The 57,671-nt window shown below is 35.5% G+C and carries 53 protein-coding genes and 1 other RNA gene (1 of these 54 running past the window's edge); 35 read left to right on the top strand and 19 right to left on the bottom strand.

The window, feature by feature from the left end:
- The first annotated feature begins 44 nt into the window (after positions 1-44).
- The 3 genes from menA (at position 45) to AC57AW_RS14880 (ending at position 2,243) form a co-directional block, all read left to right on the top strand.
- Complete coding sequence (menA, locus tag AC57AW_RS14890; RefSeq protein ID WP_496352522.1) at positions 45-974, top strand: 1,4-dihydroxy-2-naphthoate octaprenyltransferase; 930 nt, start codon at positions 45-47, stop codon at positions 972-974.
- Between the two features lie 17 nt (positions 975-991).
- Positions 992-1,438, top strand: a complete 447-nt coding sequence (locus AC57AW_RS14885) for an SRPBCC family protein (protein WP_496352521.1) — start codon at positions 992-994, stop codon at positions 1,436-1,438.
- 118 nt (positions 1,439-1,556) lie between these two features.
- The gene (locus tag AC57AW_RS14880; RefSeq protein ID WP_496352520.1) at positions 1,557-2,243 is read left to right on the top strand and encodes a metal-dependent hydrolase; all 687 of its coding nucleotides are present in this window, start codon (positions 1,557-1,559) and stop codon (positions 2,241-2,243) included.
- A gap of 116 nt (positions 2,244-2,359) precedes the next feature.
- On the opposite strand, the gene ffs is transcribed toward AC57AW_RS14880, so the two are convergent.
- An RNA gene (gene ffs / locus AC57AW_RS14875) (signal recognition particle sRNA small type) lies at positions 2,360-2,457 on the bottom strand.
- A 131-nt stretch (positions 2,458-2,588) separates the two neighbouring features.
- Here ffs and AC57AW_RS14870 point away from each other — a divergent pair.
- From AC57AW_RS14870 to AC57AW_RS14815, 12 genes are all read left to right on the top strand, one after another.
- The gene (locus tag AC57AW_RS14870; RefSeq protein WP_496352519.1) at positions 2,589-3,191 is read left to right on the top strand and encodes a DUF4199 domain-containing protein; all 603 of its coding nucleotides are present in this window, start codon (positions 2,589-2,591) and stop codon (positions 3,189-3,191) included.
- Positions 3,192-3,207: 16 nt separating this feature from the next.
- Complete coding sequence (locus tag AC57AW_RS14865) at positions 3,208-4,158, top strand: glycosyltransferase family 2 protein (protein ID WP_318845623.1); 951 nt, start codon at positions 3,208-3,210, stop codon at positions 4,156-4,158.
- Positions 4,159-4,578: 420 nt separating this feature from the next.
- Positions 4,579-5,280 (top strand): GIN domain-containing protein, encoded by a 702-nt coding sequence (locus AC57AW_RS14860; protein ID WP_496352518.1) that lies wholly within the window; start codon positions 4,579-4,581, stop codon positions 5,278-5,280.
- A gap of 56 nt (positions 5,281-5,336) precedes the next feature.
- Positions 5,337-7,052, top strand: coding sequence for a phospho-sugar mutase (locus tag AC57AW_RS14855; protein ID WP_496352517.1), 1,716 nt, complete (start codon positions 5,337-5,339; stop codon positions 7,050-7,052).
- A gap of 19 nt (positions 7,053-7,071) precedes the next feature.
- On the top strand, positions 7,072-7,980 hold the full coding sequence (locus AC57AW_RS14850) for a hypothetical protein (RefSeq protein ID WP_496352516.1): 909 nt from the start codon (positions 7,072-7,074) through the stop codon (positions 7,978-7,980).
- 28 nt (positions 7,981-8,008) lie between these two features.
- Entirely contained in the window at positions 8,009-9,262 is a 1,254-nt protein-coding gene (locus AC57AW_RS14845; RefSeq protein ID WP_318845627.1) for a pyridoxal phosphate-dependent aminotransferase, read from the top strand.
- 691 nt (positions 9,263-9,953) lie between these two features.
- A complete protein-coding gene (locus AC57AW_RS14840) occupies positions 9,954-10,739 on the top strand; it encodes a GLPGLI family protein (protein ID WP_496352515.1) in 786 nt (261 codons plus the stop codon).
- Between the two features lie 336 nt (positions 10,740-11,075).
- Entirely contained in the window at positions 11,076-12,059 is a 984-nt protein-coding gene (locus tag AC57AW_RS14835; protein WP_496352514.1) for a phosphatase PAP2 family protein, read from the top strand.
- Between the two features lie 141 nt (positions 12,060-12,200).
- Entirely contained in the window at positions 12,201-12,923 is a 723-nt protein-coding gene (kdsB, locus tag AC57AW_RS14830) for a 3-deoxy-manno-octulosonate cytidylyltransferase (RefSeq protein WP_496352513.1), read from the top strand.
- 92 nt (positions 12,924-13,015) lie between these two features.
- Positions 13,016-13,678, top strand: a complete 663-nt coding sequence (locus tag AC57AW_RS14825; RefSeq protein WP_496352512.1) for a histidine kinase — start codon at positions 13,016-13,018, stop codon at positions 13,676-13,678.
- Between the two features lie 35 nt (positions 13,679-13,713).
- Positions 13,714-14,289, top strand: coding sequence for a glutathione peroxidase (locus AC57AW_RS14820; RefSeq protein WP_077417063.1), 576 nt, complete (start codon positions 13,714-13,716; stop codon positions 14,287-14,289).
- A 78-nt stretch (positions 14,290-14,367) separates the two neighbouring features.
- Positions 14,368-14,883, top strand: coding sequence for a VOC family protein (locus AC57AW_RS14815; protein WP_496352511.1), 516 nt, complete (start codon positions 14,368-14,370; stop codon positions 14,881-14,883).
- 14 nt (positions 14,884-14,897) lie between these two features.
- On the opposite strand, the gene AC57AW_RS14810 is transcribed toward AC57AW_RS14815, so the two are convergent.
- Complete coding sequence (locus tag AC57AW_RS14810) at positions 14,898-15,554, bottom strand: NAD(P)H-binding protein (RefSeq protein WP_318845633.1); 657 nt, start codon at positions 15,552-15,554, stop codon at positions 14,898-14,900.
- A gap of 129 nt (positions 15,555-15,683) precedes the next feature.
- On the opposite strand from AC57AW_RS14810, the gene AC57AW_RS14805 reads away from it, so the two are divergent.
- Positions 15,684-16,037, top strand: a complete 354-nt coding sequence (locus AC57AW_RS14805; protein ID WP_496352510.1) for an MmcQ/YjbR family DNA-binding protein — start codon at positions 15,684-15,686, stop codon at positions 16,035-16,037.
- An 84-nt stretch (positions 16,038-16,121) separates the two neighbouring features.
- Positions 16,122-16,613, top strand: coding sequence for a hypothetical protein (locus AC57AW_RS14800; RefSeq protein ID WP_496352509.1), 492 nt, complete (start codon positions 16,122-16,124; stop codon positions 16,611-16,613).
- 16 nt (positions 16,614-16,629) lie between these two features.
- On the opposite strand, the gene AC57AW_RS14795 is transcribed toward AC57AW_RS14800, so the two are convergent.
- Positions 16,630-17,676, bottom strand: a complete 1,047-nt coding sequence (locus AC57AW_RS14795) for an acyltransferase family protein (protein ID WP_496352508.1) — start codon at positions 17,674-17,676, stop codon at positions 16,630-16,632.
- Positions 17,660-18,586, bottom strand: coding sequence for a bifunctional riboflavin kinase/FAD synthetase (locus AC57AW_RS14790; protein WP_496352507.1), 927 nt, complete (start codon positions 18,584-18,586; stop codon positions 17,660-17,662). Before AC57AW_RS14790 ends, AC57AW_RS14795 begins: the two co-directional genes overlap by 17 nt.
- Positions 18,587-18,802: 216 nt before the next feature.
- On the opposite strand from AC57AW_RS14790, the gene atpD reads away from it, so the two are divergent.
- The 3 genes from atpD (at position 18,803) to AC57AW_RS14775 (ending at position 21,578) form a co-directional block, all read left to right on the top strand.
- Complete coding sequence (gene atpD / locus AC57AW_RS14785) at positions 18,803-20,311, top strand: F0F1 ATP synthase subunit beta (protein WP_318845638.1); 1,509 nt, start codon at positions 18,803-18,805, stop codon at positions 20,309-20,311.
- An 88-nt stretch (positions 20,312-20,399) separates the two neighbouring features.
- Positions 20,400-20,681: a FoF1 ATP synthase subunit delta/epsilon gene (locus tag AC57AW_RS14780; protein ID WP_077417074.1), complete on the top strand. Its 282-nt coding sequence runs from the start codon at positions 20,400-20,402 to the stop codon at positions 20,679-20,681.
- Between the two features lie 78 nt (positions 20,682-20,759).
- Positions 20,760-21,578 (top strand): hypothetical protein, encoded by an 819-nt coding sequence (locus tag AC57AW_RS14775; protein WP_496352506.1) that lies wholly within the window; start codon positions 20,760-20,762, stop codon positions 21,576-21,578.
- Between the two features lie 94 nt (positions 21,579-21,672).
- Here the strand turns inward: AC57AW_RS14775 and AC57AW_RS14770 are convergent, their stop codons facing one another.
- The 6 genes from AC57AW_RS14770 to AC57AW_RS14745 all read right to left on the bottom strand — a co-directional run bounded on the left by AC57AW_RS14770 (position 21,673) and on the right by AC57AW_RS14745 (position 29,229).
- Positions 21,673-22,209 (bottom strand): OmpH/Skp family outer membrane protein, encoded by a 537-nt coding sequence (locus tag AC57AW_RS14770; RefSeq protein ID WP_496352505.1) that lies wholly within the window; start codon positions 22,207-22,209, stop codon positions 21,673-21,675.
- Between the two features lie 316 nt (positions 22,210-22,525).
- Complete coding sequence (locus AC57AW_RS14765; RefSeq protein WP_496352504.1) at positions 22,526-24,715, bottom strand: B12-binding domain-containing radical SAM protein; 2,190 nt, start codon at positions 24,713-24,715, stop codon at positions 22,526-22,528.
- Between the two features lie 173 nt (positions 24,716-24,888).
- Positions 24,889-25,650 carry a hypothetical protein gene (locus AC57AW_RS14760; RefSeq protein ID WP_496352503.1) on the bottom strand — a complete coding sequence of 254 codons (762 nt, stop codon included), beginning with the start codon at positions 25,648-25,650 and terminating at the stop codon, positions 24,889-24,891.
- 242 nt (positions 25,651-25,892) lie between these two features.
- Complete coding sequence (locus AC57AW_RS14755; protein ID WP_496352502.1) at positions 25,893-26,771, bottom strand: DMT family transporter; 879 nt, start codon at positions 26,769-26,771, stop codon at positions 25,893-25,895.
- A gap of 65 nt (positions 26,772-26,836) precedes the next feature.
- Entirely contained in the window at positions 26,837-28,108 is a 1,272-nt protein-coding gene (locus AC57AW_RS14750; protein WP_496353887.1) for an aminotransferase class I/II-fold pyridoxal phosphate-dependent enzyme, read from the bottom strand.
- 83 nt (positions 28,109-28,191) lie between these two features.
- Positions 28,192-29,229 carry a PLP-dependent cysteine synthase family protein gene (locus AC57AW_RS14745; RefSeq protein ID WP_318845643.1) on the bottom strand — a complete coding sequence of 346 codons (1,038 nt, stop codon included), beginning with the start codon at positions 29,227-29,229 and terminating at the stop codon, positions 28,192-28,194.
- Positions 29,230-29,451: 222 nt separating this feature from the next.
- On the opposite strand from AC57AW_RS14745, the gene AC57AW_RS14740 reads away from it, so the two are divergent.
- From AC57AW_RS14740 to AC57AW_RS14695, 10 genes are all read left to right on the top strand, one after another.
- A complete protein-coding gene (locus AC57AW_RS14740) occupies positions 29,452-32,937 on the top strand; it encodes a glycosyltransferase family 117 protein (protein WP_496352501.1) in 3,486 nt (1,161 codons plus the stop codon).
- A gap of 87 nt (positions 32,938-33,024) precedes the next feature.
- Complete coding sequence (locus AC57AW_RS14735; protein ID WP_496352500.1) at positions 33,025-34,518, top strand: DUF8728 domain-containing protein; 1,494 nt, start codon at positions 33,025-33,027, stop codon at positions 34,516-34,518.
- Positions 34,519-34,622: 104 nt separating this feature from the next.
- The gene (locus AC57AW_RS14730) at positions 34,623-35,150 is read left to right on the top strand and encodes a DUF1697 domain-containing protein (RefSeq protein WP_496352499.1); all 528 of its coding nucleotides are present in this window, start codon (positions 34,623-34,625) and stop codon (positions 35,148-35,150) included.
- 404 nt (positions 35,151-35,554) lie between these two features.
- Positions 35,555-36,364, top strand: a complete 810-nt coding sequence (kdsA, locus tag AC57AW_RS14725; RefSeq protein WP_318845647.1) for a 3-deoxy-8-phosphooctulonate synthase — start codon at positions 35,555-35,557, stop codon at positions 36,362-36,364.
- A 43-nt stretch (positions 36,365-36,407) separates the two neighbouring features.
- Positions 36,408-38,645, top strand: coding sequence for a TonB-dependent receptor plug domain-containing protein (locus AC57AW_RS14720; protein WP_318845648.1), 2,238 nt, complete (start codon positions 36,408-36,410; stop codon positions 38,643-38,645).
- A gap of 192 nt (positions 38,646-38,837) precedes the next feature.
- Positions 38,838-39,218: an HYC_CC_PP family protein gene (locus tag AC57AW_RS14715; RefSeq protein ID WP_496352498.1), complete on the top strand. Its 381-nt coding sequence runs from the start codon at positions 38,838-38,840 to the stop codon at positions 39,216-39,218.
- 119 nt (positions 39,219-39,337) lie between these two features.
- A complete protein-coding gene (locus AC57AW_RS14710) occupies positions 39,338-39,811 on the top strand; it encodes a DUF3347 domain-containing protein (RefSeq protein WP_496352497.1) in 474 nt (157 codons plus the stop codon).
- Between the two features lie 89 nt (positions 39,812-39,900).
- Positions 39,901-42,630 carry a multicopper oxidase domain-containing protein gene (locus tag AC57AW_RS14705; RefSeq protein WP_496352496.1) on the top strand — a complete coding sequence of 910 codons (2,730 nt, stop codon included), beginning with the start codon at positions 39,901-39,903 and terminating at the stop codon, positions 42,628-42,630.
- Positions 42,631-42,668: 38 nt separating this feature from the next.
- On the top strand, positions 42,669-43,274 hold the full coding sequence (locus AC57AW_RS14700) for a DUF3347 domain-containing protein (RefSeq protein ID WP_496352495.1): 606 nt from the start codon (positions 42,669-42,671) through the stop codon (positions 43,272-43,274).
- 26 nt (positions 43,275-43,300) lie between these two features.
- Entirely contained in the window at positions 43,301-43,753 is a 453-nt protein-coding gene (locus AC57AW_RS14695; RefSeq protein ID WP_496352494.1) for a heme-binding domain-containing protein, read from the top strand.
- A 63-nt stretch (positions 43,754-43,816) separates the two neighbouring features.
- Here the strand turns inward: AC57AW_RS14695 and AC57AW_RS14690 are convergent, their stop codons facing one another.
- The 6 genes from AC57AW_RS14690 to AC57AW_RS14665 form a co-directional block, all read right to left on the bottom strand.
- The gene (locus tag AC57AW_RS14690; protein WP_496352493.1) at positions 43,817-45,847 is read right to left on the bottom strand and encodes an alpha/beta fold hydrolase; all 2,031 of its coding nucleotides are present in this window, start codon (positions 45,845-45,847) and stop codon (positions 43,817-43,819) included.
- Positions 45,848-45,912: 65 nt separating this feature from the next.
- Positions 45,913-47,031, bottom strand: a complete 1,119-nt coding sequence (locus AC57AW_RS14685; protein WP_496352492.1) for an FAD-dependent monooxygenase — start codon at positions 47,029-47,031, stop codon at positions 45,913-45,915.
- 15 nt (positions 47,032-47,046) lie between these two features.
- Complete coding sequence (locus AC57AW_RS14680) at positions 47,047-47,547, bottom strand: GNAT family N-acetyltransferase (RefSeq protein ID WP_496352491.1); 501 nt, start codon at positions 47,545-47,547, stop codon at positions 47,047-47,049.
- Positions 47,548-47,562: 15 nt separating this feature from the next.
- On the bottom strand, positions 47,563-48,150 hold the full coding sequence (locus AC57AW_RS14675; protein ID WP_496352490.1) for a hypothetical protein: 588 nt from the start codon (positions 48,148-48,150) through the stop codon (positions 47,563-47,565).
- Between the two features lie 227 nt (positions 48,151-48,377).
- Positions 48,378-49,244: a sigma-70 family RNA polymerase sigma factor gene (locus AC57AW_RS14670; protein WP_002979276.1), complete on the bottom strand. Its 867-nt coding sequence runs from the start codon at positions 49,242-49,244 to the stop codon at positions 48,378-48,380.
- Positions 49,245-49,590: 346 nt separating this feature from the next.
- A complete protein-coding gene (locus AC57AW_RS14665) occupies positions 49,591-50,382 on the bottom strand; it encodes a S1/P1 nuclease (protein ID WP_318845658.1) in 792 nt (263 codons plus the stop codon).
- A gap of 469 nt (positions 50,383-50,851) precedes the next feature.
- On the opposite strand from AC57AW_RS14665, the gene AC57AW_RS14660 reads away from it, so the two are divergent.
- From AC57AW_RS14660 to AC57AW_RS14650, 3 genes are read left to right on the top strand one after another with little or no spacing between them, the layout of a single operon-like run.
- On the top strand, positions 50,852-51,793 hold the full coding sequence (locus AC57AW_RS14660) for a type VI secretion system baseplate subunit TssG (protein ID WP_318845659.1): 942 nt from the start codon (positions 50,852-50,854) through the stop codon (positions 51,791-51,793).
- Between the two features lie 54 nt (positions 51,794-51,847).
- Positions 51,848-52,750, top strand: a complete 903-nt coding sequence (locus tag AC57AW_RS14655) for a TssN family type VI secretion system protein (RefSeq protein WP_318845660.1) — start codon at positions 51,848-51,850, stop codon at positions 52,748-52,750.
- 26 nt (positions 52,751-52,776) lie between these two features.
- Positions 52,777-53,916 (top strand): hypothetical protein, encoded by a 1,140-nt coding sequence (locus AC57AW_RS14650; RefSeq protein ID WP_496352489.1) that lies wholly within the window; start codon positions 52,777-52,779, stop codon positions 53,914-53,916.
- 80 nt (positions 53,917-53,996) lie between these two features.
- On the opposite strand, the gene blaIND is transcribed toward AC57AW_RS14650, so the two are convergent.
- A complete protein-coding gene (blaIND, locus tag AC57AW_RS14645; RefSeq protein ID WP_496352488.1) occupies positions 53,997-54,737 on the bottom strand; it encodes an IND family subclass B1 metallo-beta-lactamase in 741 nt (246 codons plus the stop codon).
- Positions 54,738-54,984: 247 nt separating this feature from the next.
- Entirely contained in the window at positions 54,985-55,638 is a 654-nt protein-coding gene (locus AC57AW_RS14640; RefSeq protein WP_496352487.1) for a metal-dependent transcriptional regulator, read from the bottom strand.
- An 85-nt stretch (positions 55,639-55,723) separates the two neighbouring features.
- Between AC57AW_RS14640 and AC57AW_RS14635 the strand changes: the two genes are divergently transcribed.
- Positions 55,724-56,758, top strand: a complete 1,035-nt coding sequence (locus tag AC57AW_RS14635; RefSeq protein ID WP_318845665.1) for a threonine aldolase family protein — start codon at positions 55,724-55,726, stop codon at positions 56,756-56,758.
- Between the two features lie 42 nt (positions 56,759-56,800).
- Here the strand turns inward: AC57AW_RS14635 and AC57AW_RS14630 are convergent, their stop codons facing one another.
- A complete protein-coding gene (locus AC57AW_RS14630; protein WP_496352486.1) occupies positions 56,801-57,304 on the bottom strand; it encodes a hypothetical protein in 504 nt (167 codons plus the stop codon).
- Positions 57,305-57,624: 320 nt separating this feature from the next.
- Between AC57AW_RS14630 and AC57AW_RS14625 the strand changes: the two genes are divergently transcribed.
- Positions 57,625-57,671, top strand: partial view of an Arm DNA-binding domain-containing protein gene (locus AC57AW_RS14625; RefSeq protein WP_318845667.1) — the 5' end (the start) only. 289 nt of this gene lie beyond the right edge of the window; the window shows 47 of its 336 coding nt (coding positions 1-47); it begins with the start codon at positions 57,625-57,627; its stop codon lies beyond the right edge, outside the window.

Raw genomic sequence — 57,671 nt, 5'->3', positions numbered from 1 at the left:
AATTTTTCATTACTTATTACCCATTGCTCATTACTTATAAATATATGACTGATTGGATAAAAGCCGCAAGGCTAAGAACTTTACCGCTTTCTTTAAGCGGAATTATTATGGGGGCCTTCATTGCAAAATGGAGACTGTACGGAGAAGGAGGAACTTGGGATTGGAAGATCTTTGCACTCGCTCTTTTGGTGACCCTTTTGTACCAGATTTTATCAAATTATGCCAATGATTACGGTGACGGAGTAAAAGGTACCGATGCCAAAAGAATCAATGAAGCTGAAGCCAGAGCTGTAGCATCAGGAAAAATTACGGCAAAACAGATGAAAAATGCAGTGATTCTTTTCGCGGCATTATCTTTCATTGCAACAACTGCTTTGCTGTACGTTGCTTTCATTCCGGATTATATGAATGAATTTTATATTTTCATAGGATTGGGAGTAGCAAGTATTCTGGCGGCAATGGGATATACAATGGGTAAAAAGCCTTATGGATATATGGGATTGGGGGATATTTTCGTATTTATCTTCTTCGGGCTTGTTTCCGTATGTGGAAGTTACTTTTTATTCACTAAAACTTTCAGCTGGGATATGTTGTTACCAGGAACAGCCGTTGGAATGATGAGCATGGCGGTTCTTAACCTGAACAATATGAGAGATATTGAAAGCGATAAACTATCAGGAAAGAACAGTTTTGCATTGAGAATCGGATTCAAAAATGCAATGATCTACGAAATGATCCTGTTAAATCTTCCATTGATATTGATCTTGGCTTTCCTGGGGATTAATGGATTCTTTGAACAACAAAACTATTATGTTTTTATAGTGATGATATTGTTTTTTCCATTAACAAAACTGAGAAGAAGTATCATGTCGGTAAAAGAGCCGAAAGAATTAGACCAGTATTTAAAGCAGGTAGGTATCATGACGTTTGTAATGGCAATTCTTACAGCAGCCGGACTTAATTTATTTAACTAAATCTAAAATAGTATATCATGAGTTCCAATGTCTATGTTGAAGCGCAAATGCTTATCAGAAAACCGATTGAAGATGTTTTTGAAGCATTCGTCAATCCTGAAATTACCACTAATTTCTGGTTTACAAAATCTACCGGAAAATTAGAAGAAGGTAAAACTATTACCTGGGAATGGGAAATGTACGGAGTACAATCTGTAGTGAAAGTTCATCAGGTAATTCCGAACCAACTGATCAGAACAGTTTGGGGAGAATCTTCAACAAACGTAGACTATGAATTCAAAACAATGGAAAAAGGAACTCTTGTTGTCATTAAGAGCTATGGATTCAGTCAGACTGGCGAAGACCTGCTAAAAGTAATTAATGACAATACAGGTGGGTTTACAACGGTTTTAGACGGTTGTAAAGCTTACTTGGAGCATGGGATTAATCTGAGGCTTATTGAAGACAAATTTCCATCGAAATAATAAATTAAAGAAAACGCGAATGGCACGAATGCTTTCACAAATGTCACTAATCTCATGGTGTTATTTGTGAAATTATTTGAGTCATTTGTGTTTAATAATAATTGAAACTAAATTTAAAATGAAAATACAATTCTTAGGGCAAAATTGTTTCCTGTTCACTTACAAGGACAAAACAATTTTGAGTGACCCTTTTTACAACTACAAAAAAGCAGAGTCAGGTTTTGACATTGCGGCTCAAAAAATCGATTACATTTTGCTGACTCATGCACATGGCGATCATATTGCTGATGTAGCGGAAGTATTACAGCATTATCCGGAAGCTACCGTAATTGGAGTTCCTGAAGTATGTGGTTACTTTCAGCAGGCTAAAAACAGAGATGATGTGAATCTCGGAGGATCGGCAAAAATCGACGATCTTAAAATTTCCATGGTTCCGGCTCACCATACAAGTTCTTTTCCTGATGGAAGCTATGGAGGCGTTCCTGTAGGGTATATCTTCAGACTTCCTGAAGGTAAGAACATCTATTTGGCTGGAGATACTGGAGTAATGGCGGATATGGAGCTGTTCCCAAGATTATACGGAAATATTGATCTTTCTATTCTTCCAATCGGGAGTCACTATACAATGTGTCCTAGAAAAGCTTCTTTTGCGGCTGCAGAATTGTTGAAAACTCCAAAAGTAATCGGATGTCACTTTGATACTTTTCCGGCAATCGAGATCAATCATGAAAGTGCATTAAAGCATTTTGTAGATAAAAATGTAGAACTTGTTTTACCAAAACTAGGCGAGACGTTCGAGTTTTAATCAATAACGGGAATTAGGTAATCTGAAAATTAGAAAAATGAAAATGATGCGTAAGGTATTAAAAACAAAAAAAGATAATTATCAAATTACCTCTCTTCTCACTTTAAACCAAAAAAAAATGGCAAGCTACCTAAATCACACCGCTACGACCAATTACCTTTGCTGCGTTCCCACCCTGGAGGATTCTCAGGAGCTGGTTGTTTAGGACTTGCCGTTGCAAAGGTAGGAATATTTTATAAACTTCAAAACTTTATCAAAGAAAATTAGTCGAAAAAATGCAGTGGTAAAGCTAAACACTTGACATTTAGAGGGAAAAATTTTCAACTTTTTTCTAAAAATTTAAATATGACGAAAAGTCCATCAACACTAGGAATTATACTTTTTATCGCTACAATGATCGTTTTCTTTGTAGTGTATACTTTTTTATCAGGAATTAATTATTTTGATATCTCTTTGAAAGCCAATGCTTTCGTTTTACCAATTTTATATGCAGGTACTGCATTCTGGTCTGTAAAATCCTTTTGGAACAACCATAGAGTGGTAAAATTTAAAGATGCTTTCAAAAGAGCATTCGTTCCAATGTTTATCGGAGGGATTCTTTCCATCTTCAGTATTTATGCCTTTTTAAACTTTGTAGATCCTGCAGCAAAAAAGCTGTTGAACTATCAATATGTTCAAAGACAAAAATCAGAATTGGATACAGAATATACCTCTGCAAGAAAAATTTTGAAGCATCAGAAGGATATTGATGAGCTGGATCAGAAATATACAGAAAGATTACAAAGCTTCACTCCAGAAGCAGTTAAAGGAAAAGATATGCTTACCGCAAGTCATTTTTCCGGATACTTTGCAGCAATTCTTATATTTTACGTAGTTTTGTCGGTGTTTTTCGGAGCATTTTTCAGAACAAGAACAGTGCACCAGCCCGAAGAAACAAATCAAGACTAATTTTTATTAAAATTAAATGAATTTATCTATAGTTATTCCGTTACTGAACGAAGAAGACTCTCTGGAAGAGCTTTTTTCAAGAATTGATAAAGTATGCAAAACCAGTGATTTATCTTATGAGATCTGGTTTGTAGACGATGGCAGTACGGATTTGTCGTGGAGTATTATTGAGAATATGAAAGTACAGTATCCTCAGATCCACGCTATTAAATTTTCCAGAAATTATGGAAAATCACAGGCTCTTCATGCAGCCTTTGAAAGAACAAACGGAGATGTGGTAATTACCATGGATGCCGACCTGCAGGATTTCCCTGAAGAAATTCCGGAACTGTACAATATGGTGATTCATGATAATTATGATATCGTTTCCGGTTGGAAAAAGAAGCGTTTTGATAATGTAATGACGAAAAATATTCCGTCAAAATTATTCAATGCAGCAGCAAGAAAAGTTTCAGGAGTTTACCTTCATGACTTCAATTGTGGTTTGAAAGCTTACAAAAAGCAAGTTGTAAAATCTGTTGACGTTTACGGAGATATGCACCGTTATATTCCGGTACTGGCTGCTAATGCAGGTTTCAGAAGAATTACAGAAAAAGAAGTGCAGCATCAGGCTAGACCTTATGGAACTTCAAAATTCGGTACGGAAAGATTTGTAAGAGGATTTCTGGATTTGATAACCCTTTGGTTTGTAAGTCGTTTTGGAGGAAGACCAATGCATTTCTTCGGAGCGGTAGGTACCATGATGTTTATTGTAGGTTTTCTTTCAGCACTGTGGTTGGGGATTTCTAAACTGATTGATGTTGCAAGAGGAATTTACGGACATTTAATTACCAATAATCCTTGGTTCTTTATCGCATTAACCATGATGATTATGGGAAGTCTTCTTTTTGTAGCAGGATTCTTAGGCGAAATGATTATCAGAACAAACCGAGAACACAAGAATTATAACATTGACGAAGTGATATAAAACAGATAATTATTCGGTTAAACATACTGAAATATAATCTGTTAATATAAACTTTTAGTGAATGTATGATCATTCCCATCCTTTGGAGGGGTGGCAAAAATTCAAAGAATTTTTGACGGGGTGGTTAACCCAAAATAATCATTCCAATTTCAATACATAAAAAGCACTCTGAAAAATCAGGGTGCTTTTTTCGTATTTAAAAAAGTAAAAGAAGGAGAGAACAAGAAATAACCTTTTCTGAAAAGCAAAAAATTGAAAATTATCAGGTATTTTATTGTCAAAAGACAAAGATTTTTAGAAATTTTAATCCTATTTTTGTTCAAAGTAATATTGAAAGTCCTGTGAGAGCTATGAAAAAATCTTTCAGAGATTTTCAGTAAAGATCGTTACGGTTATAATATAGAATATTTAAAATTAAATATGAAAAAAGTTGTATACACATTGATGCTGATGGCAGTAGTTTCCTGTGGAAAAGTTTCTCCGAAAGGAAATATTGAAAAGAAGGATGTGGATGTTTCGGAGTTCGTAAACCTTGATCTGGAAGGGAAATTCCGTGTATTTTATGCCAAAGGGCCCAAGAATTTTGTGGAAATAGAAACCTATCCGAATGTTGCAGGCAACTTGGATGTGGATGTAAAAGATAAAACACTTTTCATTAAAGAAAAAAGAGGTACAAAGGGCGTAGATTTTTATAATGTAACAATTTATTCAAAATATAACCTGGAAAAAGTAGCTATTTCTGATTCTGTAGAAGTCAATATTTCAAGTGAAATCAAGACTGATAATTTCAGACTTAATATGAAAAATAATGCAAGTTTCATGGGGTCTGTCAACACCAGAAGAGCAGAGGTTGAAATGCACAACAGAAGCCGTGCTAATTTCCTGGGATTATCCAAAGATGCTGTTATAAAGATTTCAGATACAGCAAGTTTAATTGCCCCTTACTGGAAAATTACCAACCTGAATATCGATTCTAAAAACGGAAATTACGCAGAAGTAAATGTAAAAGATTCCTTAAAAGGACACGTTCAGAACACGGCAAAATTTATCTATTATAATGATCCAATCAGAGCTTTTAAAATTGATAAAACAACGAAAGTTGAGAATAAAAAGCTGGATTAAAAGCAATATCATTTAGACTAAGAACTATACAAATTATAAAAGAACAACATACAAATATGAATACATTAGAAAAAGCGAAACTTTGGTTAAGTGATACCTTCGATAAAGAAACGAGAGATGCTGTACAGAAATTGATCGACAGCAATTCCCCGGATCTGGAAGATTCTTTCTACAGAGAACTGGAATTCGGGACAGGAGGTATGCGTGGGATAATGGGAGTAGGAACCAACCGCTTGAATAAATATACATTAGGACAGGCTACTCAGGGATTGGCGAACTATATGTTACAACAGTTCAAAGGTGAAGAGATTAAAGTGGCTATCGCTTATGATGTTCGTAACAACTCAAAAGAGTTCGGGAAACTGGTAGCAGATGTTTTGACGGCCAACGGAATTAAAGTATTGCTTTTCAAAGACCACAGACCAACGCCTGAATTGTCTTTCACCGTTCGTGATAAAAAATGTAACGGAGGAATTGTACTGACAGCGTCTCACAACCCGCCGGAATACAACGGTTATAAAGTATACTGGAATGACGGAGCACAGATTGTTCCACCGAATGATGAAGCCATCATTAACGAAGTATATTCTGTAAAATTCGAAGAAATTAAATTCAACGGCAATGATGATCTTATTGAGTGGATCGGAGAGGAGCAGGACGATGTTTATATCGATGCTTGTCTTGAAAACTCTACCTATCAGAATGTTGGAAAAGAAAATTTAAATATTGTTTTTACATCTATTCACGGAACAACTTATACTACCATTCCGAAAGCTTTAGAAAAAGCCGGATTCAAAAAAGTAGATCTTGTAAGAGAGCAGATGATTCCAAGCGGAAATTTCCCTACTGTAGACTCTCCAAATCCTGAAGAGCCTGCAGCATTGGAAATGGCAATGGATCTGGCTAGAATTACCAATGCAGATATCGTTATCGGAACAGATCCGGATGGTGACAGATTGGGAATTGCTGTAAGAAATCTTGATGGTGAAATGCAGCTCTTAAACGGTAACCAAACCAACACAATCCTTACTTACTACATCTTGAATGAATGGAGAAAGCAGGGAAGAATAACAGGAAAAGAATTTATTGGCTCTACGATCGTAACGTCAGATATTTTCTTTGATATCGCTCAGAAATTTGGGGTAGAGTGTAAAGTAGGTCTTACAGGATTCAAATGGATCGGAAAAATGATCCGTGAAGCAGAAGGAACACAGAAATTTGTGTGTGGTGGTGAGGAAAGCTTTGGATTTATGACCGGAGATTTTGTACGTGATAAAGATTCTTGCGGAAGTATCCTTTTAGCATGCGAAATTGCAGCCTGGTGCAAAGCCAACGGAAAAACAATGTATCAGTACATGATTGAGATCTATGAAGACCTTGGAATGTATTATGAGGGATTAATCAATATCGTAAGAAAAGGAAAAGAAGGAGCTGAGGAAATTCAGAATATGATGAAAGACTTCCGTGAAAACCCTCCAAAAGAACTGGCTGGTTCATTAGTGGAAGAAGTAAAAGATTTCAAAGAACAGACAAGTCTTACCATTTCTACCAACGAGAAAAAAGTAATGAATGATATTCCGAAGTCTAACGTATTGATTTATTACACACAGGACGGAACAAAAGTATGTGTAAGACCTTCAGGAACAGAGCCTAAAATTAAGTTTTATGTTTCTGTGAAAGATTCCATTACTTCAGAAGCGGATTTCAGAGATAAATTAAAATCATTGGAAGCTAAAATCGGAGCCGTTAAAACAGATTTGAAACTGGATTAATTTCCCCGAAAACAGAAAGATGATCAAAAAAATAATAGCAGTTTGCTTACTGTCTGCAGCCGTAGTTTCCTGTAAAAAGGAAACTGCAGTTTCAGAGAGAAAACCAGCAAATGATTCGATTGCTACTACAGAAACCAAGGAAGATCAGTACAAACCGATAGATACAGCATGTTCTCCCACTCATAAAACGGAGGATTATATCACATCACTTCAATGGTACCGTGCAAAAATCGAAAAAGAAATGGCTGGCAACAGTCCGGAACAGAATGACACCGTATACCAAGACTATTTAAAAATAAGAGGAAAGTATACAGGATGTCTGATGAACTTACATGCTGATATTTTAGATAAATATGTGAACTATTATAACTATGATAAGGATCAGTACAACTTACCGGATAATGTTAAAAAAATAGCTTCAGAACTGAAAAAAGAAGGTCTTGAGTTCAGAGAAGTAGGAGAAGGAATTACTGAAATCTGGACCGTTCCGGGATATTATTCATCCTTGTTTAAGAATAAAGTAACTCCTGATTATGAAGTCTATATTTCACAGACTGATAAAGAAAGTGAATCCAATTATGCAGCTGATGCTGGATTAATAATTACCTGGGAACAGCTGGGAGACAGATTGATGTTCTGGGAAAACTTTATGAACAGATATCCTAAGAGCAATCTTATAAAGGTTGTCAAACAGGACTATAAAATATATTTGTCTGATTATCTTTTGGGAATGGATAACACGCCAACCTTTGAAAGAGACATGGACAAAGGAACCGGAAAACTGAACGATGAAAACAGAGCGGAATTCAACAGGATTATCAAAAAATATCCGAATTCCAATACGGCAAAAAAAGTAAAAGAAGCAATAGCCCTTTTTGATGCACAAACGCCTGTAGATCAAATATATGAGAGGTTTAATGGAGAATGAAAATATAAATTTTAAATAAGAATAAAAAGTGAAAGTTTCAAAATTAGCAGCGAACCTGATCGGTTCTGAAATTGTAAAAATTGGTAACGAAGTAAATGATCTAAAAGCAAAAGGAGCAGAAATTGCCAATCTTACTATTGGTGATCTGAATTCTAATATCTATCCTATTCCAGCATTACTGAAGGAAGAGATTCAGAAAGCATACCAGAATAATCTAACAAATTATCCGCCTGCAAACGGACTTTTATCTTTAAGAAAAGAAGTTTCCAAAGACCTTAAAAAAAGATGGAACCTGGACTATTCTCCAGAAGATATTCTGATCACTGCCGGATCAAGACCTTTGATCTATGCCGTTTACAAAACAATCGTAGACGAAGGAGATAAAGTAGTATATCCTACACCATCTTGGAACAACAATCACTATGCTTACCTTACTTCAGCCAATGCTGTAGAAGTAAAGACTAAGCCTGAAACTAACTTTCTTCCAACAGCAGATGATTTAAGACCTCATTTGGATGGAGCCGTGTTATTGGCACTTTGTTCACCATTGAACCCTACAGGAACCATGTTTACAAGAGAGCAGCTTTCAGAAATCTGCGAATTGGTGATTGCTGAAAACAAAAAAAGAGGAGAAAATGAAAAACCGTTATACCTTATGTATGACCAGATCTATTCTATCCTTACTTTCGGTGCTGAGCACGTAGATCCTGTTTCTCTTTTCCCTGAAATGAAAGACTATACCATCTATATCGACGGTATTTCAAAATGCCTTGCAGCAACTGGAGTACGTGTAGGATGGGGATTCGGTCCTGCTCATATTCTTGATAAAATGAAAGCGCTTCTTACCCACGTTGGAGCTTGGGCACCAAAACCTGAGCAGGAAGCAACAGCTAAATTCTATGAAAATCCTGAGAATGTAGATGTTTTCGTTGAGGATTTTAAAGGTAAGCTTGAAGAAAGCTTAAAAGCTCTTCACAACGGAGTTCAGGATTTAAAAGGAAAAGGACTTTCAGTAGACAGTATTGAACCTATGGGAGCTCTTTATCTTACTATTAAATTAGACTATATCGGAAAAGCAAAACCAGACGGAGCGGTAATTGAAAACTCTTCAGACCTTGTATTCTACTTAATTAATGAAGCAGGAGTGGCTTTAGTACCATTCTCAGCCTTTGGAGAAGATAAATCTGAACCTTGGTTCCGTGCTTCTGTAGGAGGATTGGCTACAGAGGAGATCAAAGGAATGCTTCCGAAGCTGGAGAGTGCTTTGAACAATTTAAAGTAATCTTTACATAAAAAATATATGCTTCGACTCTGTTCGGCATGACATCATTAAAATCAAACTATATTAATCATGTCATGCTGAGTGGAGTCGAGGTTTTTTATATTAAATTATGATCGCGAACCAAAAGTCCTAAATTGACTTTTAAAATAATAATGGCATTATAGGGCGCTTCTTTTAGTTAAATAACGTTTTAATTCCGGCTTAAAATACTTAAAAAAACCTTTTGTTAGAACCTTACGGAATACCGTAAATGAAAATAAATCATTATTAGTAATTATGTAAAAGTAGATGATATAGAGCGATTTAACATAAAAATAAAATCCTTTGTCGTTGGATTCATTTTATACTTTTAAGTCGATTTTTTAATTAATAACTAATCATTAAAAAAACAACAATTATGAAAAAAATGATCTTATTAGCAACAATTTGTGCTGCAGGATTAGTAAGTGCGAAGAGCATTGAAGTTAGAACAGAAACTAATAAGTAAAGGCTTCTTCTGCTGTAATGTTTTACTATCATCCAATTACCCTTACATCATCTTGTGGTTATACACAAACTGTTGACGTCGGTCCAAATGATTCATCTGATTGTTTTTTGACTGACTTACAACAAATGGAGGATGAATGTTCTGCTCCTTTTACTAACCCTATTATGGTAGGAATGTGGTAATGGAATAAATTAAAACTTTAGGGTGCGTAAATACTTTTTAATAATATTACTATTTTCTTTTACTTGCTTGTTTTCCCAAGAAAAAAGTAATAAGTCTATTTCAGAACTCGAAGTTCAATATGAATATTCTTTTGTGAAGGACACAACAGACACGGACCCAAATCATCGGTTTAAAGAGCTTATGCTTTTAGATTTTAATTCCAAGTCTTCGATATTTTATAGTCAACAATATGCAGCTGCAAGAGAAGCGGTAAAAAAAGCAACTGTTACCGCTCAAACATCAAGTAACGTTGAAATTAAAGCTGCTGAATTGCCAAAATATAAAGTGGGATATTCTGTATATAGGGAAGATTCGAAAATTTATTTTACATCTAATATAAATCGTGACTTCTTTACATTTGAAAACACTTATTTGAACTGGGACACTAATTATAAAGATGTAAAAACTATTCTTGGTTATAAGTGTCATAAAGCTACTACAAAATTCGGTAATAGAGTTTTCACAGCTTGGTATACTAAAGAGATTCCAATTTCTGAAGGACCATATAGATTTAAAGGTCTGACTGGTTTAATTTTAGAAGTTAGCGATGAAAATAAATATCATTCATTTAAAGCGGTTGGAATTGTAAAAAAAGCTGTTGACATTGAACCTTTACAGAAAGGTATTCTGGTAACAAAGGAACAGTATATTAAAAAAAGAGAAGAATTTAAAAATAATCCGTACCCACAAAGTAAAACTCTTACAAAGGAAAGAAGAGATCAAATGATTGAAGCTTTTAAAAAAGATAATAATTCAATCGAAAACTAAAAAGTGAAGCTGTTCTTTTGGGACAGCTTTTATTTTTTATATCATTAATAAAATCAATCAGCTTTCTTTTATTCAATTTTTTATCAGTTCCGCTTCACCAATCAAACAGGATTTTACCTAGTATTTAAAAATTCCGGAAAGTGTAAAGGGACTTTATTTAAAAGTGTAGGATTGTATGGGCTTATTTTTTTATCAAATATTTGAATTGAAAGTGCGTTTATTGATAAAAAGATTAAATAAATATTAAAAGTTAAACAACCACGTTGTACACACACACCAAGGAATTATCTTTGGGGCTTTTACACACCTAAATATAATAAAGTCGAAAATTACACGATGAAAAAACTGAGATTTCTACTCTTACCAGTTTCAATATTGGTATGCTCACAAGAGATTGACACATTGAAAGTAAAAGAACCAAATAATTCTGAGCTGCCAAAAGTACAGACTTACACTTTAAAAGACGGTTCTGTCAGAACTTACCCCAAACCCAAATTATTGGATTTTGTAACGAAATTACCCAGAAACTTTATCAATACAAATAAAGATTTTGTTGCCAAAGATCATGCTTATTATCTTGGAGGTGCCGTTGCATCTACTTTGATTCTCCTGCCATTTGACCAGAAATTAATTGACAATTCAAGAGAATTGGGAGAAAGGTGGGGAATGGATAAAGATAATAATTACAACAAAATAGGCGGTGTTTTTAAAATCCCTAAAGATATAGGATCTACCTTATATTTGATTGGGAATGGCTCTACGCTGGTCTTGCTGGGAATTGGTTTCGGAACATATGGTTTGATCAAAAATGACTACAGAGCACAAGCTACAGCCAGTGGTTTGATGGAGAGTTTAATTCTTTCCGGTGTTTTCACGCAAACTATTAAAAGAATTACCGGAAGAGAAAGCCCTTTTATTGCAGAAATAAACGGTAATAAAGGAGGTGGCTGGAATCCTTTTCCAAGCTTTTCTGAATTTGGTAAGAATACCTCCAATTATGATGCAATGCCATCCGGACACTTAACGACATTTATGGCAGGTATCACCGTGATTGCAGATAATTACCCAGATGCAGTATGGATAAAACCTGTAGGATATACCTTAGCGGGAGCATTATGTTTTCAAATGATGCAAAGTAAAGTTCACTGGGCTTCAGATTATCCGTTAGCCTTATTAATGGGGTATTTTATAGGAAAAACAATATCAAAAAGCCGATATACTTCCTCAGAAGGTACCATCGGAAAAACAAAATATAATCTCAACTTTACAGCATCCCGCCAATGGGAATATAATATGGTAGGCGTAAAACTCTCTTTTTAAACTGCCAAAATCCCTCTTTTATAGAGTAAATAAGATACTTTTCACTACATTTGATATCAAGATAAAAGGAATATTCCCACTTTGGTAAATGCTGGGATGAAACCTGTTGAATTAAAGAGAATTACTTAATATTTTTACTGAATGAAAATAATCGCTGTCATTCCCGCACGTTACGAAGCAAGCCGTTTTCCTGGGAAGCTAATGCAGATTTTAGGAGAAAAAACCGTTATTACAACTACCTATCAGAATGTAGTGGAAACCGGGCTGTTTGATGAAGTATTTGTTGCAACAGACTCTGAAATTATTTTTGATGAAATCGTACAAAATGGCGGAAAAGCCGTAATGACAGGGCAGCATGAGACCGGAAGCGACCGTATTGCTGAAGCCGTACTGAATATAGACTGCGATATCGTAATCAATGTTCAGGGAGATGAACCTTTTCTTAAACTGGAACCCTTGCAGCAGCTTATTGAAGTTTTTAGACATGATACTCAACAGGAAATCTCTTTAGCTTCTTTAAAAATACAGCTGCATGAAAAAGAGGAGGTTGAAAATCCTAATAATGTAAAAGTTATCACGGATAATAATGGTTTTGCCTTGTATTTCAGCCGTTCTGTAATTCCTTTTCACAGAGAAATTTCTTATGATATAAGTTATTTTAAGCATATTGGGGTATACGCTTTCAGGAAAGAAGCACTGTTGCAATTTTCAAAACTGGAAATGAAACCATTGGAAATATCCGAAAAAATTGAGTGTATCCGCTACCTGGAGTATGGAATGAAGATCAAAATGATAGAAACCAATTTCATAGGAGTAGGCATTGATACACCGGAAGATCTTGAAAAAGCCAGAAAGTTGATTTAAAAAACAGCAGGAGGCAAAAAAGCAGATTCACTCTTTCTCCTTTTTGCAATTTCACAGAAATCCCCCTATATTTGAATTTATAAATAAAATTAATGAAGAAGTTACTATTAGTATTTGGACTGATATTTTCGCATATGGCATTTGCGCAGACCGCAAAGGAAATTATAGACAAAAACATTGAATTATCCGGAGGGTTAACCAATTGGAAATTGTTGAATTCAGTATTGCTTCAGGGAAAAGTGGTATTGGGAATCAAAGATGAATATCCTATAAAAATTTATCAGCAGCGTCCGAATCTTACTAAAACATTAATTACTACTGGCGGAAAAGAAACGGCAATTGAAGGTTTTGATGGGACAAAAGGATATGCAATGAACTATGCCGCAAATAAACTTCAGGAATACCCGGAATATGTACCGGAAAGTTTTGATAATGACTTCATTGATTGGGAAAATAAAGGTTTTGATGCCAAATACCTTGGAAAAGAAAAAGTAGGAGAGATCTACTGCCATAAAGTGGAACTTACCAAAAACGTGAATAAGAACATGTATTATTTTGATACAAAGACTTACATGCTTTTAAAAGAAGTGAAAAAAGATGAAACGCTGATCTATTCTGATTATAAAAAAGTAGGAAATATTACCATGCCTTTCAGAATTGAATCTTCCAGTACCAAAAAAGACGGAGATTATGTGATGTTACTAAACAAAGTAGAAGTCAACAAAGTTTTTCCGGCTAACATTTTTAAATTTTAATTCAACTGTAGCCCGGCTGCATAACATGATAAAAAATGAAAAATATTTTTTTACTGCTGCTTTCTTGTATCGCATTCCTGCAAAGCTGCACCAACCAAAAAAGTGAAATTTCTAAAGCCAAAACCACTGAACTTATGGGAAAAACAATATATGACTTCAAAGTAGAAAGTCTTGACGGAAAGGAAATCAATTTTGCTGATTTCAAAGGAAAGAAAATCCTGATTGTCAATACCGCTTCAGAATGTGGGTTTACCCCTCAGTATGCTGATCTTGAGAAGGTATATGAGGAATATAAAGATAAATTGGTTGTCGTAGGCTTTCCTGCCAATAATTTTGGAGGACAGGAACCAGGAACCAATACCGAAATTGGCGCTTTCTGCCAGAAAAATTACGGAGTGACATTCCCCTTAGCAGCTAAAGTTTCCGTGAAAGGAGATGATACCGCTCCAATATTCAAGTACTTAACAGAACAGGAATTAAACGGAGTAAAGAATACAACTATCCTTTGGAACTTCACCAAATTCCTGGTTGACGAAAACGGGAAACTGATTGATTCTTTTGTAAGCACCACAAAGCCTACTGACGAGGCTATTACAAAATATCTGAAATAAAGATAAAAAAGTATATTTTTACAAGTGGGTGTTTATACATCCACTTTTTTTATTTTTATAACCCATCAATGCATCCTTATGAAGAAAATAGTTTTTACCCTTTGTGTCCTGGCTTCCTTTATGTTAGGATTTGCTTTTAAAGCCGTTACAGAAAAAAAGTCTGATGAAACGAAAAGAGTAACCGGAATCGGCGGAATCTTTTTTAAATGTAAAGATCCTAAAAAGATGAGAGAATGGTACGAAAGCCACTTGGGCCTTGCTACCAATGAATATGGATCTGTATTTGAGTGGTATCAGGGTGCTGATAATTCTAAAAAAGGATTTAGCCAATGGAGTCCGTTCAGTGAAAAAACAAAGTATTTTCAACCTTCAGAAAAAGATTTCATGATCAATTATCGGGTAGAAAACCTTGAAAAACTGATTGAGCAGCTTAAAAAAGAAAATGTAACCATTGTTGATAAGATGGAGACTTATGAATATGGAAAATTTGTCCATATTATGGATATAGAAGGAAACAAAATAGAACTTTGGGAACCTAATGATATTGAATACGAAAAGCTAGGGCAAAAAATGGGAAGTAAAACCACAAAATAAAAACAGATCGGTAGTTAATCATTAGTCTTTTCTGCAAAACAGAAAATATTTCCAAGCTTTATACTGGAATATCCGTTACTTTTTATTTTTGAAGATTTAATCATTGCTTTTGCCAGAATATTGGTGGGCAGCGGCTTTTGGCTTTCTAATAATCCCAGTTTATTGGCAAATTTTATAATCCGGCTTCCTAAAACTTCTCCGGTTCTCTCAGAGTTTGTTCGTTCAAGCATTCCCGGTTTGAAAATGGTGATCTTATTGAAATGCAGCTGCTTTACAGCTTCTTCCAGTTCGCCCTTCATTTTGGAATAAAAAATCTTAGATTGTGGATTTGCACCATAGGCTGATACCAGAATATAATCTTCCACATCATTCTCTCTTGCGGCTTTTGCAAATTCATACTGATAATCAAAGTCTACTTTCTTTTGGGCCTCCTTACTTCCTGCGTCCTTTAAAGTAGTTCCCAGGCAGGAAAATGCCACATCTCCATTCACCATATCTTTCCATTCTTCAGGTTTTTCAAAATTCACAACATGTACTGTAAGCTTATTATCCTGAATATCGACAGGTTTTCTAACAAAAATTTCCACTTCATCAAACTCTTTATCATTCAATAACTGATTGACAAGATCTTTTCCTGTGGCGCCTGTAGCACCTATTACCAGAGCTTTCATAATAATTGTGGTTTTTGTGAGATTATTTCTTTCTTAAATTTACTAAATTTGAATTAAAGTTTAAAAAATTATATCAAATATCATTGATAGCCATTACTTATTACTCATCATTGATTACCTATTATTAACATGGATGCCAACGAAATTTTAGATTACTGTCTTGCCAAAAAAGGAGTTACGGAAAGTTTTCCGTTTGATAATGAGACTCTTGTATTGAAAGTAGATACCAAAATGTTTTTACTAATGGGGCTTGAAAGACAGCCGTTAGCAATTAATGTAAAAACAGATCCCGAATGGAGTGCAGAACTTCGTGAGCAGTATCCTCAGATCACAGGGGCTTATCACATGAACAAGACCCATTGGAATTCTGTAACAGCAGATGGTTTGAAAAGAGATTTGATCTTTAAGCTTATTGACAAATCCTATGATTTGGTTTTTAAATCCCTGACGAAGAAGGCTCAGAATGAAGTAAATTCTTTATAAAATAGAAGAAAAGATTGAGGTATGGAATTTGTTATCTACTATCAGTGAAATATATAATTTAATAGTAATAAAAATAAAGAACAAATGAGAAACCACCTTTTATTATTCGTAGCAGCGGCTACATTGATGCTGTCAAGCTGTACCAAGCCGGTAAAGAAAAGTACTGCTGAAAATCCAACTCCTGCTGTCTCAGCTTCAGAAACCTCTTCTGATCATATTAAAATAGAATTTTCAGGGACAGAGAATTTTACGATTAAAAATCCAAAGCTTAAAGTAAGTTTGTACGGAGCAGATGAAAAATTAGCAGATGCTCCTGCCACTTTAATTACAGAAAAAGAATATGAGCAGAAATCTGTACCGTTCACCATTGATCTGCCCGTACCAAAAGATGCTGAAAGCAAGATCAATCCAAAGCCTGCAGGGCCTGCAAAATATTATGTAACAATAAGCTGGGACTCTGATGGAAACGGGAAAGCTGATGAAAAAGGAGATATATTTATTGATTACGATAAGCAGTTTCCTAATGTGAAACTAAATAATGAAACTCAGAAAATCTACTTAAAAGTATTAAAATAAATAAAAAGGCTATTCATCACTGAATAGCCTTTTTAGCAAATAAATCTTTATATCCCAATGCTTTCTTCTCGATCAGATGCCAGGAAATATATCCTAACAGAAGTGAGAGAGGTAGGGAAAATATCAGTAATGGAAGGGTATCCAGTTTATAAAAATACATCAGCGCCTGCTGTATGGGAAAAGAATAGATATAAATCCCGTAAGATGTATCGCCAATAGTGTCTCCAACTTTATTGAGATATCGGGTAGAACTTTTACCAATGAGAATAACCAGCAGTGGCAGGGTAATATAGCAGGTATATTTGAAAATATTTAAATATAGGCTGACAATAAGGACAATAAAGGAAAGTATAATGATGATGTTCTCCGTTCTTTTATTCTTGATATCCAGATATGTCAATACCATTCCTCCTGCAAAAAAGCACATCAGATTATAAAAGTGATTACTTCCCAATGCCATTTTCATAAACAGCCCGTGAAGAAAATAAGGTTGAAAAATACTTAAAATATAACTTGATATAAATAACAGAATTACAACAGTTTTCACAAAAGTTTTTTTCCGGATAAAGAACAGTAATGAGACCATGACATACATACTAAATTCATAGCAGATGGTCCATAAACTTCCATTAATACTGTTTTTATAGGGGTTGCTTTCGAAAACTCCATCAATCCCTTTCTGGCGGAAGAATAAAGTTAAGTTTTGAGGAATATAGGTGTACACAGATTTGTTCTGCAAATAAGGAACAGAGCTTTCATAAACGGCCGGAGCCAGCAGAACGGTAAGAAAAAGGACTACTATTAAAGCAGGAAAAAGTCTTAAAAGTCTTTTCCAGTAAAAATCAGAAAGACCTTTGCAGCGCAGCAGACTTTTAAAAATTAAATATCCGGATATAATAAAAAAACCATGAACTCCCAGGTATGAAAATTCCATCTGGCCATTGGTAAGCTGTGATAAAGGATCACCTTGGGGAGCTCCGGACAGAGCGTAGGAGTGGGTAATGATAACAAGACTTGCAAAAACCAGCCTTAGAAAGTCAAAATTATTACTCCTTGAAATCATATTCCTGAGTTATTTTTTTATCCTCATCCAGTCTTTCAATCAGTTTTTCAAGACCTTCAAATTTGATTTCCTCATGAAGAAAATCTCTGAAGCTTACCGTAATTTTTTCATCATAAATATCATCATCAAAATCAAGGATATAAACTTCTACGGTAAGTTTTTCCCCGTTTACTGTAGGATTGGTTCCAATACTCAGCATTCCTTTATATAGATTGCCTTTCACGAATACTTCTACTATATAGGCTCCTTTTTTTGGTAAAAGCTTGATCGCTTCTGTATCAATATTAGCGGTGGGATATCCAATGGTTCTCCCGATTTTCTTCCCATGAACTACCGTTCCTGAAACAGAGTAGGTGTATCCCAGCATTTCGTTGGCCTCCTTGATATTTCCTGTTAAAAGAGCATTACGTACTTTCGTAGAACTGATATTATTTTCGTGAATATTGATTGCTTCCATTTGTTCAACATCAAAATCAAGTTCCTTGGATAATTTTTGAAGAAGTTCAAAATTTCCACTTTTGTTTTTCCCGAAAGAATGGTCGTATCCTATAATAAGGTATTTAACGTTGAGCTTATCAATTAAAATCTGACGTACAAATTCTTCTCCGGTAAGGTTTCTGAATTCTTCATCAAACTCTTTCAGAAAAAGATTATCAACTCCATATTTCTCAACCAGCTGCTTTTTTTCTTCTAATGTATTCAGAAGTTTTAAATCTTCATTAGGATTAAAAACAAACCTTGGATGTGGCCAGAAAGTAAGGATGGCTGTTTCCAGATTGTTCTCTGTACCTACTTTAGTCAGTTCATCAATAATACTCTTGTGCCCGAGATGTACCCCGTCAAACATTCCTAAAGACAATGCTAAAGGCTTCTGTGAGGAATAATCTGTAAAATTCTTGAAAACTTTCAAAACGGAAAAATTTGACTGCAAATATAGAAATAATGTGCCAATGTATCAATATAACAATGATGTAATACCTATAACCTTACTATTGCAGCGCTGCTTCATTGTTTTATCCGTATATTACTAAAATAATCTATTCTCAAAAGCATGATAAAAATCTTTTTTTTACCAATTGCGGGTTTATGAAGAATCACTATATTTGCACCAAGAAAAAATTTAGCAATGGCAAACCAAATTAAAGGTAAAATTTCTCAAATTATTGGTCCGGTAATCGACGTTGTCTTCACAGATGTGGAAGCTGTTCCATCAATCTATGACGCGTTAGAAATTACAAAAGAAAACGGTGAAAAAGTAGTTTTAGAGGTAGAACAACATATTGGCGAAGATACAGTAAGATGTATCGCAATGGACGCTACTGACGGTCTTAAAAGAGGGCAGGACGTAATTGGATACGGAAATCCTATTATGATGCCAATCGGAGAGGCTGTAAACGGAAGACTATTCAACGTTGTTGGTGATGCTATCGACGGACTTCAAAATATTTCTAATGAAGGTGGTCTGCCAATTCACAGACCAGCTCCAAAATTTGATCAACTTTCAACTTCTGCAGAAGTTTTATTTACAGGTATTAAAGTAATCGACTTAGTTGAGCCTTACGCAAAAGGAGGTAAAATTGGTTTGTTCGGTGGTGCTGGTGTAGGTAAAACAGTATTGATCCAGGAGTTGATTAACAATATTGCAAAAGGACACGGAGGTCTTTCTGTTTTCGCCGGAGTAGGTGAAAGAACGAGAGAAGGAAATGACCTTTTAAGAGAGATGTTGGAATCAGGTATTATCAAGTATGGTGATGATTTCATGCACTCTATGGAAAACGGAGGTTGGGATCTTTCTAAAGTAGACTTAGAAGCTATGAAAGAATCTAAAGCTGCATTCGTTTTCGGACAGATGAACGAGCCGCCAGGTGCAAGAGCTAGAGTAGCACTTTCTGGTCTTACATTAGCTGAGTACTACAGAGACGGTGGAGAAAGCGGACAAGGTAGAGATGTACTTTTCTTCGTAGATAACATCTTCCGTTTTACACAGGCTGGTTCTGAGGTATCTGCACTTCTTGGTCGTATGCCATCAGCGGTAGGTTACCAACCAACTCTTGCTTCTGAAATGGGTGCGATGCAGGAAAGAATTACTTCAACTAAAAACGGTTCAATTACTTCAGTACAAGCGGTATACGTACCTGCGGATGACTTAACTGACCCGGCTCCTGCAACTACATTTGCTCACTTGGATGCAACTACGGTACTTGACAGAAAGATTGCCTCATTAGGTATTTACCCAGCGGTAGATCCATTAGCTTCTACTTCAAGAATCCTTGCTCCGGAAGTTATCGGTCAGGAACACTATGACTGTGCTCAAAGAGTAAAAGAAATTCTTCAAAGATACAAAGCTCTTCAGGATATCATCGCAATCCTTGGTATGGAAGAACTTTCTGAAGAAGATAAATCTGTTGTATACCGTGCAAGAAAAGTTCAGAGATTCTTATCTCAGCCTTTCCACGTAGCAGAACAGTTTACAGGTATTCCAGGATCATTAGTAGATATCAAAGATACAATCAAAGGATTTACGATGATTATGGATGGTGAATTAGATCACTTGCCAGAAGCTGCTTTCAACTTGAAAGGGACTATCGAAGAAGCTATCGAAGCAGGACAAAAAATGTTAGCTGAAAACGCTTAATAATTAGACATAAAGATAAAAGATACCAGACATGAGACTTTAAGGTTGTCTGAAATCTGAAATCTGAAATCTTCAAATCTAAATTAAAATGAATATAAAAATTTTAACACCAGAATACGTAGTTTTTGAAGGAGAAGTAGACTCAGTATTGTTGCCTGGAAAAAATGGTGAATTTCACATCATGAAAAACCACGCGGGAATTGTTTCTTCTTTGATCGGAGGTAATGTAAAGCTTTTTGCCAATTCTATTGATGAGGCTTTTGCTAAAAACTTTACCAAAGAAGCTGGAAAAGACTCTGTTTTTGCTTATGCTATCAAAAGCGGTGTTGTAGAATTTAATCATGATAAAGGAATTATCCTTTGTGAATAATTAAATGAAAAGCTAAATATATTTTCAAGAAAGTGTAACTTTGTGTTACACTTTTTTTATTTGTAAAAGTCTGATTGTATGAAGAGAGGCATAGCCATATTCTTTACAGTTCTGGGTGTTTTCCTCCATGCTCAGAATATCAAAACAAAGAGAGGAATTGTCAATCTGGACGGTATTCCAGTAGCGAAACTGTCTAACAAATCCAGCGAATATACGTTTATGGATCTGAAGGAGACCCCGATGTATACTATAAAATTCATTGATAAAAGTATCGTTGATTCTGTTCGCGACAGCTATATCAGTATTAATAGGGTATATAACAGGGACAAAACGATTGAAATTGATTATTCATCACCTTCCGCATTCTCTGGTGAAGAAAAGTCAGCCGTCTTTACTTCGGTTAAGGATCTTAAAATCATTGATAATAAAGGAATCAATGTGAAGAACCTTGATGAGATATTTTTAAATGTTCCCAAAAGAAAGCTGGACAGTAAAACCAAAGACGCTTATACTATCAGAAAGAAAATAGATAAGATGAATATTGAGGTCAATAAAGTAGGAGAGATCTTAAGTAATGGCGTTCCTGTAGGATATTTTACCAATCTGCCTGTAAGTTTCGGTTCAGAAGATACCATTATGGATAAAACATCTATAGATATTGAGATCTATGATGCCAAAAGTAAGCTTATCGGGAGATATATTACGACTACAAAGCAGCTAAAAACAGCAGGTGGAAAGTCTTTTACAATTTATAAGGAAATGTCAGGAAGAGCTTCTATCTTAAAATTCCCAACTTATAAAGCGCTTGCTGAACGAATGGCTATTATGGATCCTAATTTTATTAAAATACAGGAAAAAGTATCTGTGGGTACTGTATCAAAAGAAACTGCTAATTAATAATCTATCTGGAAGAAGGATACTTTTTTATCAATAGGAACGGGGCTTTAGCCAAAACTAATAAATAGAAACCCTGGAACTTATTAGGGTTTTACTATTTTTTATTTTTATCAGTAACTGAAGATTGTGCTAAGAGAGCTCCCAGGACTTTTTCGGTGTAATCAAATCTTTTCTGGAGATAAAGAACATTGTGATCTTTATTGTAAACTGTACTTAATCCATTTTTTTCAGCTATAAGCGTTATAGCATTATATATCTGATCCTCAAAAGGGACAATGAGATTTTTTCTAAGTATGCTAATTTCTCCATTAGTCCCAAATCTTTGCATGGTGATAATCTTAATATTTTTGTCCAGCTCTGCTATTTCTTTTCCGCGGAATTTTGCCTGCTCTTCAGTCAATAGAATTTTTTCGTTTTCAAAAGCTGATTTTTTCTTTTCATATTCAGACTGTAAACTCTGAAGTTCAGATTGCCACGTATCAATTTGTGCATTTAATCTTGCTTCAGCATTTTTGTAGGGAGGCATCTTTTCTAATATATATTGAAAGTCTACATATCCTGTCTTTTGTGCACTACTAAGACTAAAAAGAGGAAATAGTATAAATGTGAAGATCGATTTAAAATTTTTCATAGTGTTATTAATTTTTGTATTGATCTTAACAACGATAAATAGTATTAATTATTGTAATCTATTGATAATAAGTTTGTTTTGTGGAAAATATGTATTTTATGAACTATAATGTATCAATAGATATTTTAATTTTTAATCAAAAAGTGTGAGACTTTTACAGAATAGAAATGGGAATATCGTCCATAAAAAGCTTTATGGTTATAATGGTATAATTTGAATGTTTGAAAGATCAAAAAGAATTGACTTGCTTACATTTTTTACCCTTCAATGGAAAAACTCTGCTATATTGAAAATCCCTGAGAAAAAAATGAAAATTTTATAAACTTAAAATCACTCCATTTTCCTTCAATTGCTGGATCGGTTTTGAGAACCAGAATAGCTCAAAATCTTCAAAACTTTCTTCAAATTGAGTCTTAAGTTGTTGAATAGTAGGTTTTTTTGAATTTTCAATAGAATTATCCTCCAATACATTCATCAGCCATTCTGCCTTTTCCTGTTCCAGCTCAACCTTTACAATGTTGGTTTTTAAGTGGAATGTAAGTAATGTATACGTACCAGAATATTTCTTTTTATTTTTTACGCGATTCTCAGCGATTACATTTTTGGTCAGAAAGACAACTTTGGAGCTGGTCTTCAATTGAAACTGGCTATCTTCTAAAAGACAGTCATGAATGTAATCCGGATGAATAGTTGTTCTCGGAATTTTAAAATCAAACCACTCCTGAAGCGGCAGTTCAAAATTTACTCCATGCATATAATTGAACAAAGATTTTTTTAATCCGAAGCTGAATTTGTTATGATCAATTCCGGTTTTATCCTGAAAGTCTATATCGTTATTGGCGAAAAGAATTTCTTGTTTTACCGGAACTACTCCGAAATCTTCGGGGTTCATTCCAACAGGCGAATGGGCAGTCATAGCAAACTGATGCCAAAAACCACTTTGAAGAATTCCCATTTCAAACATCTGCCGAATCATTTCTAAAGAATCAACTGTTTCCTGAACGGTTTGGGTAGGGTAGCCATACATCAGATAAGCATGCACCATAACTCCGGCTTCTGTAAAATTTCTTGTTACATTGGCAACCTGTTCTACAGAAACTCCTTTGTCAATTAATTTCAACAATCGGTCACTGGCTACTTCAAGCCCTCCGGAAACAGCAACACATCCCGAAAGTTTCAGGAGGTAGCATAAATCACGGGTGAAGCTTTTTTCAAAACGGATATTCGTCCACCAGGTAACAACAAGATTTCTTCGGAGAATTTCCAAAGCAACTTCTCTCATCAGGGCAGGCGGCGCAGCTTCATCCACAAAATGGAATCCTGTTTCACCCGTTGTTTTGATCAGCTCTTCAATTCGGTCTACCAGGATTTTAGCAGAAATAGGTTCGTAGATTTTAATATAGTCTAGTGAAATATCACAGAACGTACATTTTCCCCAATAGCATCCATGAGCCATTGTGAGTTTATTCCATCTTCCGTCACTCCATAAACTGTGCATGGGATTGGCGATTTCGATAACGGAAATATATTGATCCAGTCTTAAGTCTGTGTAATCTGGAGTACCGATTTCAGCCTGTTTATAATCGTGTCTTTTAGAATTATTCTTATAAACAACTTCCTGATTTTCGAGGAGAAAAGTTCTTTTAAATTCACCTTCTCCATTGGAAATTTCTAAATTTTGGTAGAGAAGTTCAATAGGAAGTTCACCATCATCTAAGGTAATAAAATCAAAGAATTCAAAAACTCTCTGATCTTTAATTTCTCTTAGTTCGGTATTGGGAAAACCTCCACCCATCGCAATTTTAACTTGAGGATAATGCTTTTTGATCCATTGCGCACATTTGAAAGCAGAGTAAAGATTGCCTGGAAAAGGGATTGAAAAACAAACCAGTTTCGGCTGAACCGTTTCTATTTTTTCACGAAGAATTTTTAAAGTAAATTCATCAATAAATGTTGAATCTCCAGATAATTTTGAATATAATTCATCAAAAGAATTAGCACTTTTTCCGAGACGTTCTGCATATCTGCTGAAGCCAAAATCAGAATCAACGTTTTCAACAATATAATCTGAGATATCTTCTAAGTATAAGGTGGCCAAATGTTTGGCTTTATCCTGAAGACCCATATTTCCAAAAGCAAACTCCATATCATCCAGCTGGTTGAAGCGGGAAGCTTCGGGAAGGAAATTCATACTGCAGATCTGCCTTGCCAGTGTGGGTGTTTTATCCTGTAAAAATAGAATAACCTGATCTATGGTTTTGATATATTCTTCTCTTAAGGCATAGATTCTCTGAGAATTTTCAGAGGCATCCTGAAGATCAGTTTTTTTGCTGAAAACCTTCTGAATTCCGTCTTTTGAGAATAATTCCAAAATAACATCAATCCCCAAATCTACCTGATAACCGGAAATATTTTTGGTATTTAAAAATCCTTTAATATAAGCCGTTGCAGGATAAGGAGTATTAAGTTGAGTAAAAGGCGGAGTAATAAGAAGCAGGTCTTTCAACAGAAATTTTTTGCAAAGTTATTCTAAAGTTTTTTTAGAAAAAAATTTTTTCTCCTGATTATAGACAGTGATGAAAAGTCTTTAGAGTTCTGCTTTATGATAATCTGTTTCTATAGGATCTAATATTCTTATTTTATCATTTCTCAAGAATCCCAATTGGGATAATTGATGTATCAAAATAAGTTAGTTGGTTTCACAAACAAAGCATCCGGAGGGTTATTATTGATAAAACTTAAAAAAGAATCCTCATCAAAATATCCGTCTTCGTCAAGAATTTCGGGGCTCAGTAATCCAATTTCACTCGGTTTTTCAAGACTGATATTTTCGATAAACTTTCCGGTTTTTCCTGTTATTTCGTTATGAAAACTAATTAAATATCTGGAATATATATTTCCTTCAGCAACAGTATAATGTCCGTTTTCTGCAATAAGAGAAGTCATAATACTTCCACCGATGTACGTTTCATTATCATTGCCTGATGCTCCGAATAATACTTTGCTGGTAACATTTCCGGAACAGTAAAGTGAACCGTTGATGATAATATTTTCTGCCTGTATATTGCCTGTTGCAATGAGAACAATATAGTCTTCAACAAAAAGTGTTTTGGACAAATGAATATCATCTTCTATGAGAATGATTTTATAGCCTTCACCTTCTTCAGTAATCAATTCAAGAGAAGTAGTGTTTTCGTTCTCTATAAGGACAATCTCAGGAGCATCATCTTCATTATTAATGTGAAGTGAAGCATCTTTTATTTTATCTGCTGTCTCATCATCCAGCATTTCGAGAAACTCAGCAAGACTTTCTTCATCTAAAGAGCTTTCGTTGAAGAAATTGTTTTCCAGGGCTTCATGAGCTATGGTATATAGGTTTTCGGATTTTTCTTTAAGTCTGGTGTATAATTGATCTTTGGTGATTTTTTGTAATTCTTTCATCGGCTTTTAAACTAAATGCATTGATCTATTATAGGAGGGAATGCCCATCAATAGACCATTGCAATATAGTCAGATAAATTTTTTTATGCCAGAGAGACAGCCTTATTTTTTAATATTTTTCAAATCAGACAAAAAGATACGGATAAGTACTTTTTTAATTGATAATTTGATCTTATTTGTATCAAAAAAACAGTGTTATAAGCAGTAGTAAGACCTAAGCAGGCTTCACAGATGAGAATACTTTATGCGTGATTCAGATTTTTACGGTCTGTAATGACATTTAGAGTAACTCCCAGCAAAATAAGGGTAATTCCAATCAGTAAGTTGTTGGTAAACTTTTCATGGAATATCAATACACTGATCAGTACGGCAACTACCGGTTCAAGAGCGCCTAAAATAGATACAGGAGTAGATCCGATATATTTGATTGCATAGACAAGACAAAGGCTGGAGATCACTGTAGTGAGGAATGCAAAAATAAGGAAGTTAAGGAATATTTCTACTGAAGGAATTGCAAAAGATTCATTAGCTGCCACAGCTTTGCTCATAAAGAACGTAGATGTGAAAACCATAGAGTAGAAGGTAAGCTTAAATCCGGAAACCTTCATATTCGATTTGTTAACGATAACCATATACAGCGCATAGAACAATGAGCTGAGCATTACAATTCCCAGTCCTTTAAAATTAATTCCCAATCCGTTTCCTTTTAAGCATAAAACAATGACTCCGGTAAAAGCAAGCAGCAAAGAAACAACTGATAGTCTGGTAAGCCTTTCTTTGTAGAAGAAAAACATAATCAAGGCTACGATAACCGGATATATAAATAAGACGGTAGAAGCAATTCCGGCAGTAAGGAAATCATACCCTAAAAACAGAAACTCCGAAGAAAGGGCATAGCAGATCCCAAGTATGGCCAGGATTAACGCTTCTTTTTTATTGATTTTAAAACTCTCTTTGGAATACAGCAAATATCCTCCCACCATTAAGGCCGAAAAGAAAAATCTATAGAACAGAGTAATATCCAATGAAAAATGCGCCTGCTTGATAGGCAGAATAAAAATCGGAATCAGCCCATATGAAACAGCTGACAAAATCCCCAATGTGTAACCTCTAAGTTTCATGAGTTGTTATCGTTATTTAAACAAAAAACCACTGAATCAATCAGTGGTTTTTTTATTTTTATGAATTAAATCGGCTTAAAACTTAATCCTTGTTCCTGCAGTAATTTTTGTTCCTGCTCTTTATAGTAACCACTTACTAATTTATCATGAATTGCTTCAAATGCGGCCAGAGTTTCATTAATCTCAGCATCCGTATGGGAAGCGGTAGGAATTAATCTTAAAAGAATCATTCCCTTTGGAATCACTGGATATACCACCACAGAGGTGAAAATACCGTAATTCTCTCTTAAGTCTTTTACTAATAGAGTTGCTTCTACCGGAGTTCCCTGCATCATTACCGGAGTTACGCAAGTGTTGGTATCTCCAATATTGAATCCTCTTTCTGTAAGTCCGTTTTGTAGTTTGTAAACATTCTCCCAAAGTTTAGCTTTGATCTCAGGTTTTGATCTCAGTAGCTCTAATCTTTTTAATCCTCCGATTACCATCGGCATTGTAAGAGATTTTGCGAAGATTTGTGATCTAAGGTTGAATTTCAGATATCTGATGATTTCTTTGTCACCCGCAAGGAATGCTCCAAAACCAGCCATTGATTTAGCAAACGTAGAGAAGTATACATCAATCTGATCATTACAGTCCTGTTCTTCACCTACACCAGCACCTGTTTTACCAAGTGTCCCAAAACCATGCGCATCATCTACCAATAGTCTGAACTGGTATTTTGATTTAAGATCGCAGATTTCTTTGATTTTTCCCTGCTGGCCTCTCATTCCGAAAACACCTTCTGTAATAACAAGAATACCTCCTCCCGTTTCTTCAGCTACCTTAGTTGCTCTCTGAAGGTTTTTCTCAAGACTTGCCATATCGTTGTGTCTGTAGGTAAATCTTTTACCGGAATGAAGTCTTACTCCATCCACGATGCAGGCATGAGAATCCATATCATAAACAATAACGTCATTTCTGCTCACTAAAGCATCAATGGTAGAAACCATTCCCTGGTAACCGAAATTCAATAAGTATGCTGATTCTTTTTGTACGAAGTCTGCCAGTTCTCTTTCCAGCTGAAGATGCTGATCTGTTTCACCAGACATTGCTCTTGCTCCCATTGGATAGAACATTCCATATTCTGCAGCCGCTTTTGCATCCGCTTCTATTACTTCAGGATGATTACATAGTCCTAAATAGTCATTGGCACTCCAGAAAATTACTTCTCTACCCTGAAATTGCATTCTAGGGCCAATAGGTCCCTCTAATCTTGGGAAAATAAAATAGCCTTCACCATAATCTGCAAATTGTCCAAGTGGTCCTGGATTTTCTTTTATTCTTTCAAAAATATCCAACATTGTATCGTAATTTTTAAGTAAAAAGCCTTTTTTGTATAACACGCAAAAGGCTTTATTTGTATCGTGATTTTATTCGTTTTTTATTTGATAAACTCAGTTTTGAAAACTTCGTCATAATTGTGAACACAGTTGTTAACAAATCCCTGCTCGGCCATCCATTGATCACTGTATACTTTAGTGATGTATCTTGAACCGTGGTCAGGATATATTAAAACAACCATGTCATTTTCTGTCAGTTCATGAGACTGTGCATACTGCATCAGACCCTGTGTGACAGCTCCGGTAGTATAACCTCCCATAATGGCTTCTTTCAAAGCAATTTCTCGGGTTCTGTACGCCGACATTTCATCATTTACCCTTACAAACTCATCTACCTTGTCGAAAAGCAGGGCAGCAGGGATCAGGTTTTTACCCATTCCCTCAATCTGATAAGGATGTACATCTTCTTTGTGAATTTCTCCTGTCTCGTGATAGCTTTTAAGTATAGAGCCATCTGCATCTACTCCGATAATCTTGATATCAGGGTTTTTCTCTTTCAAAAACTTTGCTGAACCCGATAGCGTACCTCCGGTTCCGGTGCAGGCAAAAAGGTGAGTGATCTTACCTTCCGTCTGTTCCCAGATCTCGGGACCTGTAGTCTGATAGTGCGCATCAATATTCAGTTCGTTAAAATATTGATTGATGTAAATAGAATTGGGAGTTTCCTGGGCGATTCTTTTAGCTACTTCATAGTACGATCTTGGGTCATCCGCCGGTACATTGGCTGGGCATATATACACCGTAGCACCCAATGCTTTCAGATAAGCAATCTTCTCAGGTTTTGTTTTATCACTTACTGCAAGAATACATTTATATCCCTTAATGATACATACCATTGCGATAGAAAACCCAGTATTACCTGATGTAGTTTCTACAACTACAGAGTCTTCTTTTAAAAGGCCTTTTTTCTCTGCGTTCTCTATAATATGAAGTGCGATTCGGTCTTTGGTGGAATGTCCAGGATTATATGATTCTAACTTGGCGTAAACGGTTGCTGGAATATCTTTTGTAACAGTATTTAGCTTCACCATAGGAGTTTCTCCTATTAGGCCAAGAATATTATCGTAAACATTACTCATTATTTGTTATTTTCAATAAAAATCTGACTGCAAAAATACAAAAAAATAAATAATTACTAAACTTTTGTTTGATTTCTAGGGCTTAGTTTTATAAAACTTATTTTCTTATTTACAGTTTTGACAGGTCTATATTCGCAAATACTACGCCAAAATTTTTAAATTTTGTTAAAACCCGCATAAAATAAGATAAAAGCCTTATTTTCGCATAATTGATTTAATACTATGAAAAATTGGACTTTTAGGCAATGGAACACCGTTTTAGGATGGGTGATTTTCGTTATTGCTTTTTTCACGTACTTGTCCACCATAGAACCCAATTTCAGTTTTTGGGATTGTGGCGAGTACATTTCTTCTGCAGTAAAACTTGAAGTAACGCACGCTCCCGGAGCTGCTTTATTCCAGATAGTGGGTGCCGTGGCAGCCATTTTTGCATTAGGGAAAGGCGAAAATTATTCCATCGTGATCAACGCGATGTCTGCATTGTTCAGTGCGCTGACTATTTTATTTTTGTTCTGGACGATCACACACTTTGTGAGAAGACTTTTAAACAAAGATTTTGAAGAAATTACAAAACATCAGGAAATCTCTATTTTATTTGCAGGAGCAGTAGGAGCACTTTGCTTTACCTTCTCAGATACATTCTGGTTCTCTGCAGTAGAAGGAGAGGTTTACTCTATGGCTTCTATGTTTATTGCGCTTTTGGTCTGGTTAATCACCAAATGGGAAAATGAGTATAAAGCAGGAGACAGTGAAAGATGGATTATTCTTATTTTCTTCGTTTTAGGACTTTCTGTAGGTGTGCATATGATGGGTATGCTGGCAATCCCTGCAGTATGTCTGGTATATTATGCAAGAAACTACAAGTTTACCTGGAAAAACTTTATCTGGGCAAACCTTATTACACTGGGCATTTTGATTATTGTTTTCAAAATTATCTTCCCTTTAATTATGACGATGTTCGGAAGACTTGAGATTTTCTTCGTAAACGGTCTTGGACTTCCGTTCCACTCAGGAACAATTGTCGCTTTTGTTTTAATGGTAGCAATCTGCTATTTCTTAATCAAATATGCAAGAAAAGCAAAGAAAAACATCTACCAGACAGCAGCTTTATCTGTGGTTTTCATGATGATCGGATTCTCTTGCTGGATGGTTATTCCTATCAGAGCGAATGCTAACCCGCCGATGAACCTTAATGACCCTGATACTGCAATTGGTATGCTGGATTATTATAACAGAGAGCAGTATGGTGACTGGCCAACGATCTACGGACAGAATTATACAGCATTCCTTGATGCTAACGGAATTGAAAAGAATGAAGACGGAAGCTTTAAGACACAAAAAACCGGTGAGATCTACGAAAAAGACGAGAAAACCGGAACGTACAGAAAGACAGGAGACCGTTTCAACTATGTCTTCAGCAAATCTCAGGTAAGCTTAATGCCAAGAATGTTTAATGAGGATAAGGATGTAATGGCTAACTATATTTCAATGTATGGTGCCCCTGATTTTACATTCAATTACGGAAATGAAGATGTAGCAGACAATCCACAGGCTAAACAGATTTTTGACGAGCTGAGAGCGAAATATGAAGACAAGTCAATCACCGCTGCAGATTATCTGAAAGTAAAACCTTATAACCTTATCAATGTTCAGAAGCCTTCATTCCTTCAGAATATGGAGTATTTCATTTCTTTCCAGAACGGATATTACTTTGTAAGATATCTGATGTGGAACTATGTAGGAAGACAGAATGACCTTGAAGGAAACATGGAAAGCACAAAAGGAAACTGGATTTCGGGGATTCCTTTTATAGATAATGTAAACGTAGGAAATCAGGATAAAATGCCTGCTAAATTCAAGAATGAAAGTACGGTAAAATTCTTCTTCCTGCCATTAATTTTAGGTCTTATTGGATTCTTTTTCCAATTGAACAGAGACTTCGGAAGATTCTATGCATTGTTATCTTTATTTATTTTAACAAGTGTAGGGATTGTTTTCTATACAGGGGTAAAACCTTTTGAACCGAGAGAAAGAGATTATGCAATGGTAGGCTCATTCTACGCATTTGCGATCTGGATTGGTATGGGAGCAGGAGCCATTTTATGGTTCTTACAGTCTAAGATAAAATCAAACGGAGCTAATATTGCTCTAGGTGTGGTTTTATTAGGAGTTCCTTTTATGATGGGCTTCCAGAATTACAATGTGCATGACAGAAGCAACAGATATACCGCTTATGATTATGCGTATTCAGTTTTAAAATCTTTACCGAAAAACGATATCCTTTTCGTTTATGGAGATAATGATACTTACCCGGTTTGGGCGATTCAGGAAACAGAAAGATTCAGAGATGATGTGAAGGTAGTGAACTTTACCCTTGCTTCAACACCTTGGAATCTTGATCAGATAAAAAGAAGAACGTACAACGCTATGGGAATCCCTAGTGAGCTGACCCATGAAGATTACAGAGATGGTGTAAATGATCAGATCTATATGATGAAGAAAGAAGATTGGGAAGGTGTTTTCTCTATGCTGAAAGAGCAGGGAGCTCCTGAAACAGAATTCCAGTCTTTCAGAAAGTATCTTACTCAGGATTCTTTAACCTTGAAAGAAGCGATCAATTTCATAAAAGTAAAATCTCCTGAAAAAGATGAATTATTGAAAATGTACTTCGGAGAAGAGAAATTCGAAAAATACAATATCCTTCCTGTAAACAAATTTATTCTTCCTGTGAACAAGGAAAATGCTTTAAAAGCGGGAATCATCAACAAAGAAGACCTTCCGAATGTAGCCAATCAGATTATGATTACTTACAAAGGAAATACATTGTATAAGAATAACCTTATTTTGATGGATCTTTTAGCGAACTTCGACTGGAAGCGTCCAATCAACTTCTCATCAGGAGGGATCTATGACAGTGAAAATATTTTCTATCTGAACGATTATCTTCAGTTTGACGGATTCAGTTACAGATTAATCCCTATCCAAACGCCTCCGACGGCTGATGGAGATATGGGAAGAGTAGATACGAATTCTCTTTATAATGTAGTGAAAAACTTCAGATGGGGGAACTTCAAAAACTTAAATGCTCACTTTGATGAAACGGCTACTTCCAATATCATCAGCTACAGAATGTCAGCAAGCAGAGCTGCATCAGCACTTGCATTGAGCGGACAGAAGGCTAAAGCATTAGAAATTCTGGATCTTGCAGCAAAAGAAATTCCTGCTGAGAAATATAACGATCCTCGTTCATTAAGCTCAATTGTATCAGGATACATTATTGCAGGCCAGGAACAGAAAGGTCTTCAGATTGCTGAGGTTCTTAAAAAAGGAATCTTTGAAGAATACGATTATTACTTAAGCCTTTCCAAAGCAGATCAAAGCTACCTGAGAAGACAGATGAGAACAAAACCTATGGAATATTCTCTTGTAGTAGCTGCGGTAACTGATGCTTACACGAAGATTGGCCAGAAAGAAAAAGCATATGCTTATCTGGTAAAATCCATAGAGCCGATTGATAAGAAGTTCAATGTATTTGTAAAAGATCTTCAGGAAATGGGCAAAGAGAAGGCGATGAAAGAGTCTGAAAATGTACAGCAGATTACGCCATTCTATCAGTATTTATTTGATGTCATGGAACCTTATGATTCCACTTATTCAAAAGAAAAAGAAAATCAGATTACTACTGCGATTATCAAAGCAACTAAATAAAATACTTAAAACGGGACTTCGGTCCCGTTTTTTTATTATTGGGATTCCTGAATATTAAGGCTATATTTGTGAAAGTAAAAATACATAATGTCCAAAACACAAAATAGCAAATTCCCAATCTATGCCGTAATTGTTACGGTTCTTTTTAAACTTCTTTTTTTACTGACACACTATATTCAGGAGGATGCATTTATTACCTGGAGGGTAGCTCAGAATCTACTGGATTATGGAGTAATTGGATTCAATGGAGATGCTAAAATTTCTGCATCTACCACCCACTTGTATGTTTTTGTATCTTACCTTTTCAATCTTGTTTTTGGCAAAGAAAACTTTATTGAACCTCTTTTGATTTTTAATTCTATACTGTTTACCATAGGAACTTTACTGCTTTCCCATTTGGTTCTTAAAAACCCGTGGCATAAAGCAGTCTTTATATTTTTGATCGGTATTTTACCACCAGCCATTAAAATTTCAATCCTTGGAATGGAGTATGGTATCCTGTTTTTCTTGGAAATGGCATTGCTGTATTATGGTTTCCATAAAGGAAAAAAATGGGTCCTGACACTTCTTCCGGTGTTAATTATGTTTACCAGAATTGATACCGTGATATTCCTGGGAATTGTATTTCTTGTAGATCTTTTCTGGAACAGAAAAATCAGATGGAATTATATTTTTGGAGGCATTCTGGGGGTTTTATCAACGGTTGCTTTCAACTGGTTTTACTTTGGCGAATTGGTTAATAATACCATTACAGCGAAAAAACTTCTTTACAGCGAGAACTTTACGATCCAGCAGCATATCGGCTACTTTTTCAAGAGTTTTGGAAACTTTTGGGGAATGCTGAAACTTCCGGGAGATTTTAATCCTGTGACGGTTGTGGTGTTGATTTTTGAACTGCTTTGCTTTATTTATCTGATCAGACAAAGAGAGAAGAGAAACTATTTTTTATGGATGATCTTTATCTTTGGATGGACAAAACAGATGGTTTTTATTTCTCAAAAGAGCTTGTTTGACTGGTATTATTGGGTACCGCAGCTTTTGCTTTTCGTTCCGATTATTATTTTCGTGTTGGAGCAAAAAGAGAAGAGAAACCTGTGGTTGTCATTACTTATTGTATTTTATATTTTCCCGATGTTGGTTTTCCAGACCGTTCACTGTATTGCAACAGGAAATGGAGAGTGGAACTACCGCAGAACAATTGGAACCTTTTTAAACCAATATGAAAAAGACAAAAATCAATGGATCTTATTAGAACCGGCTGGTTATGTACCTTACTTTTCAGGATTAAAAACAATTGATGAGGTTGGATTGGTAGATAAACAGATTCAGGAGGAGATTAAAAAGGATAAAGTAAATTACTGGATCAATACTGTAAAGACCAGAAAACCTAAATACCTTCTTTCTTACCAAAATCTATATGAAGGGAACAATGCAAATTCCTTATATTATCAAACCCATTATAAACTTTTGAAGGAATTCAGAGTGAAAGATCATCTGAAAAGTGACAATAAGATTTTAGAGAAAATTTATAACCTGAAACCTTCCGGAACAGACTATAATTTGTACATTAGGGTTGATTAAAAGATTGAAATATTTAAGCATTTAAAGATTTAAAAGATAAAAAAACCTTAACTCTTTTACTCTCAAACTTAAAACCTGCAACCTATAACCTAATCCCTAAAAAAATGAAATACTGTGCTTTTCTCCGTGGTGTCAACGTAAAAGGAACCAATATGAAAATGGCTGATGTCTGCCAGGTTTTTAAAGATGCTGGTATGAAAGACGTGAACTCAATATTAGCTTCCGGAAATATTGTATTTTCTTCAGATAAAAGTGTGGGAGATTTAAAAACAATTCTGGAAAAAGCGATGTCAGAACATTTTTCTTATGAAGCTTTTCTGTTTGTGAAATCTCAGGCAGAGACAGAGGTTTTCTGGAACAGTATTCCTTTTGAAAAGAATGAAAATTTCCATATTTATAGTTTTGTCGGAATTCCGGGCGTGGAAAAAGTGTTGATGGAAGAGTTTCAAAAAGCGGCCCAAGCAGCAGATGAAAAGGCGGAAATTATCAATGATATATTTTATTGGCAGGTTCCAAAAGGAAATACCTTAGATTCTACCTTTGGAAAGGTTTTAGGAAAGAAAAGCCTTAAAGATCAGTTCACCAGCAGAAATGTGAATACATTTGAGAAAATCTTGAAAAAGATGAACTAAATCTACAGAATCTGCTCTACATGTCAGCTTTACTATTTTTTCCATATTGTAGGTTTTAGCTAAAGTCGATTGATTTTGGTTTTTATTAAACGGGCTAAAGCTCGTTCCTATTGATTTTTTTAATCTGTAAACAGTAGAGTTGTCCACAAATTACATAGGTTCTTTGTTTTATAAATGATAGAATAAAAACGTAAAGTTTGTCATTCCGAAGGAATCTCGACATAGTATAAAAATCAGAGGCTGGATTCCTTCGGAATGACAGGGATACTGCTGAGGTAAGAGTTTCTATACAAAAATAGGCATTCGTTTTTCCAGTTTTTGGTTAAAGGCTAAACCCATCCGTAAATAATTTCCAAATCTGAAACTTTCTCAGTATTTTTACTGAACTTTTTAATTACAACAAAATGATTCAGTATTTAGATAATATTTCGCACAAAGATTCAAAAAACTTTTTCCTTATTGCCGGACCTTGTATTATTGAAGGGGAAGATATGGCATTGAGAATTGCTGAAAAAGTAATCAACATTACAGATAAATATAATATTCCCTATATTTTCAAAGGAAGTTTTAAAAAGGCAAACAGAAGCCGTGTAGATTCTTTCACAACCATTGGGGAAGAAAAATCTCTTGAAATCCTTAAAAAAGTAGGAGAGACGTTTAATATTCCTACCACAACGGATATTCATGAAAATGAGCATGCAGCGTTGGCAGCACAATATGTAGATGTTCTGCAGATTCCGGCATTCCTTGTACGTCAGACTGATTTATTAATTGCAGCCGCTAAAACAGGAAAATGTGTGTCTTTGAAAAAAGGGCAGTTCCTTTCACCGGAAGCAATGAAGTTTGCGGTTCAGAAGGTGACGGATTCTGATAATCCGAAGGTAGCCATCATTGAAAGAGGAAATTCTTTTGGATATACAGATCTGATCGTAGATTATAGAGGAATTCCTACTATGAGAGAATATGCTCCTGTGATTTTGGATGTTACACACTCGTTACAACAGCCTAACCAAAGCTCCGGGGTTACAGGAGGAAGACCAGACCTTATTGAAACCGTTGCCAAAGCAGGAATTGCTGTAGGTGCAGATGGAATTTTCATTGAAACACATCCTACACCGGAAACCGCATTGTCTGATGGTGCCAACATGTTAAGATTAGATTTATTAGAAGATTTGTTACAAAAATTGACAAGAATTAGAGAATCGATTTTGTAATTGTTAAAAAAACATTAATTTTAGAAATTCTAAAACATTTCTTTTGAAAAAACTAGTTTTACCGCTAAGCCTTATGGTCCCGTTTCTGATTTTCTCCCAACAAAGAAAAAAAGATACAGCGACCACTAGAGTGACCGATATAGAGGAAGTTATCTTCCAGAAAAAAGCAACAGGAAGAACAAACGACCTTACCAATGTGAGAATTTCAGCAAAAGAAGCGAAAGCAGTAGCTTCTATCAACGGTGGAATTGAAGGATTGCTTAAAACACTTCCTTCCGTAAACTCCAATACCGAGCTGTCTTCCCAATATATGGTTCGTGGTGGAAACTATGATGAAAACCTTATCTACATCAATGATATTGAGATCTACAGACCTTTCCTGATCAGAAACTCACAGCAGGAAGGGATGAGTATCATCAATCCGGATATGGTTTCTGCAGTCAATTTTTCTGCAGGAGGATTTGAAGCTAAATATGGAGATAAAATGTCTTCAGCTTTAAATATCTATTACCGTGAACCTGAAAAATTTGAAGTTTCAGGAGAGGCTAGTTTAATTGGAGGCAGACTGACAACAGGTCTGGCTTCAAAAAATAAAAAATTTACAGCCTTATTTTCCGGTAGATACAGAAATACCAATCTTGTTCTTAATACCTTAAAGGAAGATACAGACTTCAACCCAACCTATTGGGATTTTCAGTCTTATCTGAACTATCATGTTAATGATAAATTAACTTTATCATTCATTGGATATTATTCCAAGAATGATTACGAGATGATTCCTAAGCAGAAGAGTGTTACTTTCGGAAGCCTTCAGCAGCCTATTACAGTAAATATAGGGTATGGAGGTAAAGAAAATGACCAGTATAAAAATATGATGGGTACATTCTCCATGAACTATAAGCCAACAGACAAATGGAAGCTTACCTTGGATGCCTTTGCTTATCAGAACAGGGAAAAAGAATATTACACCATACAGTCGGCATATGAACTGCAGACATTTGATCCCAAAACACAGGAGCCGGTGGCTTCTTTTGACCTTGGTGGACAGATAGAGCATGCAAGAAACGACTTATTTGTAAGAACATACGGAACCCAGTTCAGAGCCAAATTTTCTCCTAATGTAAATACCGACTTTGAAGTTGGATTCAAATATGAGAAAGAAAATCTGAAGGATTTTACCAACGAATGGAAATTGGTAGATTCTGCAGGATACAGCATTCCAAGACCGGAAGTGATTGATCCGAGAACCGGAACTACCGGAGATCTTAAACTTGCTTACTATATTGCAGGACAAAATAATATTGAGCCTACAAGACTTTCAGCTTATGCACAGTATTCGCAGAAATTCTACTGGGGAGCCAGCAAAGTATTTGTGAATGCCGGAGTACGTGTTGCCAACTGGAGCTTCAATAAAGAAACTATCTTTTCGCCAAGAGTCCAGTTTGCTATAAAGCCGGATTGGGACAACGATATGTTGTTTAAGCTATCAGGAGGAATCTATTATCAGGCTCCTTTCTATAAAGAGATTAAAGACCTGGATGGTAATTTCAACTCAAATATTAAGTCACAGCGCTCTATACAGTTGATTCTTGCCAATGATTACGAGTTCGAAATGTATGACAGACCATTTAAGCTTACTACAGAACTTTACTATAAAAAAATGGATAACCTGATTCCGTATTATATGGATAATGTAAGGATCCGTTATTCCGGACAGAATAATTCCAAAGGATATGCTTATGGTATTGATACAAGATTATTTGGTGAATTCGTTCCCGGTGTAGATTCATGGTTATCTGCAAGTTATGCAAGGGTGTACGAAAATATTGACGGAAGAGGAGATATTCCAAGACCTACTGATCAGAGATTAAGATTTGCTATGTTTTATCAGGATTATATGCCAAGCTTCCCATCTATGCGTGTAAATCTTACTTTGGTGTATGCCATGGGATTACCAACAGGAGCTCCAGTATTGTTTGATAGTAACGGCCAGCCGGACTTTACAGCAGCCTACAACTATCAGAAGACTCTTCCTTCTTATAAGAGAGTAGATTTAGGATTGACAAAAGTATTCATAGATCCAAAAGAAAAAAATAAGAGATCCGGTTTCTGGGGTAATTTTGAAGAGCTGACGTTAGGAGTTCAGGTTTTCAACGCATTTAACATCAATAATACAATTGCAAACCAATGGATTACAGATTATAATACCAATAATATGTATCCGGTTCCGGTACGTCTTACAGGACGTTTCTTTAATGTAAAATTAGAATTCAGACTGTAAAAATAAAAGGATGAGGTTAATTTTTAACCTTCCAACGATAAAATTGTTCAATCCGCGAGATTCGTGGAGATGAATTAAAATATAAAAAGCTTTCGATTGTGTCGGAAGCTTTTTTATTTTCCCGAATTTTATAACAATATTACCTAATTTTATAACAATGATATCATAGATATTTTTAATTTTGTCTTGTCAATGAAAAAGATTCTTGCCATATTGTTTTCTATTTTCTACTTTGGGTTTTCTTCCGGAGCAGCTTTTAGCATTCATTATTGTATGAAAGAATTTGTTTCTGTAAGCCAGAAAACAGATGATATCTGTGCTAAATGCGGCGTTAAAGACAAAAAAGGATGCTGTAAAACAGAGATCAAAGTAGTAAAAGTAGATGATTCTCAGAAATCAGATTTGCTTAAAATTGATTTTTTAGGCCAGATTTCAGAAATTCCTGTGAAACATCAGTTTGCTGTTATCGATAAGTCTTTTTCAGTAAGCAAGTATACTCAAATCCAGATCAATGCACCGCCTGAATTCCGGCCGGTACCTATCTACGTCAATCATTGTAATTTTAGAATTTAGAATTCGTCTGTCGTTTTCTGTATCATCTTGGATACGGTTACGGGCGACATGTCCTGACGCATTTTCCTGATGCGTTGCCCATTATTCTTTATTAAAAATTAATTCTAAAATTTAAAACAATGAAAAAATATATCATCACAGCAGCCTTTTCTTTATTCTCAATTATCTCACTATCAGCGCAGTCTAAAAAGGATGTTCAGGTTTCTAAACTATATCAGAACTACATCGCAATCAAATCAGCGTTAGCTTCAGATGATGCTGACAAAACTTCAAAAGCCGCAACGGAATTTATTAAAACAGCTTCAACTATTGATTATAAAATGGTTTCAGAAGGTAATCTTAATGTTCTTAGAAAAGATGCTTCTGTTATTTCCGAAGCACGAAATGTTGCTGCACAAAGAGAAACTTTTCTCAATCTTTCTGATAATATGATTGCTTTGACCAAACAGTTCAAACTTTCTGAAAAACCAGTCTATGTACAATATTGCCCAATGGCAGATGGCAGCTGGTTGAGCGATGAAAAACAGATTGCCAACCCATACTACGGGAAGTCTATGCTTTCATGTGGAAGCGTAAAGTCAGAGATTAAATAATTAGTCTATTATTCTTAAAAACAATAAGTTGTATGGCTTAAGTTGTAATTAACTTTAAGTTATACAACTTCTAAAAACTTTGAAATATTATGAAAAAACTGATAATGTTTCTGGTGCTTTTATTCTCTGTTTTTACTTTCGCACAAACTACAAAAACGTATTATACCTGTCCGATGCACGCTGAAGTGGTATCCTCAAAACCTGGAGACTGCCCGAAATGTGGAATGACTCTGGTTAAAAAAACTGTCGTTGTAAAACCGGAAGCGAAACCTGCAGTTAAAACAGAAACAAAAGCAAAACCTGCAGAAACACAAATAAATAAGGCAAATAAATCAAAAGTAATAAAGCCTTCTGTTCAACCAGAGAAAAAAGCGGCATTACCAGCTAAAACTTCGGTCTTATCTCAAAATAAAGCTGCTTACACATGCCCGATGCATCCTGAAATAGTTTCGGATAAGCCGGGAAAATGTTCTAAATGCGGGATGGATCTGGTAGAAAAAGAAGATCATTCCCATACTCAGGCTGAAAATCCAAAAGAGGAAAAATCTATTTTAAAACGTAATTCCGAAAACGGAAGAATTACTTTCGGTGGAAAAAGAGTTCGTTATGATCTGTATGTAAAAGATACCATTGTCAATTTCACCGGAAAAAACAGGAGAGCAATTGCGATCAATGGGAAACTTCAGGCTCCGACTTTATATTTTACGGAAGGAGATACCGCCGAAATTTACCTGCACAATATGCTTAAGGAAAAAACAGGATTGCACTGGCACGGAGTAATTCTTCCGAATGAGCAAGATGGAGTTCCATTCCTTACCACAAAACCGGTAATGCCGGGAGAAACCCACTTATACAAATTCAGAGTTTCTCAAAACGGAACGTATTGGTATCATTCTCATGAAGCCCTTCAGGAGCAGATAGGAATGAATGGAATTCTGGTTTTCAAGAAAAGAGAAGGTGAGCCAAAAACCGAATACAATGCTGAGATTCCGGTATTGCTGGGAGATTGGAGTGATGATGACCCGATGCAGATTGCAAGAAGGCTTCATATGGCCAATACAGACTGGTATGCTGTAAAGAAGAATGCTGTACAGAGTTATTGGGAAGCTATCAAGTCCGGAAACTTTGGAACGAAAGCATTGAATGAGTGGAAAAGGATGGAAGCAATGGATGTAAGTGATGTCTATTATGATAAATTCCTGATCAACGGGGCTCCAAGTTCAGATTATTCTAATGTAAAACCCGGCGATAAAGTAAGATTAAGAGTGGCCAACGGAGGTTCATCTACCTATTTCTGGCTGAATTACGGAGGTGGAAAAATAAAAGTAGTCGGAAATGATGGTAATGATGTAGTTCCGATAGAAGTTGACCGTTTGATTGTCGGGGTTTCCGAAACTTATGATATTGAAGTCACGATTCCTGAAAATAAAAGCTTTGAATTCAGAGCCACTTCAGAAGACAGAATAGGACATGCTTCTCTTTGGCTGGGTTCAGGTGAAAAGGTAGAAGCACCCAATCTTCCAAGGCTGATGCTTTTTGAAGGCATGAAAATGATGAATGGGATGATGGAAATGAGCGGAAATATGAAGCCCATGACAATGACGATGGGAAATCAGATGATGGATATGAATGAAGTGATGTACCCGGAATTGTCTGAAAATCAAAGAAAAACGACAGCGAAGCATATCAATGAGATGATGGGAGTGAAGACGAAAGAAGATAAGAAAGAAGATCATTCTCAACACTCAGGAATGGATATGGGAGAAGAAAAAACCATTAAAAGATTGTCTTACAATATTTTAAAATCTCCTGAAAAAACTATTCTTCCTACAGACAGCATTCGTGAAATGAAGTTTACACTGGAAGGAAATATGAACCATTATCTGTGGACGCTGGATAATAAAACCGTAACGGAAACAGATAAGATTCTGATTAAAAAGGGAGAAATTCTTAGAATTAAAATGTATAATAATTCTATGATGCGCCACCCGATGCACCTTCACGGTCATGATTTCAGATTAATCAATTCAAAAGGAGAATATTCTCCATTGAAAAACGTGGTAGATATCATGCCGATGGAAACCGTAACGATAGAATTTGCAGCGAATCAGGATGGCGACTGGTTTTTCCACTGCCATATCTTGTACCATATGATGGCGGGGATGGGAAGAGTCTTCAGCTATGAAAATTCTAAACCCAATCCACAGCTTCCAAACAGAAAACTCGCATGGAAAAATTTTATACAGGATAATAAAATGACCAGTTCTATGGCGATGCTGGATGTGGCAAGTAATAAGATTCATGCAGAAACGATGACAATGTTCGGACCGAGATGGGCTAACCTTAATGAGTTTCATTCCAACTGGAATTTTGACCATTTTGAAGGAAGTGCAAAAGTAGGACGATTTTTAGGGAAATTCCAGTGGGCGCTTTCCTATGCAGGAGTAAGAGTTCAAAAAAATCATGAGATCATGGAAAGACAGATGGCAGAAGAAATGGGGACGGATTTTCATGGTAAAAAGACCTGGTTTGGGCAGCAGAAGGCTTCAAAAAACAAATTTGCATTCATGGTGGGTATGCAGTATGTGCTTCCCATGTTGATTACAGCTGATGCAAGTGTAGATCAAAACGGAAAAGTATTATTAGAACTGAGCCGTGAGGATATTCCGCTTTCCAGAAGATTGAGAGGTAACTTCAGTGTCAATTCAGACGGTGAATTCTCAACAGGAATGAGGTATATTCTTCAAAAATGGTTATCCGTTTCCGGAAACTATGATAATGAAATGGGCTGGGGTGCAGGTGTTACTTTAACGTACTAATAAGCAGTAGAATCTTTATAAAATTAATTAGCAAAACAATGAAAAACATATTAACCGTTCTTTTAGTAGGAACCCTTTTATACTCTTGTAATAAAAACAGTTCTTCAAAAAAGGTAACAGAAACTGATCTTAAAACTCAGGAAGAGCCATCCGTAGTGGTTGCACCGATAAAATCAGAGAATAATTCTGAGAATGATAAAAAAGAATCAACAGTTTCTTCAGTATTTTCAGTAAAGCAAATTGTTGAAGGTTATCTTCCTTTAAAAAATGCTTTAACGAAGGATGATTCTAAAACAGCCTCATTAGAAGCTAAAAAGCTATATTCTGTCTTAAAAAAACAGGATGTGAGTAAGCTAAGCTCTGAAATAAAGGATATTGTAGAAAGTGCAGCAGAAAATGCGGAACATATCGGTGAAAAATCTGATGATATAGCTCATCAGAGGGAACATCTGCTATCCTTGAGTAATGATATTACTGATTTAATAAAAGAAAAAGGAACTGACGGATTGAAATTATACCAGGACTTCTGTCCAATGTATAATAATGGAAAAGGCGGAACCTGGATCAGTGAATCGGAAGAAATTATCAATCCATATGAAGGACAGAAAATGATTAACTGTGGATCTGTAAAAAAAGTATTTTAAAATTGTAAAAAGAGATGAACCGACACATGAAAAACATATTGTTAGGGTTTGTTCTAATTTTTTTACTTATTCAGATAATTCAGCCTGCCCGTAATATTGATTATGGGCAGGTTCCTTCTACAGATATTTCAAAGGTTTACAAACTTCCTGAGAATGTGCAGTCTGTTCTTACAAATTCCTGCTATGACTGCCACAGCAATTCTACTCATTATCCATTTTATTCTTATATACAGCCTTTAAGTTATTATCTTGAAAAGCATATTAAAAAAGGAAAAGAAGAATTGAATTTTAATGAATGGGGTAGTTACAGCCGTCGTAAACAGACCAATAAATTAGAATCTATTGCGAATCAAGTACAGCAGAAAAAAATGCCGCTTACCTCTTATATTTATCTTCATCCGGAAGCTAAACTTTCCGAAAAACAGATAGAAGAAATAGTTCACTGGATAGAGCTGATGCAGACTGAAAATAAAAAATAAGAACTTAAAAATAAAAGCCATCTCGTGAAAATGAGATGGCTTTATTTAAGTTATACAGAAACTTTATTTAGAAGCTCCCGCGGTTTTTTCGTTTTTTGGTGTATAAGTCACTTTTGAAATATCAACCGTCATTTCCTTCAGGCGCTTTGCCACATTTTCAGGCATTTCTTTCTGATATCTTCCACCAATGACTTCAGCAAGGAATTTCTCGGTTTCAGCATACATGGCCATGCTGTTAACCGGCTTACGGAATCCGTGGCCTTCATCATCAGCAAGGATGTAATTTACCTTTTTGCCTTTATCACGCAGTGCAATGACAATCTGATCCGCTTCAGCCTGCTTTACTCTTGGATCATTCGCTCCCTGTACAATCAGTAACGGTTTATTGATCTTATCCACACTGAATAACGGGCTGGCATCATGCATACGTTTTTTACCTTCTTCAGTTTTAGGATCACCTACCATTCCGTAAAGGAAAGCACGGGCAGCTTCCCAGTAAGCAGGTACAGAATCCAATAGGGTAAAGAGGTTGCTTGGCCCCACAATATCTACTCCGGCAGCATATACATCAGGAGTGAATGCTAAACCTGCCAGCGTTGCATATCCACCGTAGCTTCCTCCCATGATCACTACTTTATTTTTGTCTGCAATTCCTTTATCAATCAGGTATTTTACGCCCCATGTGATATCGTCCTGCATTAGTTTTCCCCACTGAAGATCTCCGCCATTCTGGAATTTTTTACCATATCCGCCACTCGCTCTGAAGTTAGGCTGTAATACCGCATATCCTCTGTTGGCTAAAAATTGTACGGTTGAGTTGTATCCCCAATAATCTCTTGGACCTTTCGGGCCTCCGTGAACTAGAACAACTACAGGTACATTTTTTCCGCTTGATCCTACTGGTAAAGTCAGATAAGCCGGAATTTCAAGTCCGTCACTGCTTTTATAAGAAATAGGAGTCATTGCAGCCAGATACTTTTCAACTTTTTTCAATTCCGTTCTTGGTGTATACTGGAAAATCAGCTGTTTTGTTTTTGAATCAAAGAAGTATGCTTCAGAAGCATATTTATCACCTCCAACAGCAACTAAGAATTTAGAATAATCATTGGTAGAGCTTGAAAAATTAACTTCTCTTCCAGGAAATTTACTTTGCAGAAATTTATAATTGTCTTCCCAGGTTTTGTCTTTCCAGTAGTACTCTGTTTTATCTCCTGTGTAAGAAGTGTAGATCATCTTCCTTGTATTTCTGTCCAGGAACAATCCTCCAAAATCCACTTTATCTTTAGGATCACTTTCTATTTTTGTAATCTGTTTGGTTTTCGGATCCATCAGGAATAAGGTTGATTTATCAAGGTTTCCTTTGTTGGTTACCAGATAGAATTTAGAATTATCTTCATTCCAGTTGGAGATATAAGCGCTTTCCGTGACCAAAGTCTCATAAATAGGAGTGAGTTTATCTCCTTCTTTATAAAAAAACTGGGTAGTTCCTTTATCATCTGTTTTGGACAGGACTCTTAATTTTTCATCCCAGTCAAATTCATAACTTGTGATACGGTCAGTATTTTCATACATCTTTTTCAGTTCGCCTGTAGAAATTTTCAATGAATATAAATCATGCCATGCTTTATCACGGTTGTTCAATCCAATCATCAATAGATCAGGATCTTTTCTGCTCACCATATAAATCTGAGCTGTTACATCCTTAAGAGGTGTTATATTTCTGGATTCCGGAACTCCAGTGGTTACTTTTGCCATAGGATCTACAGCGAAAATATTCATATTTTCATCACCGTTACCATCTTTTACATAAAGAATATATTTTCCGTCTTCCGACCAGAAATATCCGTTCATCGGGCGCTTGCTGTCTGTTAGTGGACGGGCTTTTTCAAATGGGTCATCAATTTTTTTCACCCATATATTCATAATGCCTCCATACTCTTTGGTAAAGGAAATCCATTTTCCATCAGGGCTCAACTGTCCTCCGGAAATTTCCGGGTTTCCAAAAAATAAACCTCTGTCCAGTACCGGGACCTCCTGTGCTCGTGCTGTATGTACTCCTATGAATAAGAGCAATACGTAAAAGATTTTTTTCATGCTGTTAATTTTTAGTTGTTATTAATGAATCGAATATAAATTTTATCTTTCCTTAAACCGGATTTCTACATTTCCAGTTCTATAATCTTTTTAGCCATTTTCTGATTCATACTTTCCGGAATCATGCTCATGAGAAAATTACGTATTGAATTTCCTCTTTCCCATTGAGAAACCTTTCCAATAGTCCGGCTTGTGTTGACGATATAATCTACTTTTTTTCTTCTGATGCTTTGAAACGCTTCAAAAACAGCATTGAAATCCTGATGTTTCTCCAGCAGTTTTCCGATGATATAAGCATCTTCAATGGCCTGGCATGCACCTTGTCCCATATTGGGAGTTGTGGCGTGGGCGGCATCTCCAATCAGACATAGATTTTCAGAATACCATTTGGGAATAGGAGCGAGGTCAGAAATGGTATTACAAATAATATTTTCGTTTGCTGTAGCTTCAATCAGTTGTAAAACCATAGGATCAAAATCATTAAAAATCTCTGCAATTTCAAGATATCTCCCGAAACTTTTTTCATTGACACAGGCATACCAGTATACTTTCTTATCAGAAATTTTTACAAATCCAAAACGTTTTCCTTTTCCCCACATTTCAAAAGCTTCCTGATGATGTTTTTCGGGTAGATCGAAGTCCAGCAGGCCACGCCAGCATTTCTGCCCTGAATCTCGGATGGTTCCGGTTTTTAAAATCTGATTTCGGACAGGAGATTTTATACCATCAGCTCCAAAAACGATCTGGCTTTCAAATTGATTTCCGTCTTCAAAATCTAAAATATAGTTTTCTCTCTTCTCAATTTTTTGTAAAGAATGATTCAGCTTAATGGAATCGGAAGAAATGTTTGCAGCTAAAATTTTTTGGAGTTCAGCACGGTGGATCGCAACATTACATGAATTGTACTTTGTTTCAAGTTCCAGAATTTCTGTCTTGGAGATGGTTTGTAAAGATTCATTAGCAATAACAATTCTATGAATTTTATTACCGGCTTTTTCAATTTTTTCTTTTAATCCCAGTTGATCAAAAACCTGCATCGCATTCACTGCCATCATTATTCCTGCTCCTACAGGTTTTATTTCGGGAGCGGATTCATAGATCGTGAAATCATACTGATGCTGTTTCAGTATATTTCCGAGGGTAAGTCCCCCGATTCCGGCTCCGATGATTGAAATGGTGTTCATAAGACATCATTTAGTTTATATTGTTAAAATATAGCTTTCCGATACCTTTTTAAAGCCATATTTACTAAAAAAGTTGTGCGCGCCATGGTTGTTAAGTCCGCTTTCTAACAATATAAAACTGATATTCCAGTTTTTAGATTCATGAATGGCTTTCTCTAAAAGTGTACTTCCAAGTGACTGGCCTCTTACAGACTGATCCAGAAGCATATCCTCTAAAATTGCATACTTTTTAAAAGGGCTGTTGATCACATTGAAAACCATCATTCCGACAATTTCTGCGTTTTCATTTTCTGCAATCAGAATATTCAGCTTGGAACTGCCGTCAGAATTAAAATCAGAAATCAGCTGTTCGGTAAGGATCAGTTCAAGATCCGGATTCCAGTGATGGGAATCGATGGCTCTGCCGGACATCATCTCGCCATGGGAAATATAAGAGTCTGTTTTATGGGTAATAAAAAAGTCTACCAAATCTTTAACGCGGGCTTTATCAGTAAGCCATTTTGTAGTATATTTCATGAGGTGTAGTGGTATTTATTTTAATTTTTTCAGTTCTTCCAGCAGTGTATTCTGTTTATTAATGAACTGAGTGAGGCTGTCTGTTTTCAGAGGATGAGCATTCTGGTATTTTTCAATTTCAGGAAGCGTTTTTCTGATTTTGAACGCAGTATATAAGCTATAAATACTTTGTTTGTTACGATTAATTTTATGCTTAAGTTCTTTTATTGTTTGAACCTTTAGATCATATTTATCTGAACTTTCTTGGATGAGCTTAATCATTTCCTTTCTTAAAACCGAATCGTTAATGGATTTTGCCTCATTTTTTGCAATCAAATAATAATCTTCTGAATTAGAAATGATGTTGCTATATATACTTTGTATTTTATAAGCATCTTCTTGCATTAAAGATATTCTCTCATCTATTTTCTTTATTTCATTATCATTTTTGATTTTTTCATAATATATGCCGTTAAATATATCCTGAGTTTTACTTAATCGTTTTATAGAAATACTGGATTCTGTATTTTCAGCGGCTTTTTCTACAATATCATTTTGTGATTTGTTTTCTTTGCAGGAAAGTATAGAGAGAGCCAGGATAGAGGTGAAAAGTATTTTTTTCATAGTATGTTTTATTTTGGTGGACAATCAACATCATATCCCAGCAACTAAAATTAGTCATTTAGATTTTATCGCAAATGAGTAAAGGATATGATTTTAATTAGTTGAACAAACTGAGAAAAATGTTACAGAAGTGTGCAGACTGAATGTAATCAGTCCTGCTTTATAGTCTAAATAAAAAAACGGAGCCTGAAACCAGACTCCGCCTATAAAATTTTTTGCGCTAAAAATTATTTACCTAGATAAGATTTTAGGATCTTACTTCTGGTATTGTGTTTTAGTCTCTTAATTGCTTTTTCTTTGATCTGACGAACTCTCTCTCTTGTAAGATCGAAAGTCTCACCAATTTCCTCTAAAGTCATTGGGTGTTTTCCGTTCAGTCCGAAGTATAATCTTACCAAATCTGCCTCTCTTGGCGTTAAAGTATTCAATGCTCTTTCAATCTCGATTTGTAGAGATTCAAGCATCAGATCTTTATCTGGACTTGGAGATTCTCCTGAACGCAATACATCATAAAGATTAGAATCTTCACCTTCTACTAAAGGTGCATCCATAGACAGGTGTCTTCCGGAGTTTTTCATAGATTCTTTAATATCTTCCTCGCTCATGTCAAGAACTTCAGCCAATTCTTCCGGAGAAGGTGGTCTTTCATTTTCCTGCTCAAGGTGAGCGTATGCTTTATTAATTTTATTGATGGAACCAATTTTGTTCAACGGAAGCCTTACAATTCTTGACTGCTCAGCCAATGCCTGTAAAATTGATTGACGGATCCACCATACTGCATAAGAGATAAATTTGAAACCTCTAGTTTCATCGTACCTTTTTGCCGCTTTCATCAATCCTAGGTTACCTTCATTGATCAAATCGGGTAAAGAAAGACCTTGATTTTGGTATTGCTTAGATACAGAAACTACGAAACGAAGGTTGGCTTTGATTAATTTCTCCAGTGCGGCTCTGTCGCCAGCACGTATTCTTTGTGCCAATTCTACTTCTTCGTCCGCAGTGATCAGTTCCACTTTACCAATTTCCTGCAAATACTTGTCTAATGAAGCAGTTTCCCTGTTGGTAACCTGCTTAGTGATTTTTAATTGTCTCATTTATTTTATCCTCAAAAAAAGAGTTACTATAATATATACGTATGAAAAGGTAAAAAGGTTACACCAGATTGAGTATTTTTTGTATAATATAGGAAGTGAAATGTATGAATTTTTTCGTGAAAGTGTTTTAATTGATTGGTAATAAGCTAGTTGGTTTTATTTTTTTTGCTTAAAATTTAAAATATACATTCATAATAAAAGAAGTGAAATTCATTTGAAAACTTATTAATTTCTCTAATCCCTAAACTTTAAACAAAAAAAAACGAAACCGAAGTCCCGTTTTTATATCTGGAAATACTATTTTAAGCTGCCTTTGGTTAATAAACCGACAACTCGAAACCTGTATTTAGAAAAGCTCGTTTAAAACTTTTGCCAGTCTCAATCCTCCGTATAGAAGCTGTCTTTCCAACGTATCATTGAATTTATACTGGTAGTCATAAGATAATTTTGAATCAATAGGAGTCTGTGCATAGATCTTGTTGGCAATTTTATGAGAATCGTACAACCAGTCTTCCAGTGTTCCAGACTGTATCTGTGCTACTTCTTCTTTAGATTTAATATCTAAAAGCTTAGAATATTCTGTGTAGCTGTATTTTTGAGAATCTACCAGTTTTCCGTCCCAAACTGAGTGTAAATTGGTTTTCTCTCCGAAATAAGTAACATTGATTTTGTTTCCTCCCAAATCTTCCGCTCTTCCTACGTGAAGAGGCTGTGAAAGATCTCCCATAATATGGATAAGGAAGATTAAAGCAATTTTTCTGTCTTTTTCAGAAGTGTTTTTGTCTTTGATCTGGCTAGACAGGGTATTTACCTGAGTGTAAAGACTTGGTCCTGCCTGCGCTTTTAAGTTTTGTTCAAAAGCTTTAAAATCGGTCATCGGATCAATGTTTACATAATGCCATGATGAAGCCTGCTTCCATGCACCTGTAGTATCAGATTTAATGAAATCCGGCCAGTTTGCCCAGTAAGCCAAACGCTCTTTGCCCATCATCTTTTTAATTTCTCTTCTTGCCTTTCGGGAAAGATGGTTTTCTGCAATGTCTGCAATAACCCTGTGTCCCGTTAATCCCCACGCATAAGAATAAAGTGAAGAGGCCATGAATGCTAAAATCAGAATTTTAGAATAAATACTTTTCATTTTAAATAACAATTTTCAGTCTGCAAAGATACGGCCCGCTTTCGGAATGAGCATACATTTATCCTGAATTTATTCCATAAGATGGTGTTAATAAAATTTAATCTAAATAAAAGATGTAATTGTATTACGTTTGGCAGCTTATAGTTTATCAGATGAAGATGAGAAATAACTACAAGAGAAATAGGAGAGTGTATAAAGAAGAGTATCTTTATATATAAAGATAAAGGAAGAACTAAAATAAAAAAACTTAATCCCAATCTTAAACCTTTAATCAATTGATTCTGAATAGTTAATTTTAAATTATAAAAAACAAATAAACCTTCTATTTACCGTATTTTTACGGTATTTGCTTTAAATTATTCCTTTTAATGTCAATAAATTGTTATTTTTAGGATAAAATTATTAGTAAAATATTTTTTCAAACTTATGAGATATATTATCTTTACAAGTCATAATCAGAGGAAACACTATGTATGAGACTAATATTGTAGATATGCATTACAATAAGCTGCAGACAGACTTTAAGGCTGAATCTGTGGCTGTTAATCTATTGAAATACCACCGTGCGGTAAGTAATATATTCATTGAGCGTGTTGGTGTGAACGACCGTGCTTACCTGAAGGATATTAAGAGTATTTCAAGCAGCTATTTAGGGTTCGATGAAGAAGTATTTACTATAGAGACCTATAGAGAGGGTATTTATGACTATCTTCCGGAAGGCTTATTCCATCCGCCGTCTCTTGGAGCTTCCAGAAAGAATGTAGATACTGTGGTAAGGGAAATCCGGAAACAGAAAAGGGTAGAGGATGACGCCCGTAAATTTTTCCGTCCTTTTGAGTTGGAAGTTTTTTTTACGGAGATCAGTGCTTTACTTAAAGAATCTGAGTTTGATATTACAAGCAATACGGATTCTTTACTGGAGACGGTAAGCGAGCTTTGGCCTCTGATAAAGATGCTGGATAAGCAGAGTGCTTATATTTTTATGCATATTCTGCCGTTTTTCCACCAGATAAGAGGTGATAAAAAATGGTTTGAAAGATGTATGACCGCTTTTCTGCAGGTACCGGTAAACGTTACTTTTTCACCTAACATCATTGATGGGATTGAGAAAAATGATGATTCCATGTTATTGGGAAATTCAAGATTAGGGGTAACGTATATTCCAAGCGGCCGTCATATGGACGGGCAGCGAAACTGGGTGATCAATATTGGCCCGATTCCTTATGGAGATATGAAAAAATATATCCCGGGAAGTCCGTTCAGAAATGTACTTCAGTCACTGTATGATTATTTTCTTCCAGTAACCGTGGATGTGGAAGAAAATTTTGTGACAGAAAAGGAGGAATATTCATTCAGTCTGGAGGACGAGGAAAGAAATGCCAGCCGCCTTGGATACTCTACATTCCTCTAAATTATTTTATTATATTTACAACTACCAACAAAGTATAAATTCGAAAAGAAACAAATGGAAATTTCTTCAGTAAAAGGTATTTTTTTAAGGTATATCTTAATGCCTTTAATCGCAATTATTATGATGGTTATACTGGGTATAATCCGTAGAAATAAACCTGCGATAAAAATTAAAGTAATTATTATATACGTGCTTCTGTGCAGTTTATGCCTGGCCATTCCGGGATTTTTTGGATTTGCCGGAAACCTCTTTAATCCGTACTGGTATCTCATCGCACAGGTTGTTTACCTTATTTTTGGGATTATTCATGTAAATTTATTGCACAAATATTTCAAAAAACACATTGAATCTCTGGCAATGAGTATTCTGTTTGAGTCTATACTTTCATTAACGTGTATCGCGTTGGGAGGATATCTTTTTACTCTGATCTTTAACTGGATGAGTAAAGGAACAGGATATGCTGTAATGGCGGCAACAAGTATGCTGATCTTTGTGGTTCCGATGGTATTTTATTACTGTTATATCCAGTTTATTACGATTCCTTTTGATATTTATAAAACATGGAGATATTCACCGGAGCAGAAACTGCCTGATTTCGAAGGTGCAGATTTTGACAGATTAATGGTGTTGAATGTTGAATTAAGTAAAAAATTAGAAGATACCAACCGTTTCAGAATCAAAGCGAAAACACTTCCAACGGGAGTTACTTTCGGAGATTGGTTTTACAGAGTGGTAGATGATTACAACCATAAGAATCCTGGTTCTATTATTCATCTTTCAGACGAAGGAAATGAACCTTACTACTGGATCTTTTACACTAAAAAATCGTTTTTCAGTTTCAGAAAATATATAGATTTCGACCACGACATTACAACAAACAGCATTTCTGAAAATGAAGTGGTGATTTGTAAGAGAGTTATTCAGCATGAAGAGGAGGGAGTCGCAAGAAAATCATAATCACAAAAAATTAAAAAGTATTAAACATGATACAGCCTATTAAACATTTTGCAATCAACTGGGTGGATGGGATGAAGGTTTCCCAGAGGCACCTTAATGATCAGGATAATTTCTTAATTGATACCATCAGAGATTCCAATTCCCTTGGAATTACTACATATAACTACGGACTTCTGCCTATTTCGAACGAATTTACTGACCGTACCATTTTTGATGTTCACAACACGGCAACCAATGATGTACAGCTTGTTATCAAACGTTGTAGCGCTGTGACAATGGCAGGATACCGTATTGAGCTTACAGACAGAAGAATCAGTGTAAAGTCTCTGGCGAAATCCATGAACGAAGAGCAGGCAGACGGAGAATATTATATCTTAATCTCTGTAAATCCTTTTGATAAAGTTCCTTTTGGAGATATTGACCCTGAAGAAATTCCGCCGCGCCATCCCAGTGCACAGCCGAATCACCATATTGAACTGCTTCCTGTAACTTCTTTGAACAGCAGCTATTCCGGAGGTAATTACCTTATCATTGGAAAAGTAGATTTGAAAGGGAATATTGCTCAGGTAGATTCCAACTTTATTCCTCCTTGTACTTCTGTACAGAGTCATCCGGCATTGGTGGAGTATTACGGCAGCTATGCAAAGTCTATTGGGAATCTTCAGCAATATGCATTTAAAATTATTCAGAAGACCTCTCATAAAAATCAAAATACAGCTTTGGCACAAAACGTTAAGTTTCTGTGCAGTACCATGGTGAATACGTTTGGAGATATGTATTTCCAGTTCAGAAATATTACACCTTGGCAGCCGCCTGTATTTTTGATTGAGTCTTTTGCAAGACTGGCGCTTCATTTATATAATTCAACCCAGCTTCTTGTTCCTGCGGAATTGGAAGAAATGCTGAATTATAGTCTGGAGTGGAGTGAGATTGCTCCTCACACTTTACTGAACCAGCTTTCTATTGTAGCAGAGACCAATTACGATCATCACAACTGCGGTGAGCCATTGCTTTATATTCAACAGATGCTGAGAAGCCTTGAAACGATTTTCTCTAAACTGAGCGAACTTGATTACATTGGTCAGAGAAAAGAAAACATCATCGTTAATGAGCAGGAAGTTTCTACAAATACGAATCCTAAGAGAGGTTGGAGTGTATTAGACTAATACAACCTATTATTAAAATATAAATCCCGAATGAAAATTCGGGATTTTTTTATGGTATATACTGATTGTAAAATAAGTTATTACTCTGTCTTTTTGTTTTTGTCTAAAAGGTCAAGAGTATGCTCAACATGTCCGCCTCCTTTCCATTCGTCATGACCAGGAATTACAAGAGTGGCCTGAGAGTATTTGTTTTTCAGTTTTGTCATGGTTTGCGGCCATTGTGCAACATTAGCTTCTCCTGTATAGCCAAGATCAACTGCTGCTTTGCTTTTTACAAGACATCCTCCGTCTAATATTTTATATTTTGGAAACCATACCACTACATTATCAGCTGTATGTCCTTCACCAAGAAAATCTACCACAAATTCTTCCCCGCCAATACGGTAAGGTTTCCCTGTTTTGATGATTTCTGTAGAAGTAGCTTTTCCGTCTTTCTTTAACAACTCATTGGTTTTTGCTGTTGCATAAGTTTTAATTCCTTTATTGTTATAAAAGCTTAAATCTCCGGCTCTGTCTTCATGTGAATGGGTTGCAAATACTGCAATAACAGGAAGATTATGACGTTTTTGAATAGTATCCAGCAAGCTTTGATATTGAGTTTTCTGCCAAGGCACATCAAATAAGACAACGCCTTTTTTGGTAACCAGATACACTGCATTGGTAGAATATTCTTTACCTCCGAATACTCCGAAAGTTTTGTATATATAAAAGTTGGGTTTAATCTGAGGTTCAATTACAAAATCTCTTACCTTGGTGTCCTGAGCGTTTGCAAATGGGCTTAACAGCATCGAAATAATAAAAAACGGAATGCTTTTTTTCATAATTTTTTTTGGGTAATAATTAAAATGTTGGTATTTGTCAGAAAGACAAAGTCTGTAGAATATTCTGCAAACCTAATTAAAAATTAATTTTCAGGTATTTTATAAAAGGGAGTTTAACCGTTTTTTAACAGTTGTAGAAATGAAATACACTTTTTCTAAGGGTTCAGAAAATAGTTAATGTGATATTACCGGAATTAAAAAACCTCACAGGTTTTACCATCTGTGAGGTTTATTTTGATGGTTAAGATTATTTCTTAACCAATATTTTTTCAGTCGCTTTTTTGCTTAAAATTTCTGTTTTACCATCAATTTCTATGGTCATTGATTTATCAAAACTTTCCACTTTAAGGACTTTTACTTTGGTGTTGAGGAGAAGCTTTCTATCGTTGAGATAAGTTAAAAAAGCATCATCAGATAAAGTAACCGAGGCAAAAGTAACATTTTCACCGGGTTCACAGTGGCTTAGTTTCTGAAGATTCTGGGAGATAATATTTCCGTCTTTGTCAGGAATAGGCTCTCCATGAGGATCAAATTTAGGATAATCCAGAATTTCATCCATTTTATCAAAGAAGATTTGAGAATGTACATGCTCAAGCTGTTCTGCAATCTCATGAACATTTTCCCAGCCAAAATTCATTTTTTTAACCAGAAACATTTCGGTGAGTCTGTGTTTTCGGACTACCAAAGCTGCTTCGCGTCTTCCGTTTTCGGTAACGATTAACGGTTTGTAGGTTTCATAGATGACCCACTTTTTCTCTGCAAACTTTTTCATCATATTATTGACACTCGGCATTTTTACATTCAAAAATTTGCTGAGCTCATTAATTGTAACCTTTCCTTCATTGTCAACTAAGTGAAACAAAGCTTTCAGGTAATTCTCTTCTGTTAGGGTTGTTTTCAAAATGTTAGATGATTTTCACTACAAATCTAACAAAATAAAATGAAAAATTTACTCTTGTTATTTTAACTTTTTTTACTTTTACTCTATGAAATTTTCATTCAAAAACGACTATTCAGAGGGATGTCACCCGAATATTCTACAAGCGCTTACAAAAAGTAATTTTGAACAGCAGGCCGGATATGGAGAAGATGAGTATTCATTAAAAGCTAAAACATTAATTAAAGAAAAAATCAACAATCAGAATTCTGAAGTTTTTTTGGTTTCAGGAGGAACGCAGGCTAACTTAATTGTTATTTCAGCAATCTTAAAACCTTATCAATGCGTGATTTCTGCCGCTCCCGGTCATATTCTTAATAATGAAACCGGAGCTATTGAAGCTACAGGACATAAAGTACTGAGTATTGAAACTGCAGATGGAAAATTAAGACCGTCGGACATTATTCCGGTTTTAGAAGGACATAGCAATGTGCCGCATCAGGTGATGCCTAAGCTGGTGTATATATCCAATTCTACAGAGCTGGGAACTATTTATCAGGCAAAAGAACTGGAAGAGCTTTCAGCATTTTGTAAAGAAAAGAAATTATACCTATTTATGGACGGAGCGAGGTTGGGGCATGGTCTTACTTCAGAAATCAGTGATCTTACCCTGGAAAAAGTAGCCCTTCTGACGGATGTTTTTTACCTTGGTGGAACAAAAAACGGAGCATTGATTGGAGAAGCTATTGTTATTAATAACCCGGTTCTTCAGGAAGATTTTGCATTTAATATCAAACAGAAAGGAGCTTTATTGGCTAAAGGAAGACTGTTGGGAATACAGTTTATGGAACTGATGAAGGATAATCTGTATTTTGATCTGGCGAAACATGCCAATCAGCAGGCTATGAAAATTAAGAATGCACTGCAGAAAAAAGGGGTAGCATTTCTTGCAGATACCTATACCAATCAGATTTTTCCTATTGTAAGCAATGAACTTATAGGAGTACTGTCTGAAAGCTTTGATTTTTTTGTCTGGAAAAAAGTAGATGAGAATTTTTCGGCAATTCGCCTTATTACTTCCTGGAATACAGGTGATGAAGCAGTAAATCGCTTTATTGAAATTATTGAAACGGAATTACCATAAAATAAAACAGCCTTGAACAAGGCTGTTTTTATTTATAATGCATTATTTTTTTAACGCTTCGGTCACTACTTTACAATCTGCAGTGTTTAGCTTCTGTCCGTCTTTATAACTGATTTTTTTCTCGTCAGCATATTTAGACTGTCCGTCTTCCTCTTTATGATCTCCAATTCCTTCTGTCAAGGCATTGTCTTTCTGAATGAAGTAAATATCTCTTTTGCTTTTTTTACCCTCTGAAGCAAATTCGTAAGTCAGTTTCAGGGTGTCTCCGGACTTGAACCCGGTTACATCTCCTTTTGAACTGTCTTTTTCACTGTTCTTGTAAGATAATTTTCCGGTGATGGTTCCTAAATTGTCATCAATGGAAGCAAAAACACTGTCTTTTCCTGTTACCCCGATATAGCAGAACGATTTTGATCCCAAAGTATCTATTACAGGTTCTTCAACAGCGATGGTATCTACCACTGCCTTGGGAGCCGGAGCTTCAGTTTTCTTATTACAGTTGATTAAAAAAGCTGATACAGCGCCCAATAAGATTAATTTTTTCATATCCTTAATTGTTAAAATCAAATTTTTATGCCGCTAAAATAACAATAGTATTTGTATATTAAAAGTATTGAACTCTAAAAAAAATGTAAAAACGGGTGAAGACCCGCATGAATAAAGGATTTTAGGAGAATGATAAAATTGGAATGATGCACCGAAAAGCTACTTAAAGAAGGTCCAACTGAAAAAGCAGGTTACCAAATCGTTACCAATGGTTTTTCAGGTATAGATATGTAAGTAACTACAATACAGTGTTTTGTGTCGTGTTTCATACTGCCTCTTAATTCAATTGAATTTAATTTTAAACATCAAAACATTGAGTTATGGAAACTACAAAAAGGTCAACTTTTAAGTTATTGTTTTACCTGAA

The sequence above is a fragment of the Chryseobacterium sp. BGA-UO-ETr-SB22 genome (assembly GCF_059567885.1).
Note: the sequence above shows the minus strand (reverse complement) of the source record. Positions and strands in the feature narration are given on the sequence as shown.

Bases quoted from the DNA above. Each gene is read 5' to 3' on its own strand.
- AC57AW_RS14655 (WP_318845660.1), top strand. From the start codon at position 51,848: ATGGAAATTTCTTCAGTAAAAGGTATTTTTTTAAGGTATATCTTAATG.
- AC57AW_RS14820 (WP_077417063.1), top strand. From the start codon at position 13,714: ATGAAAAATATTTTTTTACTGCTGCTTTCTTGTATCGCATTCCTGCAA.
- kdsA (WP_318845647.1), top strand. From the start codon at position 35,555: ATGATTCAGTATTTAGATAATATTTCGCACAAAGATTCAAAAAACTTT.
- AC57AW_RS14690 (WP_496352493.1), bottom strand. From the start codon at position 45,847: ATGAAAAAAATCTTTTACGTATTGCTCTTATTCATAGGAGTACATACA.
- atpD (WP_318845638.1), top strand. From the start codon at position 18,803: ATGGCAAACCAAATTAAAGGTAAAATTTCTCAAATTATTGGTCCGGTA.
- kdsB (WP_496352513.1), top strand. From the start codon at position 12,201: ATGAAAATAATCGCTGTCATTCCCGCACGTTACGAAGCAAGCCGTTTT.
- AC57AW_RS14815 (WP_496352511.1), top strand. From the start codon at position 14,368: ATGAAGAAAATAGTTTTTACCCTTTGTGTCCTGGCTTCCTTTATGTTA.
- AC57AW_RS14780 (WP_077417074.1), top strand. From the start codon at position 20,400: ATGAATATAAAAATTTTAACACCAGAATACGTAGTTTTTGAAGGAGAA.
- blaIND (WP_496352488.1), bottom strand. From the start codon at position 54,737: ATGAAAAAAAGCATTCCGTTTTTTATTATTTCGATGCTGTTAAGCCCA.
- AC57AW_RS14805 (WP_496352510.1), top strand. From the start codon at position 15,684: ATGGATGCCAACGAAATTTTAGATTACTGTCTTGCCAAAAAAGGAGTT.
- AC57AW_RS14855 (WP_496352517.1), top strand. From the start codon at position 5,337: ATGAATACATTAGAAAAAGCGAAACTTTGGTTAAGTGATACCTTCGAT.
- AC57AW_RS14885 (WP_496352521.1), top strand. From the start codon at position 992: ATGAGTTCCAATGTCTATGTTGAAGCGCAAATGCTTATCAGAAAACCG.
- AC57AW_RS14775 (WP_496352506.1), top strand. From the start codon at position 20,760: ATGAAGAGAGGCATAGCCATATTCTTTACAGTTCTGGGTGTTTTCCTC.
- AC57AW_RS14730 (WP_496352499.1), top strand. From the start codon at position 34,623: ATGAAATACTGTGCTTTTCTCCGTGGTGTCAACGTAAAAGGAACCAAT.
- AC57AW_RS14675 (WP_496352490.1), bottom strand. From the start codon at position 48,150: ATGAAAAAAATACTTTTCACCTCTATCCTGGCTCTCTCTATACTTTCC.
- AC57AW_RS14755 (WP_496352502.1), bottom strand. From the start codon at position 26,771: ATGAAACTTAGAGGTTACACATTGGGGATTTTGTCAGCTGTTTCATAT.
- AC57AW_RS14650 (WP_496352489.1), top strand. From the start codon at position 52,777: ATGATACAGCCTATTAAACATTTTGCAATCAACTGGGTGGATGGGATG.
- menA (WP_496352522.1), top strand. From the start codon at position 45: ATGACTGATTGGATAAAAGCCGCAAGGCTAAGAACTTTACCGCTTTCT.
- AC57AW_RS14680 (WP_496352491.1), bottom strand. From the start codon at position 47,547: ATGAAATATACTACAAAATGGCTTACTGATAAAGCCCGCGTTAAAGAT.
- AC57AW_RS14740 (WP_496352501.1), top strand. From the start codon at position 29,452: ATGAAAAATTGGACTTTTAGGCAATGGAACACCGTTTTAGGATGGGTG.
- AC57AW_RS14635 (WP_318845665.1), top strand. From the start codon at position 55,724: ATGAAATTTTCATTCAAAAACGACTATTCAGAGGGATGTCACCCGAAT.
- AC57AW_RS14665 (WP_318845658.1), bottom strand. From the start codon at position 50,382: ATGAAAAGTATTTATTCTAAAATTCTGATTTTAGCATTCATGGCCTCT.
- AC57AW_RS14685 (WP_496352492.1), bottom strand. From the start codon at position 47,031: ATGAACACCATTTCAATCATCGGAGCCGGAATCGGGGGACTTACCCTC.
- AC57AW_RS14880 (WP_496352520.1), top strand. From the start codon at position 1,557: ATGAAAATACAATTCTTAGGGCAAAATTGTTTCCTGTTCACTTACAAG.
- AC57AW_RS14735 (WP_496352500.1), top strand. From the start codon at position 33,025: ATGTCCAAAACACAAAATAGCAAATTCCCAATCTATGCCGTAATTGTT.
- AC57AW_RS14715 (WP_496352498.1), top strand. From the start codon at position 38,838: ATGAAAAAGATTCTTGCCATATTGTTTTCTATTTTCTACTTTGGGTTT.
- AC57AW_RS14800 (WP_496352509.1), top strand. From the start codon at position 16,122: ATGAGAAACCACCTTTTATTATTCGTAGCAGCGGCTACATTGATGCTG.
- AC57AW_RS14705 (WP_496352496.1), top strand. From the start codon at position 39,901: ATGAAAAAACTGATAATGTTTCTGGTGCTTTTATTCTCTGTTTTTACT.
- AC57AW_RS14870 (WP_496352519.1), top strand. From the start codon at position 2,589: ATGACGAAAAGTCCATCAACACTAGGAATTATACTTTTTATCGCTACA.
- AC57AW_RS14850 (WP_496352516.1), top strand. From the start codon at position 7,072: ATGATCAAAAAAATAATAGCAGTTTGCTTACTGTCTGCAGCCGTAGTT.
- AC57AW_RS14860 (WP_496352518.1), top strand. From the start codon at position 4,579: ATGAAAAAAGTTGTATACACATTGATGCTGATGGCAGTAGTTTCCTGT.
- AC57AW_RS14795 (WP_496352508.1), bottom strand. From the start codon at position 17,676: ATGATTTCAAGGAGTAATAATTTTGACTTTCTAAGGCTGGTTTTTGCA.
- AC57AW_RS14825 (WP_496352512.1), top strand. From the start codon at position 13,016: ATGAAGAAGTTACTATTAGTATTTGGACTGATATTTTCGCATATGGCA.
- AC57AW_RS14695 (WP_496352494.1), top strand. From the start codon at position 43,301: ATGAAAAACATATTGTTAGGGTTTGTTCTAATTTTTTTACTTATTCAG.
- AC57AW_RS14760 (WP_496352503.1), bottom strand. From the start codon at position 25,650: ATGAAAGAATTACAAAAAATCACCAAAGATCAATTATACACCAGACTT.
- AC57AW_RS14630 (WP_496352486.1), bottom strand. From the start codon at position 57,304: ATGAAAAAATTAATCTTATTGGGCGCTGTATCAGCTTTTTTAATCAAC.
- AC57AW_RS14835 (WP_496352514.1), top strand. From the start codon at position 11,076: ATGAAAAAACTGAGATTTCTACTCTTACCAGTTTCAATATTGGTATGC.
- AC57AW_RS14670 (WP_002979276.1), bottom strand. From the start codon at position 49,244: ATGAGACAATTAAAAATCACTAAGCAGGTTACCAACAGGGAAACTGCT.
- AC57AW_RS14770 (WP_496352505.1), bottom strand. From the start codon at position 22,209: ATGAAAAATTTTAAATCGATCTTCACATTTATACTATTTCCTCTTTTT.
- AC57AW_RS14710 (WP_496352497.1), top strand. From the start codon at position 39,338: ATGAAAAAATATATCATCACAGCAGCCTTTTCTTTATTCTCAATTATC.
- AC57AW_RS14700 (WP_496352495.1), top strand. From the start codon at position 42,669: ATGAAAAACATATTAACCGTTCTTTTAGTAGGAACCCTTTTATACTCT.
- AC57AW_RS14810 (WP_318845633.1), bottom strand. From the start codon at position 15,554: ATGAAAGCTCTGGTAATAGGTGCTACAGGCGCCACAGGAAAAGATCTT.
- AC57AW_RS14865 (WP_318845623.1), top strand. From the start codon at position 3,208: ATGAATTTATCTATAGTTATTCCGTTACTGAACGAAGAAGACTCTCTG.
- AC57AW_RS14660 (WP_318845659.1), top strand. From the start codon at position 50,852: ATGTATGAGACTAATATTGTAGATATGCATTACAATAAGCTGCAGACA.
- AC57AW_RS14745 (WP_318845643.1), bottom strand. From the start codon at position 29,229: ATGAGTAATGTTTACGATAATATTCTTGGCCTAATAGGAGAAACTCCT.